The 57,221-nt window shown below is 64.0% G+C and carries 50 protein-coding genes, 5 pseudogenes and 1 riboswitch (1 of these 56 running past the window's edge); of the genes and pseudogenes, 15 read left to right on the forward strand and 40 right to left on the reverse strand.

Going from position 1 to position 57,221, the window contains the following annotated elements:
* The 3 genes and pseudogenes from HWY30_RS42915 to HWY30_RS10755 form a co-directional block, all read right to left on the reverse strand.
* A pseudogene (locus tag HWY30_RS42915) lies at positions 1 to 356 on the reverse strand (hypothetical protein); the annotation flags it as partial.
* A complete protein-coding gene (locus HWY30_RS10750; RefSeq protein ID WP_090804309.1) occupies positions 353 to 1,162 on the reverse strand; it encodes an ABC transporter ATP-binding protein in 810 nt (269 codons plus the stop codon). The gene HWY30_RS10750 and the pseudogene HWY30_RS42915, both read right to left, overlap by 4 nt.
* Positions 1,163 to 1,182: 20 nt before the next feature.
* A complete protein-coding gene (locus HWY30_RS10755; RefSeq protein WP_090804307.1) occupies positions 1,183 to 3,396 on the reverse strand; it encodes a TonB-dependent receptor in 2,214 nt (737 codons plus the stop codon).
* A gap of 274 nt (positions 3,397 to 3,670) precedes the next feature.
* Positions 3,671 to 3,814, reverse strand: a riboswitch (cobalamin riboswitch).
* 266 nt (positions 3,815 to 4,080) lie between these two features.
* On the opposite strand from HWY30_RS10755, the pseudogene HWY30_RS41555 reads away from it, so the two are divergent.
* Positions 4,081 to 4,239: pseudogene (locus HWY30_RS41555) on the forward strand (SET domain-containing protein-lysine N-methyltransferase); the annotation flags it as partial.
* Positions 4,240 to 4,286: 47 nt separating this feature from the next.
* Here the strand turns inward: HWY30_RS41555 and HWY30_RS41560 are convergent.
* Positions 4,287 to 4,706, reverse strand: coding sequence for a hypothetical protein (locus HWY30_RS41560; protein ID WP_090804303.1), 420 nt, complete (start codon positions 4,704 to 4,706; stop codon positions 4,287 to 4,289).
* Between HWY30_RS41560 and HWY30_RS10765 the strand changes: the two genes are divergently transcribed.
* The 4 genes and pseudogenes from HWY30_RS10765 to hisI form a co-directional block, all read left to right on the forward strand.
* Positions 4,683 to 4,952: a hypothetical protein gene (locus tag HWY30_RS10765; RefSeq protein WP_143037155.1), complete on the forward strand. Its 270-nt coding sequence runs from the start codon at positions 4,683 to 4,685 to the stop codon at positions 4,950 to 4,952. The two genes, HWY30_RS41560 and HWY30_RS10765, sit on opposite strands and share 24 nt — an antisense overlap.
* A gap of 41 nt (positions 4,953 to 4,993) precedes the next feature.
* A complete protein-coding gene (locus HWY30_RS10770) occupies positions 4,994 to 5,521 on the forward strand; it encodes a Fur family transcriptional regulator (protein ID WP_143037154.1) in 528 nt (175 codons plus the stop codon).
* Between the two features lie 118 nt (positions 5,522 to 5,639).
* A complete protein-coding gene (locus HWY30_RS10775) occupies positions 5,640 to 5,864 on the forward strand; it encodes a hypothetical protein (RefSeq protein WP_090804297.1) in 225 nt (74 codons plus the stop codon).
* Between the two features lie 46 nt (positions 5,865 to 5,910).
* Positions 5,911 to 6,321: pseudogene (hisI, locus tag HWY30_RS10780) on the forward strand (phosphoribosyl-AMP cyclohydrolase); the annotation flags it as partial.
* A 13-nt stretch (positions 6,322 to 6,334) separates the two neighbouring features.
* Here hisI and HWY30_RS10785 read toward each other — a convergent pair.
* From HWY30_RS10785 to HWY30_RS10815, 7 genes are all read right to left on the reverse strand, one after another.
* Positions 6,335 to 7,699, reverse strand: a complete 1,365-nt coding sequence (locus tag HWY30_RS10785) for a dihydroorotase (protein ID WP_090805715.1) — start codon at positions 7,697 to 7,699, stop codon at positions 6,335 to 6,337.
* The gene (locus HWY30_RS10790; protein ID WP_090804293.1) at positions 7,693 to 8,265 is read right to left on the reverse strand and encodes a 6-pyruvoyl trahydropterin synthase family protein; all 573 of its coding nucleotides are present in this window, start codon (positions 8,263 to 8,265) and stop codon (positions 7,693 to 7,695) included. Before HWY30_RS10790 ends, HWY30_RS10785 begins: the two co-directional genes overlap by 7 nt.
* 16 nt (positions 8,266 to 8,281) lie before the next feature.
* Positions 8,282 to 8,842: a gamma carbonic anhydrase family protein gene (locus HWY30_RS10795; RefSeq protein ID WP_090804292.1), complete on the reverse strand. Its 561-nt coding sequence runs from the start codon at positions 8,840 to 8,842 to the stop codon at positions 8,282 to 8,284.
* The gene (gene cysS / locus HWY30_RS10800) at positions 8,839 to 10,185 is read right to left on the reverse strand and encodes a cysteine--tRNA ligase (RefSeq protein WP_244144866.1); all 1,347 of its coding nucleotides are present in this window, start codon (positions 10,183 to 10,185) and stop codon (positions 8,839 to 8,841) included. Before cysS ends, HWY30_RS10795 begins: the two co-directional genes overlap by 4 nt.
* Positions 10,186 to 10,247: 62 nt before the next feature.
* A complete protein-coding gene (locus HWY30_RS10805) occupies positions 10,248 to 11,441 on the reverse strand; it encodes a CobW family GTP-binding protein (RefSeq protein WP_090804287.1) in 1,194 nt (397 codons plus the stop codon).
* Positions 11,442 to 11,581: 140 nt separating this feature from the next.
* Positions 11,582 to 12,802 (reverse strand): zinc metallochaperone GTPase ZigA, encoded by a 1,221-nt coding sequence (gene zigA / locus HWY30_RS10810; protein ID WP_090804285.1) that lies wholly within the window; start codon positions 12,800 to 12,802, stop codon positions 11,582 to 11,584.
* Between the two features lie 24 nt (positions 12,803 to 12,826).
* The gene (locus tag HWY30_RS10815) at positions 12,827 to 13,474 is read right to left on the reverse strand and encodes a DUF1826 domain-containing protein (RefSeq protein WP_167368642.1); all 648 of its coding nucleotides are present in this window, start codon (positions 13,472 to 13,474) and stop codon (positions 12,827 to 12,829) included.
* A gap of 809 nt (positions 13,475 to 14,283) precedes the next feature.
* Between HWY30_RS10815 and HWY30_RS10820 the strand changes: the two genes are divergently transcribed.
* Both HWY30_RS10820 and HWY30_RS10825 read left to right on the forward strand, forming a co-directional pair.
* Positions 14,284 to 14,553: an ArsR/SmtB family transcription factor gene (locus HWY30_RS10820; protein ID WP_176078880.1), complete on the forward strand. Its 270-nt coding sequence runs from the start codon at positions 14,284 to 14,286 to the stop codon at positions 14,551 to 14,553.
* Positions 14,554 to 14,566: 13 nt separating this feature from the next.
* Complete coding sequence (locus HWY30_RS10825; RefSeq protein ID WP_167368641.1) at positions 14,567 to 14,923, forward strand: hypothetical protein; 357 nt, start codon at positions 14,567 to 14,569, stop codon at positions 14,921 to 14,923.
* A 12-nt stretch (positions 14,924 to 14,935) separates the two neighbouring features.
* On the opposite strand, the gene HWY30_RS10830 is transcribed toward HWY30_RS10825, so the two are convergent.
* A complete protein-coding gene (locus HWY30_RS10830; RefSeq protein ID WP_244144867.1) occupies positions 14,936 to 16,057 on the reverse strand; it encodes a type IV toxin-antitoxin system AbiEi family antitoxin in 1,122 nt (373 codons plus the stop codon).
* Between the two features lie 430 nt (positions 16,058 to 16,487).
* Here HWY30_RS10830 and HWY30_RS10835 point away from each other — a divergent pair.
* Positions 16,488 to 17,170 (forward strand): annotated as a pseudogene (locus HWY30_RS10835) (IS630 family transposase); the annotation flags it as partial.
* Between the two features lie 291 nt (positions 17,171 to 17,461).
* Positions 17,462 to 18,505, forward strand: a complete 1,044-nt coding sequence (gene tssA / locus HWY30_RS10840) for a type VI secretion system protein TssA (RefSeq protein ID WP_090804278.1) — start codon at positions 17,462 to 17,464, stop codon at positions 18,503 to 18,505.
* Positions 18,506 to 18,570: 65 nt separating this feature from the next.
* Here the strand turns inward: tssA and HWY30_RS10845 are convergent, their stop codons facing one another.
* From HWY30_RS10845 to tssB, 19 genes are all read right to left on the reverse strand, one after another.
* Positions 18,571 to 18,924: a hypothetical protein gene (locus HWY30_RS10845; protein ID WP_143037153.1), complete on the reverse strand. Its 354-nt coding sequence runs from the start codon at positions 18,922 to 18,924 to the stop codon at positions 18,571 to 18,573.
* The gene (locus HWY30_RS41045) at positions 18,921 to 19,091 is read right to left on the reverse strand and encodes a hypothetical protein (RefSeq protein WP_167368640.1); all 171 of its coding nucleotides are present in this window, start codon (positions 19,089 to 19,091) and stop codon (positions 18,921 to 18,923) included. Before HWY30_RS41045 ends, HWY30_RS10845 begins: the two co-directional genes overlap by 4 nt.
* 148 nt (positions 19,092 to 19,239) lie before the next feature.
* A complete protein-coding gene (locus HWY30_RS10855) occupies positions 19,240 to 19,959 on the reverse strand; it encodes a PP2C family protein-serine/threonine phosphatase (protein WP_090804275.1) in 720 nt (239 codons plus the stop codon).
* On the reverse strand, positions 19,956 to 21,467 hold the full coding sequence (tagF, locus tag HWY30_RS10860) for a type VI secretion system-associated protein TagF (RefSeq protein WP_090804273.1): 1,512 nt from the start codon (positions 21,465 to 21,467) through the stop codon (positions 19,956 to 19,958). The genes HWY30_RS10855 and tagF overlap by 4 nt, the downstream gene beginning before the upstream one ends.
* Positions 21,464 to 25,060 (reverse strand): type VI secretion system membrane subunit TssM, encoded by a 3,597-nt coding sequence (tssM, locus tag HWY30_RS10865; RefSeq protein WP_090804271.1) that lies wholly within the window; start codon positions 25,058 to 25,060, stop codon positions 21,464 to 21,466. The genes tagF and tssM overlap by 4 nt, the downstream gene beginning before the upstream one ends.
* 4 nt (positions 25,061 to 25,064) lie before the next feature.
* Positions 25,065 to 26,465: a type IVB secretion system protein IcmH/DotU gene (icmH, locus tag HWY30_RS10870; protein ID WP_244144868.1), complete on the reverse strand. Its 1,401-nt coding sequence runs from the start codon at positions 26,463 to 26,465 to the stop codon at positions 25,065 to 25,067.
* Positions 26,462 to 27,799 (reverse strand): type VI secretion system baseplate subunit TssK, encoded by a 1,338-nt coding sequence (gene tssK / locus HWY30_RS10875; protein WP_090804269.1) that lies wholly within the window; start codon positions 27,797 to 27,799, stop codon positions 26,462 to 26,464. The genes icmH and tssK overlap by 4 nt, the downstream gene beginning before the upstream one ends.
* A 105-nt stretch (positions 27,800 to 27,904) precedes the next feature.
* Positions 27,905 to 29,500, reverse strand: coding sequence for a type VI secretion system-associated FHA domain protein TagH (tagH, locus tag HWY30_RS10880; protein WP_090804268.1), 1,596 nt, complete (start codon positions 29,498 to 29,500; stop codon positions 27,905 to 27,907).
* Positions 29,497 to 30,051, reverse strand: coding sequence for a DUF6931 family protein (locus tag HWY30_RS10885; RefSeq protein ID WP_090804266.1), 555 nt, complete (start codon positions 30,049 to 30,051; stop codon positions 29,497 to 29,499). The genes tagH and HWY30_RS10885 overlap by 4 nt, the downstream gene beginning before the upstream one ends.
* Positions 30,048 to 31,934, reverse strand: a complete 1,887-nt coding sequence (gene tssI / locus HWY30_RS10890; protein WP_167368639.1) for a type VI secretion system tip protein TssI/VgrG — start codon at positions 31,932 to 31,934, stop codon at positions 30,048 to 30,050. The genes HWY30_RS10885 and tssI overlap by 4 nt, the downstream gene beginning before the upstream one ends.
* Positions 31,935 to 32,323: 389 nt before the next feature.
* Positions 32,324 to 33,328, reverse strand: a complete 1,005-nt coding sequence (locus tag HWY30_RS10895) for a TcdA/TcdB catalytic glycosyltransferase domain-containing protein (RefSeq protein WP_090804262.1) — start codon at positions 33,326 to 33,328, stop codon at positions 32,324 to 32,326.
* 64 nt (positions 33,329 to 33,392) lie between these two features.
* Positions 33,393 to 36,197 (reverse strand): type VI secretion system ATPase TssH, encoded by a 2,805-nt coding sequence (gene tssH / locus HWY30_RS10900; protein WP_090804260.1) that lies wholly within the window; start codon positions 36,195 to 36,197, stop codon positions 33,393 to 33,395.
* Positions 36,198 to 36,281: 84 nt separating this feature from the next.
* Positions 36,282 to 37,298, reverse strand: coding sequence for a type VI secretion system baseplate subunit TssG (gene tssG / locus HWY30_RS10905; protein ID WP_090804258.1), 1,017 nt, complete (start codon positions 37,296 to 37,298; stop codon positions 36,282 to 36,284).
* Complete coding sequence (gene tssF, locus HWY30_RS10910) at positions 37,262 to 39,154, reverse strand: type VI secretion system baseplate subunit TssF (RefSeq protein ID WP_090804255.1); 1,893 nt, start codon at positions 39,152 to 39,154, stop codon at positions 37,262 to 37,264. Before tssF ends, tssG begins: the two co-directional genes overlap by 37 nt.
* 5 nt (positions 39,155 to 39,159) lie before the next feature.
* The gene (tssE, locus tag HWY30_RS10915) at positions 39,160 to 39,663 is read right to left on the reverse strand and encodes a type VI secretion system baseplate subunit TssE (RefSeq protein WP_090804253.1); all 504 of its coding nucleotides are present in this window, start codon (positions 39,661 to 39,663) and stop codon (positions 39,160 to 39,162) included.
* Positions 39,664 to 39,676: 13 nt separating this feature from the next.
* Complete coding sequence (locus HWY30_RS10920; protein ID WP_090804251.1) at positions 39,677 to 40,489, reverse strand: type VI secretion system accessory protein TagJ; 813 nt, start codon at positions 40,487 to 40,489, stop codon at positions 39,677 to 39,679.
* 57 nt (positions 40,490 to 40,546) lie between these two features.
* Entirely contained in the window at positions 40,547 to 41,050 is a 504-nt protein-coding gene (locus HWY30_RS10925) for an Hcp family type VI secretion system effector (protein WP_090804249.1), read from the reverse strand.
* A gap of 111 nt (positions 41,051 to 41,161) precedes the next feature.
* Positions 41,162 to 42,655: a type VI secretion system contractile sheath large subunit gene (gene tssC, locus HWY30_RS10930; RefSeq protein ID WP_090804247.1), complete on the reverse strand. Its 1,494-nt coding sequence runs from the start codon at positions 42,653 to 42,655 to the stop codon at positions 41,162 to 41,164.
* A gap of 8 nt (positions 42,656 to 42,663) precedes the next feature.
* Positions 42,664 to 43,185, reverse strand: a complete 522-nt coding sequence (gene tssB / locus HWY30_RS10935) for a type VI secretion system contractile sheath small subunit (protein ID WP_090804246.1) — start codon at positions 43,183 to 43,185, stop codon at positions 42,664 to 42,666.
* 95 nt (positions 43,186 to 43,280) lie between these two features.
* Between tssB and HWY30_RS10940 the strand changes: the two genes are divergently transcribed.
* The 4 genes from HWY30_RS10940 (at position 43,281) to HWY30_RS10955 (ending at position 46,906) form a co-directional block, all read left to right on the forward strand.
* A complete protein-coding gene (locus HWY30_RS10940; protein WP_143037152.1) occupies positions 43,281 to 43,508 on the forward strand; it encodes a hypothetical protein in 228 nt (75 codons plus the stop codon).
* Positions 43,509 to 43,603: 95 nt separating this feature from the next.
* Positions 43,604 to 44,584, forward strand: coding sequence for a hypothetical protein (locus HWY30_RS10945; protein WP_090804241.1), 981 nt, complete (start codon positions 43,604 to 43,606; stop codon positions 44,582 to 44,584).
* Entirely contained in the window at positions 44,581 to 45,471 is an 891-nt protein-coding gene (locus HWY30_RS10950; protein WP_090804239.1) for a c-type heme family protein, read from the forward strand. Before HWY30_RS10945 ends, HWY30_RS10950 begins: the two co-directional genes overlap by 4 nt.
* 28 nt (positions 45,472 to 45,499) lie before the next feature.
* Positions 45,500 to 46,906 (forward strand): serine/threonine-protein kinase, encoded by a 1,407-nt coding sequence (locus HWY30_RS10955; RefSeq protein WP_090804237.1) that lies wholly within the window; start codon positions 45,500 to 45,502, stop codon positions 46,904 to 46,906.
* Between the two features lie 29 nt (positions 46,907 to 46,935).
* Here HWY30_RS10955 and HWY30_RS10960 read toward each other — a convergent pair whose 3' ends face one another.
* The 6 genes from HWY30_RS10960 to HWY30_RS10985 all read right to left on the reverse strand — a co-directional run bounded on the left by HWY30_RS10960 (position 46,936) and on the right by HWY30_RS10985 (position 51,876).
* Positions 46,936 to 47,163 carry a hypothetical protein gene (locus HWY30_RS10960; RefSeq protein ID WP_090804235.1) on the reverse strand — a complete coding sequence of 76 codons (228 nt, stop codon included), beginning with the start codon at positions 47,161 to 47,163 and terminating at the stop codon, positions 46,936 to 46,938.
* Positions 47,160 to 47,714: an RNA polymerase sigma factor gene (locus HWY30_RS10965; protein WP_090804233.1), complete on the reverse strand. Its 555-nt coding sequence runs from the start codon at positions 47,712 to 47,714 to the stop codon at positions 47,160 to 47,162. Before HWY30_RS10965 ends, HWY30_RS10960 begins: the two co-directional genes overlap by 4 nt.
* A 523-nt stretch (positions 47,715 to 48,237) precedes the next feature.
* On the reverse strand, positions 48,238 to 49,122 hold the full coding sequence (locus HWY30_RS10970; protein WP_090804230.1) for an anti-sigma factor family protein: 885 nt from the start codon (positions 49,120 to 49,122) through the stop codon (positions 48,238 to 48,240).
* A 222-nt stretch (positions 49,123 to 49,344) separates the two neighbouring features.
* Positions 49,345 to 50,409, reverse strand: coding sequence for a catalase family peroxidase (locus HWY30_RS10975; protein ID WP_090805712.1), 1,065 nt, complete (start codon positions 50,407 to 50,409; stop codon positions 49,345 to 49,347).
* Positions 50,393 to 51,325 (reverse strand): anti-sigma factor family protein, encoded by a 933-nt coding sequence (locus HWY30_RS10980; RefSeq protein WP_090804229.1) that lies wholly within the window; start codon positions 51,323 to 51,325, stop codon positions 50,393 to 50,395. Before HWY30_RS10980 ends, HWY30_RS10975 begins: the two co-directional genes overlap by 17 nt.
* Positions 51,325 to 51,876, reverse strand: a complete 552-nt coding sequence (locus tag HWY30_RS10985; protein WP_090804226.1) for an RNA polymerase sigma factor — start codon at positions 51,874 to 51,876, stop codon at positions 51,325 to 51,327. Before HWY30_RS10985 ends, HWY30_RS10980 begins: the two co-directional genes overlap by 1 nt.
* A gap of 296 nt (positions 51,877 to 52,172) precedes the next feature.
* Here HWY30_RS10985 and HWY30_RS10990 point away from each other — a divergent pair.
* Positions 52,173 to 52,322 (forward strand): annotated as a pseudogene (locus HWY30_RS10990) (glutathione S-transferase family protein); the annotation flags it as partial.
* A 99-nt stretch (positions 52,323 to 52,421) separates the two neighbouring features.
* Here the strand turns inward: HWY30_RS10990 and pqqD are convergent.
* The 3 genes from pqqD to HWY30_RS11005 all read right to left on the reverse strand — a co-directional run bounded on the left by pqqD (position 52,422) and on the right by HWY30_RS11005 (position 55,228).
* Positions 52,422 to 52,703 (reverse strand): pyrroloquinoline quinone biosynthesis peptide chaperone PqqD, encoded by a 282-nt coding sequence (gene pqqD / locus HWY30_RS10995; protein ID WP_090805710.1) that lies wholly within the window; start codon positions 52,701 to 52,703, stop codon positions 52,422 to 52,424.
* Between the two features lie 161 nt (positions 52,704 to 52,864).
* Positions 52,865 to 52,939, reverse strand: coding sequence for a pyrroloquinoline quinone precursor peptide PqqA (pqqA, locus tag HWY30_RS42920; protein WP_090805708.1), 75 nt, complete (start codon positions 52,937 to 52,939; stop codon positions 52,865 to 52,867).
* Between the two features lie 303 nt (positions 52,940 to 53,242).
* On the reverse strand, positions 53,243 to 55,228 hold the full coding sequence (locus tag HWY30_RS11005; RefSeq protein ID WP_090804222.1) for a sigma-54-dependent Fis family transcriptional regulator: 1,986 nt from the start codon (positions 55,226 to 55,228) through the stop codon (positions 53,243 to 53,245).
* A 368-nt stretch (positions 55,229 to 55,596) separates the two neighbouring features.
* Here HWY30_RS11005 and HWY30_RS11010 point away from each other — a divergent pair, with 368 nt between their 5' ends.
* On the forward strand, positions 55,597 to 57,221 hold the 5' portion of the coding sequence (locus HWY30_RS11010; RefSeq protein ID WP_090804220.1) for a methanol/ethanol family PQQ-dependent dehydrogenase. The gene runs 103 nt beyond the window's last position; the window shows 1,625 of its 1,728 coding nt (coding positions 1-1,625); it begins with the start codon at positions 55,597 to 55,599; its stop codon lies beyond the right edge, outside the window.

Consider the following 57,221-nt stretch of genomic DNA (forward strand, 5'->3'; position numbering starts at 1 on the left):
GCAGTCTTGCGTTGGGAGTCGCCCCGGTCGCATCGAACCACGAATGCGCAAACGAAGACCGAAGTCCTACCCATGGCTGAAAGAGCCTCGTCACATCGCACGTGAGCGCGTCCAAAAATATGGGCACGCTCCACGGGCTTAAGTAAGTGCCATTCTGTCCTGAGCCCCAGTGCAAGCATCATCTCCGTCAGGTTCGAATCGTTGCTGACCGCCCTCGCCGGCGCACGCGCGAACGTCACATCCCGGTTGCAGCTGCGCACGGTAACCGGATAACGGTCAGCCTGTGCGTACGATGCGGCTACGCAAAAAATGGTGGCCGCCGTCGCGCGCCAGAGGGAAGTCTTCCTTTTCGTCATGTCCCGGACTCCGGTCCTGTAATCAGCGTGATGCGCGGACGTCCCGTCACCGGGTGCCGGTCGACAAGCGCATCGACGCCATACACCGTCTTCAGCAAGGGCTCGGTTAGTACCGCCTGCGGCGTGCCGCACGCGACGATCTCACCCGAGGCAATCACGTACAGCCGGTCGCAGAACGCAGCGGCGAGATTCAGGTCATGAATCGTGGCCAACGTGGTGATCCGCTGCCGCCGCACGAGGCCGAGCAGTTCGATCTGATGCCGCGGATCGAGATGATTGGTCGGCTCGTCGAGCATCAGCACACGCGGCTGCTGCACCAGTGCACGGGCCAGCAGCGCGCGTTGCCGTTCGCCGCCCGACAGCGAAGCGAACGGCCGCTGCCGGTGCGCATCGAGTTCGACATCGTGCAGCGCGGCGTCGACGAGCGCTGCGTCCACGGCGGTGTCGCCGTCGAGCAGCCCCTTGTGCGACGTACGGCCCATCGCGACGACCTCTTCCACCGTCAGGCCGAAGTCGTCGGGCGGGTCCTGCTGTACCACCGCGATGCGTTGCGCCGCCCAGCGCCCGGACTTGACCCAGACGTCGTCGCCGTCCAGCCTGACGGCGCCGCTGTGCGGCCTTGCGTAACGGAACGCACACCGCAGCAGGCTCGTCTTGCCGCTGCCGTTGGGTCCGATCAGGCCGACGAATTCGCCCTGCTGCACTTCGAGCACGATCCGCCGCAGCAGGCTCTCGCCGTCGTCCGGGCGTCTCGCGTCCCGCGACGGCGGCGACCAGCCTAGCTCTTCGATATGCAGTGAGGTCATGGCTTTGCCGATCAATGAGGCTAGAAAGTCATCGTCGCGGTGACCCACCCCGAGCGCGGCGCGCCGAGCAGCCATTCGGTGCCGTCGTTCTGCGTGGAGACCGCATAGGTCCGGTTGGTCAGGTTGCGCAGATAGAGCGCGAGCGTCAGGTTGCGCGTTGCGCGCCACGACGCGGACGCATCGACCAGTGTGTACGACGGAATCGACACGCTGTTCGCGTTGTCGCCGAAGCGCCGTCCGACATACTGCACCCCGGCTCCCGCGCGCCAGCCAGGCGCGAACGCCCAGTCGAGCCACACGTTCGCGGTCTGCTCGGGGATGTTGTAGGGCACGTTGCCCGCGCGCGACACGCTCTGGCCATCGACCGCCTCGTCGAAATCGTCGTACCGCGCGCGCAGCAGCGCCGCGTTCGCCTCGACCGACCAGCCGCCGCCCAGCCGCAGCGCGCCCGACCATTCGACACCGCGCGACGACTGCCGGCCGACCTGCTCGCTCAGGTCCGGGTTCAGCGGATCGGTGCTCACGAGGTTACGCTTCACGATCTGGTACACCGCGAAGGTCCACGATCCGCGGCCGCCCAGCACTTCCTGCTTGACACCCGCCTCCCACTGCTGACCGGTCGACAGCGTGAACTGGCTGTTCGATTGCGACAGCGTAATCAGCGAACTGACGCCGTCGGTGCCGGTCGTGTACTGACCGTATACGGACAGTGTCGGCGTGAGCGAGAACACAAGGCCCGTGCGCCATCCTGTATGGGCGAACGTCCTGTCGAACGACGACGCCGCAGTCGTGGCAGTCGCGAACGTCTCGCGATGCAAGTCGATATGGTCGTAACGCAGGCCACTCACCCACGCGAGCCGCTCGGTCAGCTCGAACCGGTCCTCTGCAAAAAGGGACGCCTGATGCGTGACGGTGCGAAACGCGGGCACGGTCGAATCGGGACTGTCGAACACGCCCGGATCGAAACCGAATGCCGGCACGATCGACGAGCCGCCGTATGGTGAATTGCTTGTATCGACAAACGAGATCACATTGAAGTCCGCGCCGACGACCAGCCGGTTCTGATGGCCCCATGCACGCCCGTCGATCGTCGTGTCGAGCTGGTCGCCGATCTGCCGCTGATGATGGAGGATCTCGATGTAATCGCTGCGCAACACATCGCCATCCGGTTGCAGGGCGTAGCTCTCGCTATCGTGCCAGTGGCGGTTGGTCAGCAAATAATAGAGCTGGTTGCGCACCGTGATGCCGGGCATGGCGTGCCACTTCGCGTTCAGCCGCGTCCACTGGTCGTAATAGGAGATCGCGGAATCGGCGACGTTGTAGTTCTGGTACCGGAACGCCGGATTGAGCGCACCGTCGAGCACCGGAATCCCGAAATAGCGCGCCGGCTTCTGGCGGCCGTAGTCGTAGTCGAGTGTGAATGACAAGGTCGGATCGACGTCGAGGCGCAATGCGCCGCCGAGCGCCGTGGTATGCGAATCGCCGCGCGGTACCCAGCCGTTCGAGCGGTCATCGCTCACGTAAAAGCGGTATGACAGCATGGGCCCGAGCGCGCCCGTCGTATCGAGCGCCACGCGCTTCTCGCCATAGGCGCCCGCGCCGATCTGGACCGTGGTCGCGTAGTCGCGCTGCGGCGCCTTCGGCACGACGTTGATCACGCCGCCGATGCCACCCTCACCGTAGAGCACCGACGCCGGACCGCGCAGCACCTCAATCCGGTCGACCGACCACGTATCGAACGGAAAGGTCACCGTGCCTGCGCCAGGATACATGCGCGTGCCGTCATAGAGCGTCGTGATCGACTCCGGCCCGCTGAAGCCGCGCACCGAGACCGACGTGCCGCCATTGCCGGGTGCCGCGTCGGTGGCAAAGCCGGCCGCACGCGTAATGGCCTCGTTGACCGTGGTGTCGCCGCGCACCTGAATCTGCTCACCGGTGAGCGTCTCGACGCTCGCCGGCGTATCGAGGCTCGACAGTCCAAGCCGGCTGCCGGTACGGATCGGCGTGCTCAGGTCCGGTGTATCCGTATGGCCCGATGCCTGGACCTTAACAGCCGGCAGCGTCTGTGCCGGCTCCTGCGCAGATTGCGTGCTGTCTGCCGCCGGGCCGCTGCCGTCATCAGCAAACGCGGACGACGAGCCGATCAGCCACGCGCAGCCGAGCATCCCTGCTGTGAGCTGACGGCTGCGGCGTCGCTGCGTTCGCGACGGCGAAAGGATCGAGATTTTCTTCATTGTCCTGCTCTCTTTTCTTTTTTCTCTGGCGCTACCGTATGCGGTGCGCCTGTTTGTTATGCGCTCGACACACGTGCCGATCCACCATGTCATCGACGCAGTGAAACGCCGCACGATTGCCGGAAACACGAACCAGGCATGCCGTACTGACCGGCGACACTTACCGGGTCAACACAGACGACGGGAGAAAAAGAGGAAGCAACGGGCAGCCGATGCCCGGTGGACACTGACGATGCAGGTCATGGCGGTTCTCCTGGGGTTTCGCGCCCCATGACAGGTGAAGGAAGACAAGGCCCAGGTCTGACTCCCGGTTTCAGGAAACCGGTCACAGTGGCGCGACCGCGCTGGATTTGCACCAGCTTCCGGGCTTTGCGTGCGCAATTCTAATCGATCGCACACTCAATTCCCCCGCGCCCCGGCCTGGCTAGCGCATGCCTGCCCGTGCAGGCTGCCCGCTTCACGTCCGGGTCATCGCGCCAGCGGTCGGATCGCCCGCGATTCCGGCAGAACGATATCTAACCCGCATCGTAAACGCAACACAGTTGCGATAATTAGAAAAGGGAACGCTATACTTGAGTCTGCTTCACCGCATACATTCCTGCATTCATGCCCCGCCTGATCCAGATCCGACGCAGTCCCATCCATGGCAAGGGTGTCTTTGCCGTTGCCGACATTCCGCGCGGCATGCGCATCATCGAATACAGGGGGGCGCGCATTACCCACGCGGCAGCACGACGCCAGCATCCCGTCAACGCCGAAGACCCGTTCCACACCTTTCTGTTTGCGCTGGGTGACGGTGACGGCCGCTACTGCATTGATGCGGGCACCGGCGGGAACGCCGCCCGCTGGATCGATCATCGTTGCGCACCGAACTGCGAGGCGGTTGAAGACTACGACCGCCAGGGGATCCTGCGCGTGTACCTCCATGCCGCCGCAGTGAACGATGGAACGAGCTGTGCCATGCCTGTACCCGGCTTGATTTTGCGCTGCTCGATCCAGCCATCGACGGTCGCCAGCCGGTCACGCCAGCGCGTCGCCGCGCCGACCCGGCAGGCTGGGCCCGTGACGTCGACCGCCTCGCCGCGCTGTTCGACGACTATCGGCCGCGCATCGTCTTCTGCCCGCACGAGCGTGATGGCTCTGCGACGCACATCGGTGTCCACTGGCTCGTATGTGACGCCCTGCAGCACCATGCGCACGCCGTCTGGCTTGCGCAGACAGAATTCTGGGGCACGCTTGAGCAGCCCAACACGCTCGTCGAACTCGACAGCTCGATCGTCGCGACCATGATCGAGGCGCTGACCTTCCACCGTGGTGAAATTGCCCGCAACCCCTATCACCTGCGCCTGATGTCATGGCTCGCGGACAGCGTGCGACGCGGTGGCGAGGCTGTGTTCGGTGCCGGAATGCAACCGCCGTCCTTCGCCTTCGGCGCGTTGTACCGGCTCGAGCGCTCGGCAGGCGGCCGGCAGACGGCAGTCGGGCGTCCGATGGCCATCGCTGCGGAGGATGGCCTGCAACCGCTGTTCGACCAGGGCATGCCGCCAGGTCCATGACGACGACCATACGACACGCGTGGCCTTGCCCGCGCGGGACGATGTATCATTCCATCATTGGACAGTTGCATCCACGGTCATCCATGCCTACCCGCCACTCTCCGCGCAAACATCCACCACACGCTCCTACCGACTGGCCATCGCGCCTGCGCGAGGCGGGGCTGCGCTCCACCGCGCTTACCGTTGCCGTGCTCGAGCGCCTGGAGGGCGCCGAACAGCCCCGTTCGCACGAAGAACTCGCCCGCGATCTGGGCGCCGCTACAGGCGCGGGAAAAGTGGATCGCGTGACCCTCTACCGGATCCTCGACCGGCTAACTGCCGTTGGCCTGCTCACCCGAATCCAGGGATCTGACCGGGCCTGGCGCCATGCAATCGCAGAGCACGAGACCTCCACTGGTTATTTCGAGTGCGATCATTGCCACAACATTTCTGCGCTTCCGGAAGATCCGGAACTGGCCGGTGTGCTCGCCCGGATAGAGCGCAAGCTTAGCCGCCGCGGCGTTCATAGCACGAACTCTGCCGTCACGATTCACGGTACCTGCCGCGACTGCTCGACCCACGGCGTGTGAGCACGCAGGATCGTTGCACCTGATTCGGCGGGTCCGAAATCAGGTTATTAACGCCACTTTGTTGCATTAATAACCAACCCTGCTACCATGGGATTTTCCGCTGGCGCCCGCCGTACCCATGACCTCGCCGATTCCCCAGAGCTTCGATGACTGGCAGCACTGCATTGAGCACGAGTGCGGCATCACGCTGACGCCGGCGTTCATCCAGGCACGGCTGGCCGTACTCGGCGACCCCGACAATGCCGAGACACAGCGGTTTGCGCGGCTCTACGGCGAAGTGCACCTGCAAAGGGTGCTGGGCTGGTTTGCTGCCGCGCTGGAAAACACGTCACTTCGGGCATGATGCATCGGGTGTGACATAAACATCCGTCACCGAAGTCGAGGAAGGTCGCTCGCTCTCGCCCAGATTTGGCCCTGATGGACTGATTCCCTGCGTCGTCAGTGATGCGGGCCGGGACGACGTCCTGATGCTCGGCTATATGAACCGGGAAGCCCTTGCGCGGACGATCGAGACCGGTATCGCCCACTACTGGAGCCGCAGCCGCCAGACGCTCTGGTCCAAGGGTGCGACGAGCGGACTGACCCAGCGTGTAGTCGAGATGCGCATCGACGACGACCAGGACGCGCTGTGGATTCGCGTCGAGGTGGCGGGCAGCGGCGCGAGTTGCCACGTCGGTTATCGCAGCTGTTTTTACCGCGCGGTTAACCTGCCCGAAGCAACCTTGCGGTTCACGGAAGGTGCGAAGAAGTTTGACCCCGTCGCCGTGTACGGCGACGCGCCCAATCCCACGCAGCTCTGACAGCTTCCGGGCGTCATGCCGGCGTGATCGCCATTGCCCTGTCGAAGCGGACCGGCTGTCCCACTGGGTATCCCTGCACGGCGTCATCGCGCATCACCACACGGCCACGAATGATTGTGGCGACCGGCCACCCCGTCACCCGCATGCCATCGTAGGGCGTCCAGCCACAGACGCTTGCGATCCAGCGGTTCGTGATTTCGCGCTTTGCCTTGAGATCGACGAGCGTCAGGTCGGCGTCGTAGCCCACGTTGATGCGTCCCTTTTCCGCTATCCCGAACACCCGCGCCGGACCCGCGCTCGTCAGTTCCACCAGACGCTGCAGCGACAGCCGTCCCTCGCTGACGTGATCGAGCATGACCGGCAATAACGTCTGCACGCCCGGCATGCCGCTGGGTGACTGCGGGTACGGGCGGCCCTTCTCTTCCAGCGTATGCGGAGCGTGATCACTGCCCAGCGTGTCCACTCGCCCCTCGCGAAGCGCGCGCCATAGCGCCTCCCGGTGCCGGGCCTCGCGGACCGGCGGGTTCATCTGCGCAAGCGTGCCCAACCGCTCATAACATTCGGGCGCACACAGGGTCAGGTGGTGCGGCAATACCTCGACTGTCACCCGGCTCCGGTGCGACGCCAGCAGCGCGATTTCTTCCGCCGTCGAAACGTGCAGGATATGTAGCGGCCGTCCCGTTTTGCCCGCCATGCCGACAATCCTGCGCGTGGCATCGAGCGCGCTGTCCACGTCACGCCAGCGCGGATGGTCGCGCACGTCGCCCGATGCTTCTGCGATTGACCGGCGCTCGCGCAGTCTCGCCTCGTCCTCCGCATGCACGGCCACCCGCCGCCGGCCGTGCTCGAGGATGCGCCGTAGTACAACGTCGTCATCCGCGAGCAGATCGCCGAACGAGCTGCCCATAAAAACCTTGATGCCGGCGCAGCCCGGCAACGCCTCCAGGTGGCCCAGCTCACCAGCGTTGACGGACGAGCCACCGATGTAGAACGCGATATCACACCACGCGCGTCCTGACGCTGCCGCGATCTTCCGTTCGAGGTCGTCGCGGCGCAGCGTCAACGGACTGGTGTTGGGCATCTCGAAAACGGCCGTCACGCCACCGAGCACCGCGCCTCGCGTGCCCGCTTCGAGATTCTCCTTATGCTCGAGGCCCGGTTCGCGGAAATGGACCTGTGAGTCGATCACGCCAGGCAGCACGTGCAGGCCGTATGCATCCACGACCTGGTCGGCGCTCCAGCCGCGCGCGTCGATCGAAACGATCCGGCCGTCAACGCAGGCAATGTCCGCCTGCCCACTTCCTTCCAATCTGACCACGGTACCGCCGCGCACGAGCAGGTCGGCATGACGGCTCGCTGCGCCCATCGACGTCAGCATGCCGGTGCGCACGCCACAGCGCTGGTCAGTTCATCCAGGATACCGGTCGTCGCCTCCCGGCGCACGGCATCCGAGAATCCGATCAGGGCGGGACTGACCAGCCCCATGCGCGGATTGTAGGCATCGCGCCGGAAGCACTGTGCGTAGCCGGTCGCCGTCTCATGCACGATCACCGACTGGACCGTGACATCCGCCTCGCCGTTACGCATCGGCATCGCACGCATCACCACATCGACCAGCACGAAGAACACGCGCGAGAGCTGCTCCGCGCTGGGCGACACCGGCAGGGCAATCCAGCGCTGCGAATGGCTACGGCACATCTCCATGTACGCCGGGTCGTCGCAGTTCCAGAACACGAGCGTATGGTCGAACGCGTCCACGATCTCCCGGACCTCCCCCTTGAGGAGGCCGAAGTCATAAACCATCTGGCCGTGATCGAGCGCATCGGCCTCGAGAATGATCTCCACGCGATAGGAATGGCCGTGGATCGACCATGCACAACGATGCGATGACGCATGCCGCACGACATGCGCACCTTCAAACGAAAACAGCTTGCGGATCAACATCAGTCATCCCCTACGGTCACAATTCGTTCGCGATGCGGCGGTATCCCTGAACGAGCCTCACATTGGTCTGGGCGACGTCCTCGGAGAACTCCGACGCACTGGCAGTCACCTTCGGAATCGTCGACAGGTCGGTGCCCGGCCCGATGCGCTGGGTCGACGGCACGTAAAAGCCTGCGGGAAGGTTGCAGCCGTCAACTACGGCATTGTGGCGGACCACACAGCCTTCACCGACGGTGCAGTTGAACAGCACGCTGTTAAAGCCGATAAACACACGGTCGCCGACTTCGCAGGGACCATGCACAATCGCGCGGTGAGCGATCGATGTATGGCTGCCGACCGTTACCGCAGCGCCCGACTTCGAGTGGATCACAACGCCATCCTGGATGTTCGAGTGCGCGCCGATATGGATCGGTTCAATGCCGCCCTGCGCATCCGTCTCGTCGGCACGGATCACCGCGTACGGGCCGATGAATACATTCGCGCCGACGATGACCCGTCCGCACAGGATGGCGGTCGGATCAACAAACGCGCTTTCGTGGACCACAGGCAGGTCCCCACGTGGATTTTTGCGGATCATGCCAGGACTCCGTGACTTCGGTGCCAGACTGTCCCTTCCAGCGTGTCCTCGATCTGGATACCGGCGCGCAGCAGCTCGTCGCGCAGCGCATCGGCCTCCCCAAACGCGTACTGCCGGCGTGCCTCGGCGCGGCGGGCCACGATTGATTCCACCCACGCGTCTTCCGTGACGGATGTCGCGTCGATACGGCCGCGCAGTGCCACCAGTGCCTGAGCCGGTTCGTGCTGCAACAGGCCGAGCAGTTGTGCGGACGCCAGCAGGCGCGCCTTCGCCCATTGCTGCGCCGATCCCTGGGAAGCCTGCTCAAGATCCTCCAGCAGCCGATACAGACGGGCGAGCGCGCGCGGTACGTTCAGGTCATTCGAGAGGGCCGCCTCCACCTCGCTGTCGGGTCCGGTCCCAAGATGCGGAAGTCCCGAGACGGCATCGAGCGCCATATAGGCCCGCTGCAGCGTCCGGCATGCCGCCTGTAGCCGCTGCACGCTCCAGTCGAGCGGATGACGGTAGTGGGTCGAAAGCAGCGCCAGCCTGAGCGCCTCGCCGGGCGCGTGCGCGAGCAGATCGCGCACCAGCAGCACGTTGCCGAGCGACTTCGACATCTTCTGGCCGTCCACGGTGACGAAGCTGTTATGTACCCACATCCGGCAGTACGGCTCACCATCGTGCGCGCAGACGCCCTGCGCGATCTCGTTCTCGTGATGCGGAAAGATCAGGTCCTGGCCGCCACCGTGGATGTCGATGGTACGTCCCAGATGTCGCCCGATCATCGCTGAACATTCGATGTGCCATCCCGGGCGGCCGCGCCCCCATGGACTGTCCCAGCCCGAGATGTCGTCGCTCGAAGGTTTCCAGAGCACGAAGTCGAGCGGATCGGGCTTGTATGGCGCCACTTCCACCCGCGCCCCGGCAATCATGTCCCGGGTGCGGCGCCCCGACAGCCGGCCGTACTCCGTAAAGGACGGGACATGGAACAGTACGTGCCCTTCCGCCACATAGGCGTGTTTCCTTTCGATCAGGGTTTCAATGAGCCCGACGATGTCGGGGATATGCTCTGTCACGCGCGGCTCGATGTCCGGTGGAACGACGCCGAGCGCCTGCATGTCCTCGTGGTACGCGTCGATATACCGCGACGTGATGTTGCCGATCGGCACGCCGTCGCGGCGCGCCATCTCATTGATCCGGTCATCGACGTCCGTGAGGTTGCGCGCATAGAGCACGGAGCGGTAGCGCCTGCGCAGCAGCCGCACGAGCACGTCGAACACGACTGCCGGCCGTGCGTTGCCGATGTGCGCGTAGTTGTACACGGTGGGACCGCACACGTACAACGTGACCGCATCGGGCATGCCGGTCTGCAGCGGTTCCCTACGGCGGGTCAGCGTGTTGTAGAGCGCAATGGGGAGCCTCGTCATCCGGAATGCGTCTCCTGCGCACGGATGGCGCCCACCTCGCTGAACAGCCGGAAAGTCGATTCGACCGTTTCACGTTCGACCGCGCGGGTAATGAACACGATCCGCGAACGCCGGTCCTCACCCGGCCAGGCGTCGAGCGGCACCGGCGGGTGAAAGACGTGCTGTACGCCATGGATGACGATCGGCCTGTCCTCGCCCTCGACGTTCAGAATGCCCTTGATCCGCAGCATCGACGGCCCCATCAGCGACAGCAGCACGTCGAGCCAGTCGGTCAGTACCTGCTCGGGAATGGGCTCCTCGACCGTGAAGCAGAACGCGCGGATCTGGTCGTCGTGCCGGTTGACGTCATGTGCATGGTCATGATGCGGGTGTTCACCATGCTCGTGCGGCTCATCGGCATGAGCTTCCTGCGCTTCGTGATCGCCGTGTCCGGGACCGTCACCTTGCGCATGCGCAAGGTGATCCACATGATTGTGGTCGTGATGGGCTCGGCCATGGTGATGTCCATCGTCGCCTGAACCATACTGCTCTTCGGCGAGCCACCGTTCGACGTCCGCAATCTTGCCGTCTGCCGTGAAAAGACCCAGGTCCAGTATCCGGCTTGCCGCCAGCTCACCGTGACTGACGCGGATAATGCCCGCGGCCGGATTGATCGCATGCAGCCGATCGGTGAGCCGTTCCAGCGTCTCCACGTCCACGAGATCCGTCTTGGTCAGCAGCAGCCTGTCTGCCATCGCGGCCTGTTTGACCGCCTCGGCGTGCGCGTCGAGCGTCGCCTCCGCGTTTCGCGCATCGATCGTCGTCACCAGCCCATCGAGCCGGTAGCGCTCGCGCAGGTCGCGATGCGTGGCCAGTGTATGCACAATCGGCGCCGGGTCCGCGAGCCCGGTCGTCTCGATCACTACCCGGCTGAACTGCCGCCGACCGTCGCGCGAGAACCGCCAGTGGATATCCTTGAGCGTGCGGACCAGGTCGCCCCGGATCGTGCAGCACAGGCAGCCGCTGCTCATCTCGACCACGATGTCCTCACGGCTGTGGGCGATGAGCATGTGATCGAGCCCGATCTCACCAAACTCGTTGATGAGCACCAGCGCATCGGCCATTTCCGGCTGCTGCACCAGCCGGTTCAGTACCGTCGTCTTGCCACTGCCAAGAAAACCCGTCAGCAGCGTTACCGGAATCAGGTCCATCGCGCACTCCCCGTGTGGTATGTCCAGCTTTCCAAGATCTAGCGGTTGTGCCTGGGTGCCCGTACGGGACCCGCGCCCCCGCCGCGTCGGGCGTTGCCCACCACGCTGCGAACGACGTGTCGTCGCGCCGGCTCGCGGGGTCATACCGCGCCTTCTTCCTCGGGCACGCGGCCGCCCCACGCAGGGAACGGGTCGTCATACTGCGTCCATGCCTGCGGACCTTCAGCCATTTCAGCGTCGGTCAGCAGGCACGCATCCAGGCGTTGGCGCAGTGCCGGCTCGTTCATGTCGACACCAATCAGTACCAGTTCCTGGCGCGCATCGCCGACGTCCGGCTCCCAGTTGCGGTTGATGAATTCGAGGGATTCGGGATCGGTCGGCCAGTGCGATTTCGGCACTGCCGCCCACCAGAGGCCCGCCATGCCGTGGCGGCACACCGCGCCCGCCTGCGACCACGAGCCCGCGTGCGTGGGACGGCTCGCGAGCCAGAAGAACCCCTTTGAGCGCACGACGCCCGGCCATTCGCTGTTGACCAGCGCCCCGAAGCGCTCAGGATGCAGCGGACGCCGTGCGCGCCACACGAAGCTGCGGATGCCATATTCTTCCGTCTCGGGCGTGTGCTCCCCGCGCAGTTCCTTGAGCCACCCCGGCGCCTTCGACGCTTCCTCGAAGTCGAACAGCTTCGTATCCAGTACGCGGGCGAGCGGCACGCGACCGAATTCCGAGATCTCGATGCGGGCCCGGGGATTCAGACTGTGCAGGATCGCCATCAGTCGCTCACGGTCAGCAACGCCGATCAGGTCGGCCTTGTTCAGCACAATGACATCACCGAACTCGATCTGCTCGATCAGCAGGTCCACGACCGTACGCTCATCTTCATCGCCGAGCGATTCTCCGCGCGACTGCAAACTGTCCTGTGAGCTGTAGTCGCGCAGGAAGTTGAACGCGTCGACTACGGTGACCATCGTATCGAGGCGTGCGACATCGGACAGGCTCTGACCGCTCTCGTCGGCAAACGTGAAGGTCTCGGCCACAGGCAGCGGCTCGGAGATCCCGGTCGATTCGATCACGAGCTGGTCAAATCGTCCCTCTTTCGCCAGGCGGTTGACTTCGAGCAGCAGGTCCTCGCGCAGCGTGCAGCAGATGCAGCCATTGCTCATCTCGATCAGCTTCTCGTCGGTGCGCGAGAGCTGCGCGTCACCGTCACGTACGAGCGCGGCATCGATGTTCACCTCGCTCATGTCGTTGACAATGACGGCGACGCGCCGCCCTTCCCGGTTGTTCAGAATGTGATTGAGCAGCGTCGTCTTGCCCGCGCCGAGAAAGCCTGAAAGGACCGTAACCGGCAGTCGTGCATCCATGAAATGACTCCTTGTATTTCTGTATCAGGGGATATCGATCGCAACCAACACGCGGGGGCTGGCGTCGGGCGGCATTGCCGGCGAACGGTGAATCGCCCCGTGCGAGCGCGCATCGGGCCACCGCTCGCCCTTGAGGACGGCAACGGTGAAGGTGGGAGTCTCGTGAACGCACGCACTGTCGGGAATCAGGCCCGAGCGCCCGTCCGGCAGGCCGCCGCTGTCCGGCCCGAGCCGGCTGCGATCGGCGCACCGGCGCTCAAGATATTCGGTGCCGGGGCCCCGCCACGTGCATAGCAACCGCGCCGGCACGTTGTCCACGTGAAAGCGCGGGCACGTCGTCTGCCTTGTTACCTCAATGCGTAGCCTTGCACTGCGACTGTCGAGCAGTATGCAGAGCGTCGCCGCAAGCGTTGACAGCTCGCGCCCGAACGCCGCGCACCCCTGCAGCCGTGGCCACGGGCCATCGACCACCGGCTCACCCTTCTTCCACTGCGCCATCCAGCGTGCGGAATCAATACCTGAACGAACGACGGCATCCAGATAGCCGCTCACGCGCGCGTCGCGTAAACGCGCTGCCCACGCGATCTCACGCAGCGGATCGTGGATCGCCGACAGTTCGCCCGCCAGGTTTTTGTACGCCTGATCGCAGACGTCGGCTTCTTGCGCATGCATCACAGCTTCCTTAATCGGGTACTGCATAGGGAGCGGGCTTGCGATGCGCTCCGGCACATCGCCCGAATTATACACAAACGCAACTATGTTGCATTTGTGAAGGTTGACGGGATCGTGCGGATTGCGCGTATGCGCACGTATTGAGAGGTGACAGCAGGAACCGATCCGTCGCGTCGCGTAACAGAAAGGCCACCGGCTGGATGACGGCATGTGGCACATCCCGTGCCGACCGGGGCCGCGGCGACGTTGCCCTGAAACGGGGGTGACATGCGCCGGCCCCTACTGCCGATGCATGTCCGGCGGCCAGGCTAGAACTGTCAACGCAGCCGTCGCGTTGGCAAAGCCACCCAGGCGTCCGCCTGACTACTGGGGCCCGGCATGCGCCCGCGCGACCGGCTGCGTGCTACATGCACGCGAGGGATATGTTCAGGTCGATATCGGTACGCCAACCATGGGATCCACAGGACTGTTCATCCGGAAGCCCGCTGATTCGACACAGTTCGGGCGCTCGCGAAAATCTGGGGGCAAGACGCCAGCTGCCGCCACAATGGTGGCGCCCGGCGTACTGCCTTGAACTGGTGCATAACCGCCAAATCCCGCAGATCCACTGCGGCCATGCCATCCAGCCCGCATTGGCAACGGGACCTGTTGCGCCCCTACTTCCGGCGAAAGCACTTGACAGTCCCGCAGAAGCCTTTATCATTCTAACGAACTATAGATTGATAAATATGACGCCTGCCTGTACTCACAACTGTTCGGACCGGCCACCCGTTGCCGCTTCGCCCGCCCAGCTCGAAGCGGCCGGTGCGATGTTTCACGCGCTGCGCGATCCCGCACGCTTGCGGCTGCTTGTCCTGCTGTCGCAGGGCGAGCGTTGCGTCACTGAACTTGTAGGGTTTGAGCAGGCCAAGCTGGGCAGCATTTCAGCCCGACTGAAAGTGCTGCATGCCGCCCGGCTGGTGAAGCGCCGCCGGGAGGCTAAGCATGTTTTCTACGCCCTCGCGGACGAGCACGTCCTGACGCTTCTTCAGAGCGTTCTGACCCACGCCGCCGAGCACCCCGAAGCTGCATCATCCTGACGGAGCAAACACCATGGCCACCTGCAACGAACCGCACCACGCTCACCACGACCACCAGCACGGTCCGCACTGCGGACATACGGCGATCCGGCATGGCGATCACGTCGACTATTTGCACGACGGTCATCTGCATCACCCGCATGGCGACCACGTTGACGAACACCGCCTCGAGGTGAACACCACCAACCCTGATCGTTGCACGCCCGATCATCAGTGCGGCGGACATGAGCCGGGCCACGTGCATGGCCCAAGCTGCGGCCACCCGGCCGTGCCGCACGGCGATCATGTCGACTATCTCGTCAACGGACATCTGCACCACCCGCACGGCAACCACTGCGACGATCACGGACCGGTCAGCATCGTTCAGTAACTTCGCATCGAGCTATCCGGCGGAATGTCCGACGTTCGTCTGACCGGCCGGCGTCCGATGCAGGGCTGCCGGTGCGACGGCCTGGCCAACAAGCCCATCCGGCTGCCCCTTGGACGGGCGCAGCAGCTTTTCCTCACAACGCGCAGGCCGCAGGTCGAGGCGTGTCACGTTGGCGAGATGGCCGAGTAAGAACGCGTGATAAAGAACGAAGAGGCGCTTTATGGTGGTCACCGCTTTCCCGTAACGGTTATCAGTTGCGTGGTGCGCTGGTAGGGCGGGATCCGCAGGCAAGCGGTGACGCTTCGCGAGTGCCATCGTCACATCCGGTCTTGCCGACGGTTCGACATAAAGCGTTTGCGCGGCCGGCCGAAGCTGCCCTGTCAGTTTTGCGGCAGCAACCTCCCCGCCCCACCACGCCTGCCCTGCAGGAAGCTCGGCATGCTGCCACCACGATGGATCGCCTACTGCGAACCGTTGCACGTTGAGCTTCGGCAGCAGGCGAAGCAGATGGTTGATCGCCCACTCTTCCCTGAGCGCCGCAGGATCGAGCAATCGCCGGTCGTCCGTGCCCGCCAGCAAGCCGCCCTCACGCAGGTCGTCCAGCACACTGCCAACTGTGCCAAGCGCCACACCAGCCGCTGCCGCAATTTCCCGGTATGGACGGTTAAGCAACTCTGGAGCAGATAACAGCACAAAAATCATTCTGAGCGCAGAGGCGCTCGCGGAGATGGCGGGCTTCCCCGATTTCGATGTCAAACGCCTGATCTCGGAGTTCGCGGGCCTGCCTGTTACAAGTCTGTACTGGCCAGGCGCGTGCACGTACAGATTACCGGCCAGATCGATGAGCTGCAGGTCATGCTCGACGCATTCCTCCGCCAACGCAAGCGTCAAATAGGCAGTGGCCAGCAGGACTGGAAAAGCCGCGGTGCGGTTCTTCGCCACAAGGACGCTCACTTGCGCCCGCGATCTTATCCGGCCTCGGGCCGCGAGCGTGTATTGCTGGACCGCGCCGCTCACATCGAGCGTCAGCTTCCCCTCCTTGGTCAAACCATCACTTCGCCCAGCCGGACGAAAGCCGATAACACTCAATGGAACGCGGCTGCGCCGGGTTGCGTCGCTGATAAGCTGGTTCACACTTTATGAACGCATAAAAAATCTGAACATCCCCTGACTTCCCTGCGGCACGTGTGGGCGCAGGGGAACCGTAACCTGAAACATCCATCACTGTATCGTCGCATTGCGTTTGCGCAAAAAGCGTCACAATTTCAAGCGAGCCGCAAAATGAGTACGTAAAGAAGTACGCGTTAAGGGCGACTTTTAAAAATAATCGTTAAAAATCAATGCACTACAAGACAAATGCGAGTCCTCTCCTGGGCACCACAAGTTCTTCCGGCGTAAGCCGGAGTAAAGGCCTACGACAGAACAACGTCTGACGACGATCGTCGCAGGGTCATGCAGGATTGGGCCGACTACATTGATCGACTATTGATTTTTCCGTAAATCATGACAACCGTTGAGCGTCTCAAGCGTTATATTTTCAGGACGGTCCTGGAGACAAGTTGGCATGGCGCAACGGCGAATGAGCGAAGCAGCAAAGAAGCGATTGAAGGCGGGTCGGCTGCTGCTGGCGGGCAAGGGCTGCGCCGAGGTGGCGTTGGCGGTGGGTGTGGCTCGGCAGACGGTGTACACATGGAAGCGGCTGCTCGATGAAGGCGGCATCGATGCGCTGCGAGAGGTGCGCGAGCGAGGGCGGCCGGCCCAACTCGATGAGCAACAGTTGGCGGCTGTTCGCGCCGCCCTGCTGCAAAGCCCCGTCGAGCATGGATTTGGCACTGAACTGTGGACTCTCAAGCGTGTGGGCGCGGTCATCGAACGCATGCACGGCGTTCGCTTTGGCCAGACGCAGGTTTGGCGCATCCTGGGCTCACTGGGCTTTAACCCGCAAAAGCCCGAGAAGCGGGCCATCGAACGCAACGAGGATGCCGTGCGCAACTGGAAGCGCCGCACCTGGCCGGCCCTTAAAAAAAAGCCCGACGAGAAGGGCGGCTGATTGTCTTCGTGGACGAGTCCGGCATCAGCGAGCGCCCGACCAGAGTCCGCACCTGGGCGCCCAAGGGACAGACGTCCATCATCCAGTTTCACTTCAACTGGAATCACGTCTCTGTCATCGCCGGGCTCACGCGCACCAACTGTTTGTTCCGGCTGCACGAGGGGAGCATCAAGAAGGAAGAGATCGTCCAATTCCTCGGCCTTCGATCATTGCCGCTTGCTGGATGCAGGCTACGCTGTGGTGACGTCATGAATTATGGAACTCTCAAATAAACGCGCGCCAGCGATTTTCGAACCCAGGTTCTACGTCTTGCAAGGGAGCAAGCGCCTGGCGCTCGGTAGCAAAGCGTTCGATCTGCGTACCAGGCTGACGATCAGTTGAGACGGAATAACTACGGGGCACTAGCTGTTGTCCGTTTGATGCCGCGCGCTCGTTGGACGCGCCCTGTCGTTGTAGTCTCAGCGCCCTTCCTTTTTCGCCAGCCAATCATGACGCCATTCGATCCAGATCACCTGCTCCGCCCCATCGATGACAGCACGCCGACAGGCGAGAACCTCGAATACGATCCAGAATTCATCGCGCTGGAGCGGCTCGCCACACCGACATCCGAGCGGGCGATGGGCGACAGCCTGAAGGCCGCCGTAGAACCGGACTGGGATAAGGTGGCAACCGCCGCCGAGGCTTTGTTCAACCGTACCAACGACCTGCGTGTGGCCATCCATCTGACCGCCGCCTCGACCCGCATTCATGGCATTGCAGGCTGGAGCGCCGGTCTGGGGCTGGTTCGCGGTCTGCTGGAACGTTACTGGGAAGCGGCGCACCCGCAATTGGACGCCGCCGACGACAACGACGCTACCGCGCGCACCAACGCGATCATGCCGCTCGGCGATCCCCGGAGCGTACTCGCCTATTTCCGCAACGCGCCCTTCGTGAGCTCACCGCGACTCGGCCGCTTTTCGTTGCGCGATCTGCGTATCGCGACGGGCGCAATCACCCCCCCACCCTCTGCGGAGGGCATGCCTGCGCCCACGCTGATCGATCTCGAAGCGTGCTGCATGGATTGCCCCGAACACCAGTTGCCCGATGCGGCCGCAGCACTCGCGATAGCGCTAGAGCACGCGCGCGCCATTGATGCAATTGCGAGCGAAAAGCTGGGTACCGCTGGACCCGATCTGGGCCACCTGACCGACGATATCGAAGAGTTGAAGAAGTTTGTCGATGCACAGTTGGCGCGGCGCTTTCCAGAGCGCGGCGAAGCGCTCGCCGCCGGACTGGTGCCGACCGGCGAAGACGCGCCCACGAACCCTGCCCCTCGGCGCGATAGCGGACGAATCCAGGGACCCGATGACGTCGTCCGGTGCATCGACGAAATCTGCGACTACTACGAACGTCACGAACCGTCCAGTCCGCTGCCGATCCTGCTCAAGCGAGCCAGACGTCTGGTCGGCAAGCGCTTCGCGGAGGTCCTTCAAAACATCGCGCCCGGCGGCCTCGCAGAACTGCAGACGCTATCCGGGCCGGACGAAGAATAATCCCTGCAGATCGGCGCAACATTGAGCGGCTGTTGCGCTCGGACTGGCTGCTTCGAAAACGCGGCTCAATAGGCGAAGACAAACCAGCAAAACAGCATGACGCCCACCGCGGCCACGCCGAGCAGCACGGCGGCCCACGCGGCGAGCGGTCGCGCACCGAGGTCCGTGCGCACTGCCCCCCCTTCAGCACTTGCCGCACTTCCGGCATCGTGACCTTCCGCCAATACGTCCGGCTGTTGCATGACGCCCGACAGCACGACCCGCCGCACGGTGTCGCCTGTACCCGCAGTGTCCCGCCCCAGCGATTCGAACAACATGCGTCGGCGGTACCGGTATTCGTTGCGCTGAATCCGCTGTAGTCGATGGGCTTCGTCGAGCGCGCGCAACGCGTCGTTGACCTGCTGCTCGTCCACACTCATGCCTGCTGCCTCCTCGGTCGCAGCCACTCGCACTGCACGACATCCTGCCCATCCGGATCGCTGCGGACCGACAGCGCGGGCGGCACGATAGTCATGCCGTGGTTGCGGCGCACGGATGCCGATAACGCACCGGCCATCTGTGCGGACGATGAAGTGGTGGAACTCACGCCAGTTCTCGCGGGTGCCGACCCGCTGCGAAGAACGTCGATCTGACGCTCACAACGTGTCCTGAAAGCGTCGGATAGCGCGGCCAGCTTCAGCGTGCGCCCGTGATAAGCGGAAGGGATGGGGTCCGGATGGTTCATGGCGGAAATTTCACGATGCTTCGAGCCGCACGATGACGGCGGAAATGTTGTCGCGCGCGCGACGCGCAAGGGCGAGCTCGAACAGGCGCTCGATCTGCCGGCGTGGACTGTGCTGCTCGCGACAGGCGGCGGTCAATTCGCCATCACTCAGCTCCTTGTTGACGCCATCCGAGCACAGCAGGAACTGCATGCCGGGCCGGCTGCCGGCCATGGCCCAGTCGACGTAGAGCGTCTCGTCGACGCCGACCGCCCGGGTCAGCACGCCAGTGCCCACGCCTGCCGGCGCGCGTGGTCCGAAATGCGTGATGTCGACCGCTTGACCATGCACGTGGTCGCGAGTGAGTTGCGTCAGTGCGCCGTTTTCCTGAACGTACACGCGGCTATCGCCGACCCAGCCGCACAGCACGAACTGCTGGTCATGCACCAGCAGCGCGATGGTCGAACCGATCACGTCGGTTTGTCGCGCGACGGCGGCCTCGCGCAGTTCGGTGTTCACCTGCTGCAGGCTGTCTTCGATCGCAGCAATGAAGTCGAAGACGCTGCCTTCGCGCGTCAGCGCACCAAGGCGTTCGATGATCAGCGTGCTCGCGTAGTCGCCGGCCGAATGGCCGCCCAGACCGTCGGCCACAGCCCACAGTCCGAGGTCCTCGCGAACCAGAATCGCATCTTCATTGCGGCGGCGCACCTTGCCTGTCTCGGTGTGGCCGGCGGAGCAACAATGCGTCGTCATGAGCCGGCTTCAATCACGGCCAGCGGCCATTGCGCGGGCTGCGTGCCTAGGCCCGCGCACATCGCGAGATGCAGGCGGGCGTCCTCGTTCGTGGTCAATGCCAGCGCCTCGAACAGACACGCGTGCGGAAGCTGGATGAGCGCGCGGGTGACGAGCAACAGCAGGCGATCGTCATCCTCGAGCGTGATGCACGCTTCGTCGCAATCCGGCTCTTCGGAGGCGCCGATGCCGGGCATCGCGAGCCATGCATCGCCGAACAGCAGATCGTCAAATTCGCCGCCCGCGCCTGCCGCCCGCTCGACGAACAGTGGTTGCAACTGGCCGCGCCGCCAGTGCCAGGCTGCTGCGGCGCCGATCCGCAGCAGTCGCACCTGCGCTGCGTCAAAGCGCGCGACGAGGGCAGCGCCGTTTGCTGCCGCTGCGTAACGCGCATCGTGCGCATCGTGCGCATCGTGCCGGGCGCCGCGCAGTTGCGCGTGCAGCGCCAGCAGGCCGGTCCGCAGACTGGGCAGATCCGCGGCACTGCGCTGCGCCGTCTCGCGGATGGCGCGCGCTGCACGTTGGTGCGAGTGAGACGGGCCGTCATCGGCACTCAGCACCAGCGTGCGGCCGTCGTCGAGTAGCAGCAGCGCATCGCTGGCATCTGCAGCGTGACCGGCTGCCGACGAACCGACGGGCAACACTCGATCATCGTGACCATCCTGCGCGTGCAGACCGGATTGCCCGGCAGCGATCTCTTCATCGCCCAGCAACGCAACAGACTCCCACTGACGAGCGGATGCCGAGCCGAACTCGCGCAGCGCATCGCCCATGTCACCCATGTCGCCCACGTCGCCCGCCCTCGACACCACCGGCTCCAGTAGCGCTGCGTAGCTCAACGGCAAACCTCGCGTCGCCAACAGGCACGCAGCACGTTCGGTCCACCAGAGGCACCACGGCCCCGGCCGCTTGCCGAGTTGCGACCATGCCTCGGCCAGCACCATCCCAACGGCCGCGCTTTCGGGCATCGCCAGTCGCCATTGACCGCCGTCCCACGGCAGCGCGCGCCAGAACGCAGCCATGTCGGTCGCAGGTCGCACGTGCGTCAGCGGACCGGGCAACGCCGCCACGCGCACATCGAAGGTGTCGACGCTCACGACCTCGTGCTGCGCACTGCGATAGACGCACTCGAGCGCGTCGAACCACGCGTGATTGCCGAGCACGGTCGCGACATCGCCGCCACAGGGCGCAGCCAGTACCATCGGAAAGGCGCGGCCGAGCCGATCGACGGCCGGTCCGATCAGACCGCACCACGCGACGTTGCCGCACACCGGTGCGGGCAGCACGAAGCGCCACGCCGCGCCCTGTCGCCATGCGGCGTCCCAGTGCGCTCCGAGTTCGCGGCGCCCGGTTTCGACCGCGCGCTGGAAGTCACGGTCCCAGCCTTCGACGAACACGGACGGCAGCCGTCGCTGAACAAAATCGCCCGCGCTGGGCAACTTCCCGAAGAAGCCGACTCCACCGTTCATCGCGGACACCTGAAACGACGGACTTCGTCGTTGAGGAACGGGTTCTTCAGACTCGCGGGCGCGATCGGCAGCTTCACTGCATGGCCGCCGAAGTCGAAGGTCGCGAGATAGCGCAGGTCGCTTTGCTTTTGCAGGCGGGCCGCATCGAGCGCGTGGAAGAACGCCCAGTCGCCATTGAATTTCAGCGGCGTGCCGACCGGCTGGCCGGACGTATCGAACGCACTGACGACCACGTGTCCGGGCTGCGGTCCAGGCCACGTCATCGATATGCTCGGGGGGCCGTTTGCCGCGTAGTCGTACTTCTGCCCGTCGATTTCGACGGTCAGCTTCGCGATTGCCGGATCGAGCTGCGGCGCGAGCAGCGTAAAGCCGACCTGCAGTTGCGCGCCGTTGCGGAAATAGATCTGGCGGATCGCGTCGGCACTCTGCGCTTCGCTCAGCACGGCGTCGGGGCCGGCCGGCGCGCCGGGCTTCCAGCGCCAGTTGCGGCCACTCGTGTCGACTGATTTCGCGAGCGTCGACTTGAAGAAACTGTCGAACCGTCCGCCATTGCCGAACAGCTCGGCGAAGTTCTGCACGGGGATGTCCGATGCACGGTTCGACGCAAACGGATAGCGGCCATCGACGAAGCTCGCGCAATCGTTGCCCGCTGCCTCGCGAAACTGGCTGGCGAGCGCGGCGCTGCTTCCGCTCGCGACCAGATCCGCACTCTTGCCGGTGAGGCCGGAAATCAGCGAAGCCACCTGCGGCGGCAACTGGTCGCTCTCCTGGCGCGCCGCGAGCACGGCCGGATTGTTCTGCGCGCCGGGTGCGCTCAGGTCAGTCATCGTCAACAGGTTCTTGCCGAGCTGGTCGAGCACGGTGGACATCTGATCGAGCGGCGTCGAACCCGGCGTGCCGACGCTCATCTGGTTCAACTGCGCGAAATGCGCCTCGATGGCGGCGCCCGGCTGGCTGGCCGGCGCTTCGCCCGAACCCGGTTTGGTGCTTGCGATGCCGTTGGTCGTGGTGCCGTCCGGCAACGTCGCGCCCGCATCGCGCAATTCGCCGGCAAGGCGCGTGTTCGCAGCGCGTCTCGCGACCAGGTTCTCGCCTACAGACGCCGCCTGCGCGCCCACCGCCGAAGCCGACAAAACCGATGAAGCCGAAGTTGCACCGTCAGCCGTGGCGCCGCGCAACATGTCGCTGGTGTTGTCACGCACGAGATGCAGCAGCGCTTTCAGCGGCGAACTCGGACCCGACAGTTTCGCGGCCAGCGCACTCGCGCCCTGGATGTCAGACACCGGCTGAAGTTGCAGATCGGCGAGCAGCGCGTCCCACGCCTTGATGTAGTCCTGCTCATACAGCGCCAGCACCTGCTGTTCATAGCGCGAGCGCGCGAGCGGATCGATGCGGCTGGCGTTGAAGACCCAGTAGTCCTTCACGAAGCCGTCCACCGATCGATCGATTCCGCCGTTCACCTCGGCGGCGAAAACCGGCCTCGTGAACAGCGCGGGGAACGGTTGCGAAAGCGGCGCGCCACTCTTGCGGCGAAACACGCTGCCAAGCAGTCCGAGCGACTGGTCGAGTCGCACCGGCGGCGCCCCCGAACGCCCGGCGTCGAGCTGGACGCTGCCGTAGATCAGCGTCGCGAGATCGGCGGTCTTCAGCGTCGCGCGCGCCTGATCGATCAGCGCGTTGTCGAGCGTCAGCGCACGCGGCTTCGCCGGATCGTCGACCAGCGCGGAAAAGTGTTTGTCGAGCGCGTTCTGGATCGCCGGGTCCTGCGGGAACATGCGTTGCCATTCGATGCGCGCGAGCGCGGCCAGCTCGCCGGGATCGAGATGCTGCGGCTGGCCGAGCATCAGATAGCCCTTCAGGTAGTCGTAGAGTGCCTGCGGAGCGTTGGCACTGGCGTTGAGTCCTTCCCGAAAGCGCACGCCGACGCCGGGCAGCAAGGTGCCGTCGAGTTCGCGTAGATACGCGGCGTGCACCTGCTCGAACAACGCGTGGCCCTGGAACAGGCCGAAGCGCATCAGCCAGGGCACGTGGCCCTGATACTGGCCCGCGACGCCCTGCGCGCCCGAGATGACTTCGAGGCGCGCGAGCGCACGCGCGAAATACGTCTTGAGATCCGGTGCGCCGGCGAGGCTGCTGGCTGGCGGCAGGTCTTCCAGCGTGTCCTGCACCTGCGCGACGTAGAGACGGTTGCGCGTGTAACTGGTGGCGAAGCCGGTGATCAGCAGCGCCGTGACGAGTGCGATGCCGATATACATCGCGGCCTGCATCAGCAGCTTCTGCCGTTCCAGCCGCGGATTGGTGCCGGCGAGGCCCGACTCGCGGAACAGCACTTCCTTCAGCAGCCGTTCGACGAAAAAGGTCCGGCGTTGCGTGCCGCCGCCCTGCACGCGCGCCACGTCGACGCCGAAGGTGCGCGCGACGGCGCTCAGCATGCGGTCGATCGGCGCGCCGTGCTGGGTGCCGGAGGTCAGATAGGCGCCGCGCAACAGCGGCGCTGCGCCGTACTGATGACGCCCGAACGCGCCTTCGACGAACTGCCGCGCAATGTCGCGAAACGCGCCGAGCTGCTGCGGAAAGCTGAGCACGGCGGCGCGTCGGCTGCGATCGCGCTCCCCATGCAGACGCTCGATCACGCGCGTATTCAGACGCTCCAGCAACAGGTCGAACTCGCCCGCGAAGCGCGCGCAGGCGCTACCGTCGATACTCGTGTCGACGGGAAACGTCATGCCCCAGACCTGAATGCGCAGATCGGGCCCGAGATCGTCGAAGAACTCGGTGAAGCCCGCCACGAGATCGCACTTGGTGAACACGAGATACACGGGCACCGCCACCTTCAGGTGCTGCGCGAGTTCGTCGAGGCGCCGGCGCACGGTGCGGATGTGCTGTTGACGCGTGTCTTCGTCGAACGTCAGCAGATCGGACACACTCATTGTCACGATCACGCCATTCAGCGGACGGCGTCGCCGATAGCGGCGCAGCAGCGACAGAAACGCCTGCCATGCGGACGCGTCGGCGGCCGCATCGGAGTCCTGCGTCGTGTAGCGGCCCGCGGTGTCGAGAAACACCGCTTCGTCGGTGAACCACCAGTCGCAGTTGCGCGTGCCGCCGATGCCGCGCAGCGCCTCCTTGCCGAAGCGTTCCGAGAGCGGAAACTCGAGCCCGGAATTCTGCACCAGGGTGCTCTTGCCCGAGCCCGGCGGACCGATCACCACATACCACGGCAGCGCGTAGAGATTGCTGCCATTCCTGCGGGTCTTGCGCAACATATCGATTGCTTCGCGAAAGCGACGCTGCAACTGCTCGCGTTCGGCGCTGCCGGGTTCGTCGAGCGGAAGCTGCGCGTCCTGTCCAGCCAGCTCGCCGGACAGTTGCGACGTCTTGCGCCGCGCGCGCCATTGCATGACCTGTTCGACCAGCAGCCAGCCGAGCACAATCGCGAAGATCAGCGCCAGCCGGGCCGCGGCGCTCGCGAGCGGTTGCCGTTCTCCGATCCCGAGATAGGGGGCGCCCAGCCAGATCAGCGCAGCGATCAATAGCAATCCGATCGCGACGGTGAACCACCGGGACGTCACCCAGGTTTTCAGCGTGTTCATGGGTTCAGTGCTCCGGGATATACAGGATTTCCACGCGACGGTTGCGCGTGCGGTTCGCCGGCAGATCGGCCGGCGTCGCGATCGGCTGCGACGAGCCAGCGCCGCTCGCTTCGAGACGATGCGGATCGTCGAGCCCCTGCGCGAGAATCTGCTGCGTGTTCTGCGCGCGCGCCGTCGACAGCGCGAAGTTGTCCTTGAAGGTCAGCGAACGCACGGGCTGGTCGTCGGTGTGGCCGACGACGATCACCCTGCCCTTCACCTGATTCAGCGCCGACGTGATCCGGTGCAGGAGCGACACCACGTCGGGCGCGATGTCGGCGCCGCCCGACGGGAACAGTTCGGCGGCGGCGAGACGCACCGTGGCGCGGCCATCGGGTTGTTCGTCGACGCTCAACTGGCCGGCCTGTTCCTGTGGCGCGAGCAGTTGCTTGAGCGTCACGCGCGCGGCCGTGGGCGCGGGCGTCGCGACGGTTTGCGGCGGCGGCGTGTTCTCGAGACCGATCGCGGCAAGCTGTGCGCCGACTGGCGCAGCGAGCGCGTTGAGCTTCGTGAAAAACACCAGGAATGCACCCAGCAGCACGACGGCCGCAGCCGACGCGGCGACCCACATCGGCACATGCCGCATCACCGGATTGCGGCGGTCTTCGACGCCGCGCCAATGCGGCGCCAGTTCCGCAGCGGGCGCTTCGCGCAGCCCGCGAATGCGCCGATAGAGATCATCCTGAATGTCGGCCAGGCGCGCGAGGCCGCCTGGTTCCACGAGATAGCGTCCGCCGAAGCCCAGCGCGAGACAGATGTACATCAGCTCGATCAGATCGAGATGGCGCGAGAAGTCGACGCTCAGGCGATCGAGAATCTGGAAGAACTTCGCGCCACCGTAGGCCTCGCCGTGGAATGTCACGAGCAGCGTCTTTTGCGCCCAGCCGCTCAGGTCGCCCCACGGCGCATTGTTCACCGACTCGTCGAGCATCGTGCATAGCACGTAGCGCGCTGCCACGATGGTTTGCGTGTCGATGCCCGCGCCCTGTGCGTAGCGCTCGAAGCTGCGCACCTGTGCGACCGCCTGTTCGCGCAGACGGCCGACGTCGGTGGGCGGCGCAACGCTGTGCCGCAATTGCACCGTCAGCAGCAGCAGCGGATTGGCCGCACGGACGAGCGGATTGGCGACACCGCTCAGGAAGTCGCCCAGCTCGGCGCGCAGCGGCGGCGGGCCAGGCGGCTGCGATGGCCGGTTTGCCGGCATCACGCGCGAAGTGGGCGATGCCGGCCGCACGATGCGCGTGAGCTCGCCGGCGTCGGTGTTGAGATCGGCGTTGGGATCGCCGTTGACGGCGCGCTGCGGGTGCACCATCGTCGCATCGCCGCGCCGGGTTGCGTCGGCGGAACGGTCGTTGGTGGTATTCATGCGCGTACCGCCCACAGTTGCAGGTCGAGACCGGCGAAGCCGCTGCCGAAGTGCATCGCGATGCCGCCGGACGTCTTCAACATGCGCCACATCGGCGAGTTTCTGTCGCACTCGAAATAGAGGAAGCCCGACATGTAGGGCAACTGGCGCGGCGCGACCGCCATCGGCGATACGCCGATGCCCGGCAGTTGCAGGTTCACCAGATCGCGGATCTTTTCGACAGGACCGATCTTCGATTGAGTCGGCAGTTGCCGGCGCATGTCTTCGGACTTCAGGTCGGCCTTCGCGGCGAGCACGAAGCTCGCCGTATCGAGCAGCGTGAGATCGGCCACCATGCCGACCCACACGCCATACTTGCGCTGCTGCAGCGGAATCGCGACAGCACTCTGTTCGAGCACCGCGCTCAACGCGATGCGCAGCGCCGCGATCACCGGCTCGAAGCTTTCGCGCAGCAGTTCGTGCCGATACGGCGGAAAAGCCTGCGCGCGCTTGCCCGGCGTCGTGAATGTAGCCAGCTCGCCGGCCAGTTCGAGCAGCAGCCGGTAAAGCGCTTCGGGGTGCAGCAGCGGCGCCTCGGCAAGATGCGCGACGAGCGGCTGATAGCGGTTGATCACCTGCAGCAGCAGAAAGTCCGCGATTTCCGCGGCACCGCCGCGATCGGTCTCGCTCACACGTCCTGCGAGCGCCTCGCCGCGCTGATGCAGCAGGCCTAGCAGCTCGGACAGGAAGGTGACGAGCCGCCCGGCCGCTTCGGTGCTCTGCGAGGTCGGCACGAAGCCATCGTCGAGGATCACCCGCCGATCGGCTCGGCATTCGACGACCCGTGCCAACGGAATCCGCATCAGGCCTTCCATCGGCTGCAATTCGGGTAAAAGACGTGTGCTCATGCCCGCGACTTCGAGCGCAGTGACGCCTTCCATGCTGCCCGACGCATCGCGCACTTCGGTTTCGCGCACGCGATAGCGGAACAGTTGATCGCTGCCGGCGCCGGGCCATGCGCTGTCCGGCTGCGTGGGCGAACGCAGCGGCAAGGTCAGATGAACGATCTGGTCGCGCCAGTTCGCATCGATATCGAGCGGCGGCGGCAGTGGATCATCGCCGGGCATTGCGAACGGCGTGCCGTCGGGAAACACGCCGCGTGCGCGCTTGATGCCGAGCTTGCCGATTGCGAGCAGGTCGCTTTCCAGTTCGAGTTCGTGAAAGCCCCATGCGTGCGGACGCAGATTGCCCGCGCGCAGCTCCACGTAACGCTCGAAATAGCGTTCCTGCTGCTGCATGTGCTGCGGCCTGAGGAACAGGCCTTCGCTCCATACCACCTTGTTGCTCTGGGTCATGTCGGTGAACCGGATAGGGGTTGTCACACGTCGCGCGACGAGTGCGGGTCGCGACGGCCTCGGGCCTCGCCGCACCGCGTTACGCCGGCGGGTCGCGTTGGCTGGTTACGTTGGCTCGTTGCGCCGCCTTTTCAGGCGTCCGAGCTGTTCTTCGTAGGCGCGCGCGAATTCATCGCCGAAAAGCCGCCTGAAGCATTCATCGGGATTGCTCGTGACTTCTTCAAACTGTTCCTTGTAGCGCTCCCAGTGACGCGGCCGGCCACCGAGCGGCAAACGGCGCACGCTGCCTTCGGCTTCCCGTTCGATCCTCGCCGGATCGAAATGCGCGAGCAGCGACTGGAACGCGGAACGCACGCCAGCAAGCATCGCCATCTGGTGATTGCGGATGTCGTCGGCGGCATCGTTCAGCGCGGCGTTGCCGCGGAGGAAGCCGCCATCGGGCGGCGCGAGCAGCCTCGTGACGGCTTCCTGCGCGGTCGGCGCGAACTTCAACGGGTTGTTTTCAGAACGCTGGATCAACGTCGCGGGCAGCCGGAAGCTGTTCTTCAGTTCGGCGCGCGCGCGTAGCACGTCCATCATCGCGTCGACGGCAATGTGGAACATTTCCATCAATTCGGGAGCGTCTTCGCCGGCGGGCGACGGGGCGGCAGAGGCGAGCGGAGCCGTCGGAACCGCAGGCACTGCCGGCGATGCAACTGCCGCAGCGATCACGACGGGTGTTGTGTCCGGCGACGCGTGCGAATGCATCGGCGTTTCCGACTGCGTTTGATTTTGCGGCGGCACCTGCGTCGGCGTCGATGCGTGCGTTGGCGCAACCGCGAATGGTCCGGTCAGATCTCCCGACCAGCGTTGCTGTCGCGGCGACGGTGCGGGCACAAGCGCCGGGATCCCGCCAGTCGTCATGGACACATCTTCAGAAGGTTCGAACCGCCCCTGCCCGGAACGCGCGGCGACCAGGCTCGCGGTGGCGTCCCAGTCTTCCGGGAGCACGGGCCCGCCAAGCCGTGCTGCCTCGGCCTGCGGCGGCCGGAAGCGGTCGGCCGCCGCAGGCGTGTGGTTCCAACCGGGCGCGGACGATACGCGAGGCAGCGGTTCGTCGGCGTAGGACGATGGCACATCGAACAACGCGAGTGGATCGAGACTCGCACCCGGCGCCGATCCATCGGCGACGCCCGGAATCAGGCCTTCGGCCTCGCCCGCATGCTCCTGCGCCGGGGTAGCGCGCCGTAGCGCGAGCAGCAGGCTCAGGTCCAGCGGACCCCTGTTTTGCGCAGGCGCAGGCGCCGGTGCGCAGGCAGGGGCCGGCGCGGCAGCAACGAAAGACGCGGTGCGCCCCGGATCGACCGAGCCGGCCCGCGGGTCCGGTTCGGTCGCACCGTTGCCGCTCAAGCGCACGCTGACATCGAACGTGTCGATCTGCAAGCGGTCGCCTTGCTTCAGGGCGGCCGGATCGCCTTTTCGCAGTGGCGCGCCGTTCAGCGACATGCCGTTCGTGCTGCGGTCCTCGATGAAATACATGCCGTTCAGGTAGCGCACCAGCGCGTGCAGACGCGACACGCCTTCCGTGCCCAGCACCCAGTCGCACTCGTCGGAACGGCCGATGCTGCCATCGCGGCAGTCGAACACCTGCTCGCGGCTTGCGTCGAAGCCGCCGGTCCCCTCGCCTTCTATCGAGAGAATCAGCCTCTGCGCGGCGCTCATTGCATACCTCCATCGATACCTTCAGGAACACTCAGCAGACCCAGCGCATCGCGCACGAACGCGGCACGGCGTGCATCGAACCGCGCGGGAACCAGCGCGGCCATGTAGCTCACCGCGGCCGTCGCCGCGATCGCCGTCAGATGCTCCGGCGGCGGCGTCGGCCGCTCGTGCTCCGGATTCAGGTTGCCGCCCGACCAACCTGCGGCGGCAGCCGTCCATGCACCGATCGTCCGGTAGCGATGCGTCTTCGCGAACGCGAGCGCCGCGGCGCGTTGCGCTTCCATGGGATCGCGCACCCACGCTTCCGCGAGTTCGAGACCAGCGCGGTCGTGTTCGTCGAGCGTCTGACGGCGGCAGCACTGGCACGCCCACGCCACCGCATAACGGCGCGGCAGAAGCCGACCAAGCAGGCTCAACGCATCGGCTGAATGTCCGGCGTCGAGCAATGTCTGCACCGCCGAACGCGCCGCCATCGACGGCCGCAGGCACGCTTGCGCGCGCGTGGACAGCCGCATCTGGCGCGCTGCTTCGAAAATCGACGGCGTGCTCATAAGATCATCGGAGCCGCGCCGCCCAGTACCGCCGTCGCGGTCCCGATCAACTGCAGGTTGGTGGACTGCACGAGGCAATCGGCCTCGGACAGGATTTCCATCGCCGCGATCGAACTCATGTTCAGATTCGCTTTCGAGTTGATTTCCATCGCAAGACCCGATGCCATCGTCACGTTCATCTCTCCGTTAAGCGAGATGCTGGTGCCTTGAATCGCGATCTCGCCGCTGCTGTTCATCGTGATGCTGGCAAGTCCGGTGACCAGCCTGATCTGGTTGCCCGCCGTCAGCGTGTAGTTGCGCGCGACCTGTACATCGTGGTCGTGCTCCGACTCTTCGCGCAGATCCTTTTGCGCGTGAATCAGCACCTGCTCGCGGCCCACCCGGTCTTCGAAGCGGATCTCGTTGTAGTCGTCACTACCGCCACCTTCGTGGCTGCGGCTTTTCACACCGCTTTGGGTCTTGTTGTCCGGCAGGTTGTACGGCGGCATGTTGTCGGCGTTGTAGACACTGCCGATGATCAGCGGCCGGTCCGGATTGCCGTCGAGAAAGCTGACCACCACTTCCTGTCCGACGCGCGGGATGAACTGTGCGCCCCAGCGCTTGCCGGCCCACATCTGCGCGACCCGCACCGGGCACGAGTTCCGCGCGTTCGGTTTGCCCTGACGATTCCAGAAGAACGTGACCTGCACGCGGCCGTATTTGTCGACGGCGATGTCTTCGGGCGTATCGCCGTACACCACCGCCGTCTGCAGGCCAGCGATCACCGGACGCGGCGTCGTCGGCATCGTGCGAAACAGCCGGCGGCTGCGGATCGCCTTGAAGCCGCACTTGAACGGCGCCTCGCCATCGTCTCCACCGCCGCCCGCCGAGTAGTCCGGCTCGACGAGGCGCGTCACCGCGTCGATCACGAGGTATTCGTGATTCGCGTCGGCAAGCGGAAAGTCCTTGAGCCTGAACAGCGCACCCGTGGCGAGACCACAGGCGTCGGTGTGGCCGGCGCTCATCGCGAGCGGCACATTCAACGCATCCGCGCGCACCTGCGCGTAGCGCTGGCCGTCGGACAGACGCTCGTCGTAGCCAACGTAGTCGTACCCATAGTCGTAGATGTCGAGGCCGCTCACGTTGTGCGCGTCCTCCATGTCGGTCAGCTCTTCGGTGGCAAGCAGCGATGCTTTCGGCTTCAGATAGTCGTAGTCGTCGAGCTGCACTTTCGTCGCGTTGACCGCGCGAGAGGTCGCCCAGTCGCTGATCGACGCCTTCATGCGCTTGCCCCGCCCGATCGGCGGCGCATAGGGAATCTGCTCGAAGCCAGCCACGCTCGAGTGTGCGCCGAGCGCATCGGCGAGCACCATCGTGTGCGTGCTCTGCGTATGCGTGAAGAAGTAGTAGATGCCTTCCTGCTCCATCAGCCGGCTGACGAAGTCGAAGTCGCTTTCGCGGTACTGCACGCAATAGTCGCGCGGCGGATAGCTACCGCTGAGGCTCACCTTCAGATCGCTATAGCCGATGTCGCCAAGTACCGACTGGACGATCTGCGGCACACTCATGCTTCGATAGATGCGGCAGTCGCGTCTGCGCGTCGCCAACCACGGTTTCGGCACGAGCGTGAACGTGTAGACCGCATAGCGCACGTTGTCGATGTTGACGAAGCCGCCTTGCTCGCCTTCGCGGACAATCGCGTTGAAGTAGCGCGTATAGCCTTGCGGCGTGACAAGCTTCACCGTCATCGGCGTGCCTAGCAGCGAACGCAGATCGACTTCCGCGTTCTTGCTGATCGCTTCGAGCCGATATGAAAACAGCCGACCGAGCGACTCGGTCGCGGTCATGTTTGCGAACAGGAGACTGCTGCCGAGACTGGAAGTGAGTGTGATTGCGTGGGCCATGACGTGATCTGCGAACCTTCTTTACGTTGCGGGTAAGTCGTACTGGACGGAAAGCCGCAGCGCGGTGATCGAACCGGTATCGGCGCCGCTGTTGCGAACCGGACGCCTCCAAGTTGACGGTTTTTGCCTGCTGGCATCGCTCCATCTCCCGGCGCGATTAGTACGCCCTTTGGCAAACAGAACACCCGGCCCACGCGATCTATTCCTTCGCCATGGCGCAAATGAATTTGATATAGGTCTCCTTATAGGTCTCCTGAGTGAGCGGATCCGAACCCTTATTGACCAGTTGCCGCGAATTGTCCACCGGGTCGTTCGCGACCACGGGACGGTCGTCCTGCGTGTTATGGATCAACCCGATATTGACGTGATCCCGGATTCGCTCGAAGAACTCATACGCCAAGCCAATCGTGAAAGTAACTGTCCGTGACCTTGTGCATGGGGAAGTACCAGTTATCTCGCATGAAAAGATTGTTCTGCAGTTTCTGATCCGAGGTCTGAGTGCGGACTTGCTCCTCGAACATTTTGTCCCGGACCTTTTTGAAGCCTGAACTCTCCGCTGCTGCCGTTGGTCCCGTCATTCTGATCGTGCTCGTCCGGACGTCATTCATATATTCTGTTCGCAGATCATCGCTGGTCTTGATCGATCTGAAGTTGCTGTGTATGAGCGATTTGTAGGACTTCAAGCCACCGCTGCCAGCGTGACTCGCAATGATCGAGTTGCTGATCGATGGCGTCTGGTCGCCTCTGACGTGCTGTTCCCACCAGTTTGGATTCACCCAGTCGCTCTCGCTTATTCCCTGATACCAGGCGGGATGCACGGCGGAGAATCGCGGGTAAGACTGGTGGCAGATGATCTCCCCCAAGGGACTGACGCAGCTGACGTCGGTATCGACATAGAGACCGCCATGCTGAAGAAGAATCTCGATTCGCAGAATATCGCTGGCCGAACCGAAGTTGGCTCCGCGATTGACCAATTCGCGTCGGTAAATCGTAGAGTTCTTACCCATCTTTAAATCATGCTGCACCTCGCGCAGCTTGAGCCTGTTCTGCTCGCAGAAGTTTATGATCGAGTTGACCTGCCGGCCCCGCATTCCACGCAAATCCTCGCCGCGCATGTTCAGATACTGATTCAGATATCTCATCGTTGCCGAATCGCCCCCGTCCTGACCCAGACGTTGAGCCACCTCATCCCATTGGTTCGGAGTAGTGCTGGCATTGTGTTGTACGCTGATCTGGCGGCGACGTTCGCCTGTCAGTAACTGATTGGCGTCAATCCAGAGATTCACCTCCCAATCGGGGTTCAACCTTGGAAACGTTATGATGCAATCGCGGTTTCGTTGCGGGATATCGCCGCCAATCCAGATAATATGAATTATCTTTGGAATAGCTTTCACGTTTTGAACTCCTCGTAAAGGTCAATTTCTTTCGACCGCCTCAGCATGTGCCGCCCCGGTCACACTAATCAGGAATGCTGGGAATCGCGGCGATGAGCGGCGCACACTCGTCGAAGCGATACGCAAAATCGCCGTCCTCGACGCTCACGCCAACCCGCTCGATCGCGACGCCGTCGATCATGCGTGCGAGAAACTCGCGGCTGATCGCAGGCAACATCGTGTTGGTCAGAATCGCATCGATCATCCGGCCACCCGATTCGCTCTCCGTGCAGCGACTCACGACCAGTTGCGCCACGGCGTCGTCATAGTCGAGCGGCACGCGATAGCGATCCTCGATACGCCGCTTGATGCGATCCAGTTGCAGTCTCACGATCTTCGCGAGCATCGCGCCACTGAGCGGGAAGTAAGGAATCGGCACGAGCCGGCCTAGCAGCGCGGGGGGAAACACCTCGAGCAACGGTTCGCGCAGCGCTTTGGCGAGGCCCTGCGCATCCGGCATCAGCTCCGGGTCCAGGCACAGGCCGGCGATCAGATCCGTGCCGACGTTCGTGGTCAGCAGGATCAAGGTGTTCCTGAAATTGATCGAGCGGCCTTCACCGTCATCCATCACGCCCTTGTCAAACACCTGAAAGAAGATTTCGTGGACATCGGGATGCGCTTTCTCCACTTCGTCGAGCAGCACCACCGAATACGGCTTACGCCGCACGGCCTCGGTCAGCACTCCGCCTTCGCCATAACCGACATAGCCTGGCGGCGCGCCCTTCAGCGTCGAAACCGTGTGCGCTTCCTGAAACTCGCTCATGTTGATCGTGATCAGGTTGTGCTCGCCGCCGTACAGCGCCTCGGCGAGCGCCAGCGCGGTCTCGGTCTTGCCAACGCCCGACGTGCCGGCGAGCATGAACACGCCGATCGGACGGTTGGGGTTGTCGAGACCGGCGCGCGATGTCTGGATGCGCCTGGCGATCATCTCCATCGCGTGGTCCTGACCGACGACGCGCTCGCACATCAGGTCGGCGAGATTCATCACGGTCCGCAGTTCGCTACGAACCATGCGCCCGACCGGAATGCCGGTCCAGTCAGCGACGACCGACGCGACCGCCTGGTAGTCGACATTCGCCAGGATCAGCGGGTTTTCGCCCTGCCGCTCGGCGAGCTGCGCCTGCAGTTGTTTCAACTCGGCAAGCACCTCTGCCCTCGTGTCATCGTCGAGCGCCGGCAGCGCGAACGAGTTGGTCGATGCGTCGGACTTCGCGTCGCCGTGCGCGGTCGGTTCCCGCGCACTGCCGGCGCTCTCGCCCGGCGCGGCCTCGCCTCCTAGCCGCGCGCGCAACGCCAGAATCTGCTGGACCAGCGATTTCTCGTTGTCCCACGCGGCTTCGAACTGCTGCAACCGCAGCCGTTCCGCTTCGAGCGTCGCTGAAGCCAGCGACTCGCGAGCCTCCACCTCCATGCCGACGCTTTTCTCGCGCGCGATGATCGTCTGCTCGGTCTGCAGCGCCTCGATCCGCTTGAGTGTGTCGTCGATTTTCGCCGGCACCGCGTGCTGGCTGATCGCGACACGCGCGCACGCGGTATCGAGCAGGCTCACGGCCTTGTCCGGCAACTGACGCGCGGGAATATAGCGATGCGACAACTTGACGGCTGCTTCGAGCGCTTCGTCGAGAATCTGCACACGATGATGCTGCTCCATCACGCTCGCGGTACCGCGCATCATCAGGATGGTCTTCTCTTCGCTCGGTTCGTCCACCTGCACGGGCTGGAAACGTCGCGTCAGCGCCGGATCCTTCTCGATGTGCTTGCGGTATTCGGCCCAGGTGGTCGCGCCGATCGTGCGCAGATTGCCGCGCGCGAGCGCGGGCTTGAGCAGGTTCGCCGCGTCGCCGGTGCCCGCCGTACCGCCCGCGCCCACCAGCGTATGCGCTTCGTCGATGAACAGGACGATCGGCTTGCGCGAAGACTGCACTTCGTCGATCACCTGACGCAGGCGGTTTTCGAACTCGCCCTTCATGCTCGCGCCGGCCTGCAACAGGCCGATATCGAGCGCACGTACCTGCACGTTGCGCAATGGCGGCGGCACGTCGGCACGCGCAATGCGCAGTGCGAACCCCTCCACCACAGCCGTCTTGCCGACGCCCGCTTCGCCGACCAGCATGGGGTTGTTCTGGCGCCGGCGCATCAGTACGTCGACCAATTGGCGAATCTCGGCGTCGCGGCCCACCACCGGGTCGATCTTGCCGTCGCGCGCCTGCGCGGTCAGATCGACCGTGAACTGCTGCAACGCCTGTTGCCTGCCCATCTGCGCGGGCGCCATCGCACCGCTGCTCTCGCCCGGCGCAAGCTCGCCGGACGCAACCGCGCCGGCACGAAACCCGTCGGTGGCAAGCTGGCCGTCTTCCGGCGAGCCTTCGACGATGCCGGCGAAGTCGTCGGCCAACGTCTCGGCGCGTAGCTTGTCGAATTCCCCCGAGACATCGAGCAATGCGTGGCGCAAGTGTCGCGTACGCAAAAGGCCGACGATCAGATAGCCGGTGCGCACCTGGGCTTCGCCGAACAGCAGCGTAGCGAATACCCAGCCGCGCTCGACCGCTTCTTCCACCTCGGCCGACAGATCGGAGATGCTCGTACTGCCGCGCGGCAAACGTTCGAGTGCGACCGTGACGTCGCGTGCAAGGTGCGACGGATCCAGGCCGAAATGCCTGACGATGCGATGCAGATCCGAATCCTGCAGCTGCAGGATCTGATGAATCCAGTGCGCCAGTTCGACGTACGGGTTGCCGCGTAGCCTGCAGAACACGGTAGCGCTTTCGATACCCCGATAGGCCAGCGCGTTGAGCTTGCCGAACAAGGCGCCACGACTTATTTCAGCCATGATTCCAATCCTGTATGACCAGAGGCGGCCGCGAAGCAGTCGCCAGTTCAGTTGAAAGATGCCCGGACATGCGTACGCCGGACTTCACTCGGCCGGGCTCAACACGACCTGGTCGGCATCGTTGTGCTGCGGATAGCGGCCCATCCACGTGTTGAAGCCCATGCGGGCCGCCTGACCCAGATGCGTCAGCGGCACTTCTTCTTTCTTCAGCACGAGCTGCACGTCCCAGCCCTTCTCTTCGCCCACATACAACTTGACCGCCGCCACCAGTTGCAGGAGCGTGTCGCCGCCCGGCAAAAAACGGTTGAACTCGTTGCGGGTCAGCGGCCCGACACGCAGCCGGAAGCGCTGCTGCGCGCCGCGCACATGCGTGCCGAGCAATGCGTCGCGGCCCATCGAGGCCATGCTCTTGCCGATATGCAAACGCGCGTCCCGAGGCAATTGCATCCACCCGGCGACGAACTCGAGCACGCGCACCGGCACACCGAAGAAGTGCTCGAGAAAACGCCTGAGTCCTTCGGCATTGCGCGCTTGCGGCACCAGACGCCCGGCGAAAAAGCGCTTGTACTGATCGGGCAGCGCGTCGCGTCCGTCGAGGTGCGGCGTGGCGATGCCGATCAGCGCGCCGACATAGGTGCGAAACCGATCCTGTTCCGGACGGTCCAGCTGCACGGTGGGCTGCGCATCGGCCCACGCGCGATAGAAGAGGCTCAGCATCCGGTGATGAAACACGTCGGCAAACGCGACGAACGTCGGGTCTTTCGCGTTCCGCTCCCGATCGACGGCGTATTCGGTGAGGTGCAACGGCAGCGGCCCGTTCGGTCCGAACAGACCGAGAAACAGCCCAACCAGCCGCGCCGGCCGGCCGGCCTTTCCCGCCTCGAAGCGCGCGATGCTGCGCGACGGAAATTCCAGTGCCGCGGCATGGGCGAGACGCACAGGATCTTCGGCCGGCCTGGTCGAATGACCGAACCGCGGCCGTTCCGGATACGCGCATTCGAGACGGCGCATTGCCTCGAAGAACTCGAAATCTTCCGGGCTCGCGCGCAACGCGGCTTCGAGCACTACAGGATCGGGCGCTTGCCGGGATTCGCGGGCCATCGGGCCACCTCGTTTCGTTCGAGCGTGCGCAACACCGTCTCGGCGAACGAATTCAGCGAGACATAGCGCGCAAAGAAATGCTGCAATACCGACGCGAGCAGAAATGCGCCGCTGCCTTCAAAAGCGGCATCGTCGCAGCTCAGCGTAATCTCGAGCCCGCGGCCATACGTGATCGGCCCGGGCACCGGCACGCGACGCGTGATGGGCTTCGCCGCGACATGCTTGATGCCTTCGATCTGCCGTCGCGTCGCGGCGTCGAACTCGTCGTGATACAGGCCGAGCATTTCGCGCAGCGCCGCCGCGCCCGTTTCGCCTTCCTCGTCGAGCAGTGACAGATAGTTCAACTGCAGGTGGCTGATGAGCCGCCACGCGGATTCGCCGGTCGCGGTCGGCGCGCGTGGCCGGGTCGGTCCAGCCACACAGCGGATCGACGCCACGGGCGCGTCGGTATCGAGCGTGAAATCGGTGTACGACTTGCCCACCGGCATATGCAGCGGCAAATCGCGATTCGTGCACAGCAGCCGCAGTCCTAACTGGCGCAGCGGGGTCGCATAGGGCGCGTCGTTGGCATCCACGAGTGCGATAAACGTTTCGCTGCCGACGTAGCTCGAGCGTGCGCCACGTTGCTTCTGGCGGCTCGAGATCAGCCGCGGCTCGCGGCGCAGCGTGTAGAAGGCCGCCTGCCCGCCGTGCCATGTGCGAGCGGTGCTGTCATAGAACGGCAGGAAGCTTTGCTCCGGCTCCTGGCGATCGCCGTAGCCCTGCACTTCCAGCACGCTGTGCACTTCGAAATCCATCGGCCGGGTGTGGTCGCCGAGCACGTGATACTCGGTGTCGCCCTGCTGCAGATGAATACGGTCCGCGCGGCGCTCGAACAGATTGATTGCCGGCGTGCAGAACAGGCGGAAGTTGCCTGCATCGATCGCGTTGTGCAGGCGCGTCACGCTGCGCTCGAGCCACACCACGATCTCGAACTCGTTGCCCCGCGAACGTGCGAGCAGCGAGCGCAGCTCCGTGAACTCGGCAAACAGGAAACGCTCCGGACACGCGAAATACTCATGCAACAGCCGGTAACCGCTGAACGAACGGCCACCGTAGGGCAGTATCGCGTCCTCTTCGTCGAAGCCTTTGGCGCGCAGCGCCGACGCGTCATGCTGTGTCTCGATGGTTTGCCCATCCGGCGCGGTTGCGCGCACCGTATAGCCGATGCGGTTGGCCATCAGCTGCTCGTAGAGCCATCGCGGCAGATCGTCGGCGCCGGCGAGATAAACCGGCAGGCTGTCGAGCGCGAGCGTGTTCGCCGCCACGCCGGAAAGGGTTGCGAACTTCAGGCGCAAACCCGCGCGGACCTGCCCGGCTTTCGACGGCGGCGGCACGAGGTCAGCGGCGGCAAGCGCCGCGGGTGTGTCCAGGTATCTCGCCTCGGTGATCGCGAGCGGCCACAGCGTCACGTCGTGCGCGGTGCGGTATTCGCACGCCGTGCGCTCGCCGAAGCCGGTGAGACCGCGCAACACCGTGTGCCGCGCGACCGCGTGTCCGGTGGCAGGAAGGTCTTCGGCTTGATCCGGATGCAACTGCACGACCGCCATCGACGGAATCGGCGTCAGGTAATGCGGGTAGATCATCTCCAGAAGATGCTGCGTGAACACCGGATACTGCGCATCAAGCTTCATTTGCACGCGCGCCGCCAGAAACGCGAAGCCTTCGAGCAACCGTTCGACGTACGGGTCAGCGCAATCGAGACCTTCCATCCCGAGACGGCCGGCAATCTTCGGATACTCGCTCGCAAACTCCGCTCCCATCTCACGGACGTGTTGCAGCTCACGGTTGTAGTAGCGCAAGTGTCGTGGGTCCATGACGATCAGCCGAAGCGTTGCGACACGTGAAACTCGCCGGTCTCGAGATCGACGTCGGTGCGAAGATAGAGAGAAAGCGGCATCGGGTTCGCCCACATGTCGGCTTCGATCAGGAAACGCAGCGAACGGCTGCCCATGCGCGCTTCGTCGACCTCGACGCTCACCTGAACAGTGCTGGCGATCAGACGTGGTTCGAAGTCGAGCAGCGCCGAACGGATCCGGTTCTGCAACAGCTCGGCATCGATACCCGACAACGCCGCACCCGCAAGATCGGGGATACCGAAATTCAGTACGGAATTACCCACCTGCGCGAATCCGGTCAGCTCGTCGCTGCTCCAGTGCCGCGTGCAGTTGAGCAGCCACGCGATATCGCGTGTCACGTATTCGCGCAAACGCGCGGCCGTAATGACGCGCTGCTCCCGGCTCTCCTCGCGCTGCGCAGGATCGAAATCGGTGAGACGATCGAGCAGCGACGGCTGCAGACGCTCCTGGGGCATCAGTTCTGCCATGACGTGCGCCCCCTCAAGCTGTTTCGAACGTGATCGAGCGCACGTCGAGCAAAGGATATTCGTCGACGTCGGTGATCAGCATGCGCTGACCAACGCCGATGAAACAGCCGTCGCCGAGATCGGTCCACGCCGTACGCTTTGCCAGCGCGAGCGCGACGTCTTCACCTCGCTCGCTGCCGCAATAGCGGCAAGGCACGAAGCCGATCGCCTCATCACCGCTCTTCCAGGTGATTCGCACCGGCGCCCAGATCTTGTCGCGCAGATCAGTGGGCGCATCGAAAGACAGCGCAGCGACGCGCGAGAACGGCACCCACGCATAGCTGTCCTTCAGGATCACTTCGAGGCACGGCCCGAAACGCGGGTCTGCGTCGGCGATCCATTTGAACGGCACGCCGTCGATGCTGCCGCGCACCGTTTCCGCTTCGTCGAAGGCTCGCGCGCGCAATGCGAGCGCTTCGGCGATCCGTCCGCCGCACAGTTGTTGCAGCGACTGCAACAGCAAGCGCTCCCATTCCGACCGCTCGCCGACCGTTGCCGGGTTACGCAGGGCGGCCAGCACGGCTTCGCGTTCGCGTTCGCCGACCAGTGCCGCGCGGTAGGCGGCGACCATCAACGCGTTTTGTCGCTCCAGTTCGCCCGCCACGGTCAACTGGGTTCCGGCACGCTCCCAGTCACCCCGCAACGCAAGCAACTGAAACAGAAACACGCGCAGCGTCGCGTCCGCCGGCGAGTTTTTCACTTTCGCGGCCAACGCTTGCAACGCGTCGTTCAAGTGACCGTCCGCGAGCAGCTTTTCAGGTTTGACATCGACTGAAGAAAGTGTCACTGGATGTGCTCCATTCAATCAAAGAAAGCGGGCGAAAAGACCGGTATCGCCGCCTGCTTACTGCTTGGTGACCTGCTGGATATCGAATGTGAAATCCTTGGTGCCGCCGTTTGCCTTGCCTTCATCGTCCTGCGGCTGGAACGAGTACTTGAACTTCCCGAAATGCAACGTGATGTTCTCGGTGAGTCGTTCGTCGCCACCGCTGCCGCCCGTGGATACCGACGTGACCAGCACCCCTTCGCTCAGCTCGATGGTCAGGAAGTCGGTCTGCTGACCCGTTGCGTTGGTGACGTACAGATAGGCGTTGTCGACGCGCGCGCCCGTGCAGCAAGCGTTTAGCAACGCGTTCGAGCAACTGTCGATGTACTTCGTGACGGTGATGTCCTGAATGTTGGCCTTGCCGCCCGATGCATAGCCCGCACCCGTGTGCAGATTGCCGGTATTGCTGGCGCCCCACGACCACGCGATGATCGGAACCTGGTTCTTGTGCTTCGAGTGATTGGAAGCGCCCTGGATCGTGACCGCTCCGGAGCCGAATTTCAGGTGCATGTCGAATGCCATAGTGACCTCTATTTGTGAGCCAAAGAGTGCGCTCGCCGTAGCGACGAACGATCAGGACCGGAACGCTGCCGCTCCGGACGATTACCTGCAAGGTGAGATGCAGCGGAAGCCTCAGGCCGCCTGCGCGGAAGGCAGTCGCGATACGAGCCGCAGCGATACGGTGAGTCCTTCGAGCTGGTAGTGCGGCTTCAGGAAGAACTTCGACGTGTAGTAGCCGGGATTGCCTTCGACGTCCTCGACGACGACTTGCGCGGCAGCGAGCGGCTTGCGGGCCTTGGTTTCCTCGCTGGAATTCACCGGATCGCCATCGACATAATTCATGACCCAGTTCGACAGCCAGCTCTCCATCTGCTCGCGCGTGCTGAATGAGCCGATCTTGTCGCGCACGATGCATTTGAGGTAGTGCGCGAAACGGCAGCACGCGAACATGTATGGCAAACGTGCCGACAGATTCGAATTCGCCGTGGCGGCCGGATCGTCGTACTCTTCCGGCTTCGCGACCGATTGCGCGCCGATGAATGCCGCGATGTCCGAATTCTTGCGATGCACGAGCGGCATCAACCCCATCTTGTCGAGTTCGGCCGAGCGCCGATCGGTGATCGCGATCTCGGTCGGGCACTTCATGTCGACGCCACCGTCGTCGCTCGGGAAGGTATGCACCGGCAGACTGTCGACCGCTCCTCCCGACTCGACGCCGCGAATCCGCGTGCACCATCCGTAGTACTTGAACGAACGGTTGATGTTCACCGCCATCGCATACGCAGCGTTCTGCCATGTGTACTTCGATGAATCCGCGCCTTCGGTGTCTTCTTCGAAGTCGAACCCGTCGACTGGGTCGGTCTTCGCGCCGTACGGCAGGCGTGCAAGCGTGCGCGGCATCGTCAGCGCGAGATAGCGGGCGTCGTCCATTTCGCGAAGCGAACGCCAGCCCGCGTAGTCCGGCGTCGTGAAGATCATCGACAGATCGCGCGGATTGGCCAGCTCGTTCCAGCCTTCCATGCCGAGCAACGTCGAATCCGCCGCCGAGATGAACGGCGCATGCGCGGCGGCGGCGACCTGCGAAATGCCGCGTAGCAGTTCGACATCCTGCGGACCGTGATCGAAGTAGTAATCGCCGATGAGGCAGCCATACGGTTCGCCGCCCAGCTGACCATATTCTTCTTCATAGATGCGCTTGAACACAGGGCTCTGGTCCCATGCAACGCCCTTGAATCGCTTGAGATTTTTTGCGAGTTCCTTCTTCGATATGTTCAGCACCCGGATCTTCAGCATCGGATCCGTTTCAGTGTTGGTAACGAGATGGTGCAGCCCTCGCCACGCGCCTTCCAGCTTCTGAAAGTCCGCGTGGTGCATGATCTGGTTCAACTGCTCGCTGAGCTTGCGGTCGATCCCGGCGACATACGCGTTGATGGTTTGCGTCACGTCATCCGAAACGATGTGCGAATCCTGCAGCACCTGTGCAGCGAGCGTGCGCACGGCCGATTCGACTTCCTGCTTCGCGCGCTCGTTCTTCGGCTTGAACTCCCTGTTGAGCAGCGCGGCGAAATCATCGGCGCCGCTCAATGAGTCCTCGACGCCTTGCTCGATCTGATTCTGGCTTTCCATGATCGCGCTCACTCCTGTGCGGGTTCGGTGTCGGCGGCTTTCGGCGCCGCGCCCAGCGATTGCAGCAAGGCGGGATCCTTGATCGCCTGCGCGATCAGCTTCTCCGCGCCCGACTTGCCATCGAGATAAGTGCCGAGGTTGGCGAGCTGCGTGCGCGCCTCGAGCAGCTTCGCGAGCGAGTCGACCTTGCGCGCCACTTCGGCGGGCGAAAAATCGTCCATGCCTTCGAAGGTGATATCGACCGCCAGATTGCCTTCGCCCGTCAGCGTGTTGGGCACGCTGAAGTTCACCCGCGGCCTCATCGACTGCATGCGGCTGTCGAAGTTATCGACGTCCACTTCCACCGCCTTGCGCGCTTCGAGCGGCGGAAGATCGCCGGCATTGGCGCCTGACAGATCCGACATCACACCCATCACGAACGGGATCTGCACTTTTTTCTGCGCGCCGTACAGCTCCACGTCGTACTCGATCTGTACGCGTGGCGCGCGATTGCGCGCGATGAATTTCTGACTGCTCTGTCTCGTTGCCATGCGCTGATTTCCTCTGGTATCCGTAGGGTTTCGTGAATCCGGCGATGCGTCTCACGAGCCTGCACTCGACTTGCAGCGTTGCAGACGCGTCGTCCATGCACCCAGAACAGCGCAGCATCGCGATCTATTCCACGTCTGTCGAAGCTGTTGCGTTCATGTTCCAGATCACACTCGCCGCCGTCTGCGCAAATCAGAACAGCCCAGCCGGGCAGATATTCCGTTCCGTCGTGGGCTGCATCTTTTCGTGCGTGCGTCACGCAGAGACAGGCTCACCATATGGGACACGCGAAGGCGAGTTTGCGATCATCGAAACCCTGGAATAAACCCGCGAGCCGGCTGTTCTGTTGATACTCGCGCGATATAACGCGCCGTATTCACCGCGCTTCGCCAATTGAAACGCTCAACCAGGCTCATCCGGATGATCTTCGGACTTTTCAAGCGGTCTGTACCATTCGCCTTGCTGCTGCTTGCACCCTATGCCAATGCGGCGTGGACGCTTGTGCAGGCCGATGCGGCCGCCACCGTCATTCATGAGACGGGGCGTTATCAGGCAGATGTCGGGCAGCGCTTTGCGCTTGACGATATGGTCGAAACGCCGACGAGCGCAGGCGTGCAGATCCAGGACGACGCGGGCAATAGCGTCGCGCTGGGTCATGGCACTCGCGTGATGCTGATGCGCGACGCGCATATCGCGTTGCTCGGCGGCTGGCTGAAGGTGCTGCACGCGTGCGACGCAAACACGGCGAATTGCGCCGCCCCTGTGATCGAAACCGCGCGCACGCGATTCACGCCCGCGGACAATGCCGTGCTGGTCATCGCGGCAACGGCAACGAATTATCGGAGTGCCAATGAGCGGAACGCCAACGTCCAGGACACCGACGCAGTGTTCTGTGAGAGCGGCGCGGCCAGCATTCTCGGCATCGGCGCTTCGCACGGCAATGTTGCGCCGCTCAAGCTCGATGCGCCTCGCTTCGCCATGCATCCCGCCGCGAGCGACACGATTGCCGTGACAGCAGGCGCTGATCCCGCTTTCGTCGCCGCGATGCCCGTTACATTCCGCGACGCGTTGCGTGTGCTGCCGATGCCGGCCCATCCACGCAACGAGCCGCCGGGCAGCATCCGACCGGTCGCTTACGACGACGTATCGGACTGGCTCGACAGCGAACTCGCGGCGCGCAGGGATCCATCGACGCGTTTCACTTCGCGCTTTCGCGCGCGTCTGACCGATCCCGCGTTTCGCCGCGCGGTCGTGCAGCGCATTCGCGATTTGCCGGACTGGCGTGCGCTGGTCTTTCCGCCGCCACCGCGTGCCGCGATACGGAGCCCCGCAATCCAGACCGGTTCCGTCTACCGTTCCGCTTACCGTTCCGCTTACCCATCCGCTCCGGTTCGCCCATGAAGCTGTCACTCGCCATCAAGTTCAATCTCGTGTTCATCGCGATCTTCGCGATCGGACTGACCGCCATCGGATTCGTCGCGGATCGTGTGTTGCAACAGCAGGCGCTCGACGAAACCCGTCACGATGCGGACGTGCTTCTGAACGCCGCCAGCGCGATGCAGAACTACACGGCGCAACACATCACGCCGCTGCTCGCGACGCAGATCAAATATTCGTTCGTGCCCGAGTCGGTGCCGGCGTACTCGGCGATCGAAATGCTGAACTCGTTGCAGAGCGCGTTTCCGAACTTCTCGTACAAGTCGGCGATGCTCAATCCGACCAATCCGCGCGACCGGCCAAGCGACTGGGAAAGCGAAGTGATCGCCCATCTGCACGACCATCCGGAATTGAAACAGGCCACCGGACAGCGTCATACGCCGGGCGGCGAGCAGTTGCTGTTTCTCGCCCATCCGAGCCGCATTACCGACGCCGCGTGCATGCAATGTCACAGCACGCCGTCCGCGGCGCCGCGCACGATGATCGACAAGTACGGGCCGGCCAATGGTTTCGGCTGGACCATGAACGACGTGATCGGCGCAGAGTTCGTGTCGGTGCCGATGTCGGAGTCGATCGCGCGCGGCCGTGCGGTATGGCGCAGCCTGATGGTCTCACTGACCGCTGTATTCGCGGTGGTGCTCGTCGTGCTGAACGCGATGGTGCACTTCCTCCTCACGCGGCGTTTGCAGATGTTGTCGCGCGCCGCGGACGAAGTGAGTCTTGGCAAACTCGGCGACGTCGAACTGCCGGCCGGCGGCAGCGATGAAATAGCGTCGCTCGCCGTGTCGTTCGGACGGATGCGCACGAGCCTCGTCGCAGCGTTCGAGATGATCGAAGAGCGCCACGAGTAAGCGTGCCGCACACATCGTGGACGACTCCATGACTTCCCAAACCGGCGCGACTCCGCGACAGATCGGCCGCTATCGGATCGAACGGGTGCTCGGTCGCGGCGCGATGGGCACGGTCTATCTCGCGACCGATCCGCATATCCAGCGCGAGGTAGCACTGAAAACGATTCGCACCCCGTCACTGAACGACGGACAAGGCACGGCGGAGCCATCCGGTGCGGAGCTGACCGCACGCTTTCTCAACGAAGCGCGCGCTGCCGGCCGTCTCGTGCATCCGCACATCGTCGGCGTGTTCGACTATGGCGAGGCGCAAGGCGTCGCGTTCATCGCGCTTGAATACGTACGCGGCGAGAACCTCGCGCAACGGCTCGCGCAGCACGCCCGCGATGGCAGCATGATGCCGTTGCTCGATGCGCTCACGTGGTTCGCGCAACTGCTCGACGCACTCGCTTATGCGCACGAACTCGGCGTGATCCATCGCGACATCAAGCCCGCGAACCTGCTGATCGCGCCGCGCGGCGAATGCAAGGTGACCGACTTCGGCATCGCACAGCTCGATACAGGACGCCTGACGCAGGCCGGCATGATGATCGGCACGCCAAGCTACATGTCGCCGGAGCAGTATGCAGGCGCGGAGATCGACGCACGCAGCGACCTGTTTTCCGCCGGCGTCGTTCTGTACGAGATGCTGAGCGGGCAATGCCCGTTTAGCGGCGCGCCAGCCGCCGTGATGCATCAGGTGATGAACGAGATGCCGCCGCCCCCATCGACGCATGTCACAAGCCTGCCCGCCGAACTCGATGCCATGGTGCTGAAGGCGCTCGCCAAACGGCCAGACGACCGCTATGCGTCCGCGCAAAGCTGGCGCAACGCCTTGTTTACGCTGCACGACTCATTCATGGCGCGGCTCGATCCCGACCATACCGTCGTGCGCGCGCAGCCGTTGCGTCAGACGCTTGCGGCACCGGCGGGGGCTGCCAGACCAGACTGGCCACCCGAGTTTCTGGCCCAGCTGGAGCAACGGCTCGCCAGCCACGTCGGCCCCATTGCCTCGCTGCTCGTGCGGCGCGCCGCATCGCATGCGACTGACTCGCAAACACTGGCGGCTCAGCTTGCGCGCCATTTGTCCAACGACGCCGCTCGTCGTGAGTTCGATACGCTGCTCAAGCAGCACGTGATCGCTTCGGGCGATGACTCGAAGCGCAGCACGCTGCCCATCGAATCGACATCCGCGGCGTGCATGCCGCTCGATGCCGAGCACGTCGAGGCCGCTGCGCGGCGGCTCGCATCGCACGTCGGACCGTTCGCACACGTGATCGCCGAGCGGGCCGCGCGTGGCGCGGACGCAGCGACCTTCCGTGCGCGACTGGCCGACGCGCTGCCGGCGTCGGTGGATCGCGAGGCTTTTTTGCGTGCCTTCGACGACCCGCCACCCTGAATCTCCCGGCTCGCGCCGCCGATCGATCGTCAGGCGGCCGCGATCAGGCGATCGATCCGTAACCGCAGCGCTACGGGCAATGCGGGCAAGCTTTGCCGGCCGACGATCTCAGTGTATGGAAACTTCGATGCCATCAGCCATATCACGCGATTCGCAATATCGACGGACTCGTGCATCGCTCGCTCTATGTCGGCCACGCGCGCGTGAGCCAACGTACGATCGACATAAGCAAGCAGGTCGGCGTCGTCGATCGTCATCGACCGACTTCGACCCGAGGCGGAGCCGAACGTGCGGCCGGTCCCGCGCCGCTGTCGAAGCGCGCGCCAATGCTTTGCCGCGCGCGCGACAGGCGGCTCATGATCGTGCCGATCGGAACATCGAGCACCTGCGCGGCTTCGGCGTAACTCAATCCTTCGAACGCGACGAGCAGCATCACCACGCGCTGAGCCTCGGGCAAGCGCCCGACGGCGGCGATGATCTCACGGCTCAGCAGCACATCTTCGGGAGAACGCGCGGCAGGATCGGAGACGGCTAGCAATGCGTCATCCCACTCGACACTCGCCCGGCCTCGTACGCTGCGTGCCCGCAATTCGTTGAGCCACGTGGAATGGATGATCGAGAACATCCAGCTGAGCGGCGCCGTGCCGGGCTGCAGTTGATGCGCCCGTTCGAGTCCGCGTACGCACGAACGTTGCAGCAGGTCTTCGGCGTCGTGCTGATTGCCGGACAGGCGCAACGAGAAAGCCCACAATCTGGGCAGCATTCCGGGTAAAAGGTCCGGCAAACTCTCAACGACAGTGGTGGACATGGTTGAGTGGCCAATTTCGAGTAGAGCCCTTGAACGACGGCTCGACGTGCCGCTTGAGGGTCACGTCGAACCAGGGCCTAACATCGATCACATCAGGAACAAGGCCAGACAGAATTTCTCTGGACCGGTTGATTGGTCTCTTCGCCGAGCAGAGGTTTGGCGGATCTGACGCCACCTCTTTATGTGGGACCGTTGCATGGAGTTCGTCAACGGCTTAAACGCGGATGCTTGCAGAATTGCCAGAGGCAGCGCCGCTCCATTTCGATTTTGACCGAACGCGTGCGCAGGGCATGTTTATCCAAAAACCACTGTTGCGACCAATCGTTTGTGGCTATGACCTCGATTACGAATCGCGGCTCACGGGTCGCCGTTTACTGAATAGAGCGAAACAACGACCAGCGAGGTCATCGTTTCGTTTCACTACGACTCTCCTGTCATACCCCGTCACGCAAAAAACCGGCAGAACTTGACTCCGGACGCCGTCACGCGGAATGGCCCGCACTGCGATCAGATCGCGCCGCGCTCATGTACTCGCATCCCTCGGCTTCGCATCGGGCGCATCGTTAAGCGCGAACAACGCGTCCACGCTCCTGTTCGAGATCCGCTGTGCGATCGACTGGAGATCGGTTGAGTCCGGTTTGCCGATCAGCGCATAGGCAAGATCGTTCTGCCGCCACGATACGACGGTCATGCCGTTCAACTGCTGTTGCGCGATCGCCTGGTCCGGTCGCGCGTCCTTCATCACACACAGCGCAACCGGCGCGCCGTGGTCGGGCAGATAGACGATCTGGACCAGCGGCTTGTCGTTGAAGCGCAGGCGCGCGACTGCCTTGAACGACAGCCCCGCCTCCCGCAAATCCGGCACACGCAATGCAATGCCGTCGACGTACCGGATCGCCGTGACGGTCTTCGCCGACGCGCCGAGGTCGGGCGTGATGTCGGCAACGGTATCGCGTGTATAGAGCCGTTGATAGCCCACCGCTGCATGGATCCACGACGTCGCGTCGTTCGACGCGACAATCGCGCCGCCACTGCCGGGCACGCCCAGCCATGCAGGTCCGAGCCGCATCGCGAGGCCCGCGCAAAACGCGCCGGCGACAAATGCCGCGGCAAGCCACAGCCGCGCCTGCGGCTTTCTTGCGGGTATCGGCTGATGGGATGCGTGATTCGATTCGTCGCGCTGTGCGGCGCTCGCCATTGCTTCGATACGGCGCTGCAATTCGCCCGGTAAAGGCGGTAGCTTCTGCGTTGAAAACGCCTCGCGATAAGGGAGCTGCGACGCGCGCAGCAAATCGACGCTCTCCTGCAACTCAGGCGAAACGGCGAGTTCCTTTTCGATCGATGCCGCCTCGGACGGGTCAAGTTCGCCATCGACATACGCGATCAATTTACTGTCGTCGGGTCTCATAGGACGATAGGCTTAAAGGAAGTTGAGCACGATCAGCATTCGCCTGCAAGGCGCGGGTCGGGCACCGCCCGTTCGTCATCAAATTCCCATGATAACCGTAGTTGCGCGTTGTTCGCAGGTCGTACGCAGCGCGCGGATGAAGCGTGGATCACTGGCCAGGACTTGCTATTGCCAACCGTTTTCTCAGGCGTCGCTCCCGACACCTCGCGGTCGAGACGACATTCAACGACCATTCGATCCGGCAACGGCCTCCTCCCGAGTTCGGCGATTGAACGATACGCTATACGTCGACGACCGCGCGGCCAGCAACGGATCGGCGGATGGCGCGATGCCATCGGGCAGGATGGTCGGATCGAACGTGATGTCGCGACAGGGACCGTCGATCTGCGCCTGCGCGCGATCGATGACGATCGTGCCCACGTCGACCCGCTCGCGTTGCGGTGAGTCGATCCATTGCCGCGTCGAGTCGTCGATCGGATCGCCGGGCATCGCGACGTTCAGCACCAGATGCCAGCGCAATGGCCCCTTCGCGAGTTGCGTCATCAGAGCGTGCGACAGAAAGTCTGGATCGCTTTGCGCGCGAGCTTCGACAGGACGCCAGGGACTGTCCGGCACCACCTCCCAACGCACGAAACGCTGCACGCCCTGCGCATCCGTAGTCCGGAACGAACTGATACCGAAATAGGCCGCGTTGTCGAAGCGGGACGATGGCGGGTGCAAGCGGACCCATTCGAGAAACGCGCGGGCCTCAGGATGGCCGTCGAGAAACGCCTGCATTTTTGCGGGGTTCGCCTGACCGGTGTGCGGATCCAGCGCTTCCGCCTGAAGCTGTTCGAATAGCGCCTGCGGCGTGCGCACCGCGAAAATCGGCGTCGAATTCATCGCGAGACGCCATTGCTCGCCGTGCGGCAGCGCGATCAGCAACGCGAAGCTGCGCACCAGGGCTTCGCCGTCGTCTTGTTGCGGATTGCCGCCGGGCCTCGACAGTCGCCCGACGACGGCGTAGCTGCCGCGTTCGAACACGCTTGCGCGCGATACCGACGCGCCGTTGCCGTTGCTGTCGAAGTGTCCGGTGATGCAGATGCCCTTCGCGTGGTTGCGCCGGAAGCCCGGGTGCGGCGTCGTCGTCGCTTCGAATGCATCGACGATCCGCTGCGAAGTCAGGCGCGGCGGGAACCATCCGGCGCACCAGACGAACAGCGCCAGCAGTAACATAGGCGCCGCGAAAACCGCGAGCCAGCGCAGCAGCAAGCCATGGCCTCGCTGGTGATCAGCCCGACCGGGCATCGTCATGCGCGTCCGTGCGGCCGATGGTGGTCGACACCTCGCCGCCGTAAAGGCGTTTGCCGAGTGCTTCGAGATCGACGCCGCCGTGCTCGCCGATCAGCGCATAACCGAGTTGGCCGCGCCGCCACGCCACCACGTCCATGCCGCCGACGCGATCGCGCGCGGGCGCCGCGTCGGCCTTCGCTTCTTTCAGCACGCATAACGCGACGGGGCCGCCATGCTCCGGCAGGTAGACGATCTGCACGAGCGGTTTGCCACGAAATCTCAGGCGCTGCACGCGCTTGAACGAGAGCCCTTGACTGCGCAGGTCGGGAATCTGCAACGCCAGATTGTCGTATTGACGAATATCGGCGGCGGTGGCGGCGGTCGCGCGCATGTCGGGTTGCAACGAGGCGACGGTGTCGCGTGTGTAAAGCTGCTGATAGCCGGCCGCCGCAGCGATCCACGGCGACACGCCCGGATCGTTCGATGACGTCGTGATGGCGCCGCCACCGGTCAGTTGCGGCAACAGACGGAACGCGATGCCGCAGGAGAACACGCCCGCGACGAACGCCACCGCCAGCCACGGCAATGATGCGCGCGGCTTCAGCCGATGCACATTGCCACCGGACGGGATCGATGACTCACCGCTGGTCGCGGTATCGATTGCGTCGGCGGCATTGACCGCGCCTTGTGCCGACGCACCTGCCAGATGCTGTCGAATCAATTCGTCGACGTTGCGGCGCAATGTCTCTGGCACCGGCGGCAACGCCTGCTGGCTGAACGCTTCCGCGTACGGCAATTGCGAGGCCCGCAGTATCGACAGGCGCGATGCCACGTCGTCCGACTTGCCGATCGCGCTCTCGACATGTGCGCGTTCGTCCGGCGGTAATTCTCCGTCGACGTACGCTAACAGGATGGTGTCGTCGATCGTCATCACACTTCTCGCTCGCTGCTGGATGAGCGCGCCGCCGTGGCTTCACGATTGCCGAATTGCGCCCCAATGGTCTGCCGCGCGCGGGACAGGCGACTCATGATCGTGCCGATCGGCACGCCGAGCGCCTCGGCAGCCTCGGCGTAACTCAGGCCCTCGACGGCCACGAGTAGCATGACGATCCGTTGTGCCTCGGGCAGACGGTTGACGGCCGCGATGATCTCGCCGTTCAGCAGGTTCTCTTCCGGCGTGCGCGCATCGGGATCAGCAACGGTCTGCAGAAAATCGTCGTCCCATTCCATGCTCGAGCGGTTGCGCACGTTGCGCGCTCTCAGCTCGTTGATCCAGGTGGAATGAACGATCGAAAACATCCAGCTCAGAGGAGAAGTGCCTGGCTGCAATTGGTGGGCGCGTTCGAGTCCGCGGACGCAGGCCCGCTGGACGAGATCCTCGGCGTCGTGCTGGTTGCCGCACAGGCGCAGCGAGAACGCCCATAATCGCGGCAGCATTCCCGGCAGTTGACTGGGCAGACTCTCAACCTCTGCTGTTGGCATGATTGACTGGCTAATGGCGGCTTAATGGCGGCTTGATGGCGGCCGGGCGTGGCGGCCAATGGCTGGCCAATTCCGGCTGGTGTCCCCAACCCGCATTGTGCAACGTTCGCAAAATGTTTGCTGACGCGCGGCAATCGGCTCGCAAACATCATCCGCGGGCAATGAGCGTCAGATCGGCGAAGCACGCGCGCCGTCTTTGACGGTCGCGTCGGCATTCGACGCGCCTTCCTCCGCTTACTTCATGATCCATGGTCGCCGGTGTCCTCACCGGCGCCAATGTGTTGTGGAAATTGCCATACGTCAGCCTGGCTTGCCCTTGGGCACATCGTGCGTTGATCGGGCGGGCGCTCAGGGGCTTGAACGAGATGGTCAGTATGTCGGTGGTCCACTGGCTGATGCTCGAGCACGGATGGACCTTCGCTGAGGGGCCCGGTACCGTGCCCGAAGCGCGTACGAGGAAGCAGTCGAGCCGCTATTCGAGACGCTGGCGTGGCACGAGGAGCCGCCGCACGCGCACGGAAAGACCGGGATGGTCGTGGGCCATCTCAGGATAGCCAGCCGCGCAGCCGCGCGTGATCGAGAAAGCGATAGACGTCGGGTGCAAGTTCGGACGTGCCGAAAAGCCGTTCGAGTTCGACGATGATGTCGTCGAGCTCGTGTTCTCCGTCGCAACGCGCGAGGATCGCGCCGGCGCTAGTGTTGAGCTTCACCATCCCTTCGGGATAGAGCAGCACGTAGGCGTCCTGCGCCGCTTCCCACTGCAGGCGGAAGACGCTCCGCAGCCGGGGGCGCAGCGGCACGCCGCTATCCGCGTCACGCGTGTTCATAGGGGCCAGGCCTTTTCGACCGCATCGAGGATCGACCAGAGAATTATCGAGTTTGAACCGCAGGATATCGAGCGCGCGCTGCTGCGCCTCGGGCGTGCCCGGCGTGGCGAGCGCCGCCCGCGGCGCCACTACGGCACTGCGGGCGGCATGCCGCAGCCCGCTCAGCGATTGGCGATATACATCGTGACTTCAAAGCCGAAACGCACCTCGGCGTACGACGGAGTGATCCATTGCATGGCATGTCTCCTTGTTTGCGATGGGACGGAAGAACCGCACTCGATGCGCGGCCGTTCCCTTCAAAGCAAAGGACATGCCGATGTCGCCCCGCGAGGCTCGTTTGGCTCGCGCACAAGCCTTCGCCTGCGTATGGGCACCGACATCGTCAATTCGCTGACGTAAGCGGGACAAACGCGTCGCCATACGACGCGTTCGGGAGATGGGCAGTGTTGATTTTTGGAGCACCACTGCTGCGGGACGCAACAACGGTGTGACAGCACGTGGGCGAAACAGAAGTGCTGATGAAAGCGGCGCGGCGGGGCTCAGAAGTCGTCCACCTCACGATCCGGCTCGACCGCGGGCATCTTGCGATAGATCGTGTTGCGCGACACGCCGAGCTCGCGCGCGGCCGCCGAAACGTTGCCGCCATGCCGCGCGAGGGCGGCGGCAATCACCGACACGGTCACGTCCTGCAGGCGCGCGCACTCCGGCGCGAACGCATTGCCCGAGCCCGGCGTATCCGCCGCGCCGCTCGACGAAACGCCGCAGCGCAGATCATCGAAGAAGTCATCGGGCAAATGCTCGCGCCGGATCTCGCCGTCCGCGTCGACCATGGCCGCCGCGGTGCGCAGCAGGTTGCCAAGCTGCCTGAAGTTGCCCGGCCATGGACAGCGCTCGAACATCGCCATGACATCGGGTGCGACGTGAAGCGGCCATCCGCTCGCGCTGGCGATCGATTCGCGCAGCAACATCTTCTGGATCACGACCGCGAGGTCGGTACGGTCGCGCAGCCGCGGCAGACGCACCACGAGGCCATTGAGCCGGTAGTAGAGATCCTCGCGGAAGCGGTTTTGCGCGATCATCTCGCGCAAGTCCCGGTGCGTCGCGCAGATGATCGCGACGTCCACCGCAATGCTCCTCGTCGAGCCGAGCGGGTTGACGACGCGTTCCTGCAACACGCGCAGCAGCCGCACTTGCAGCGAGTACGGCATGTCGCCGATCTCGTCGAGAAACAGCGTGCCGCCGTTTGCCTGCAGCAGCTTGCCGATCGCGCCTTTGCGCCGCGCCCCGGTGAATGCGCCCTCCTCGTAGCCGAACAGCTCGGATTCGATCAGCGTCTCGGGAATCGAAGCACAGTTGAGCGCCACGAACGGCCCGGCGCAGCGCGGCGAATCGTTGTGGATCGCCTGCGCGAGCAGTTCCTTGCCCGTGCCGGTCTCCCCATTGATCAGGATCGGAATGTCCTTGCCGATCACCCTCCTGACCTTCGCAATGACCGCGGCGACCTGCGGGTCACCCGTGTCGAGATAGCTCAGACGCGAGAGTCCGGCGGCCGCCTGCGGCGGCTCCTCGCGCGCGAGCGCGCGGGCGCCGTCGTGCACGGCGACCGGGCGGCTGCCCTCGGCCAGCGACGCCCGCCTGAACTGCACGCGCGCGCAGACGACCGCGCCGCTGCTCAGGTTGAGCATCAGGTGCGGGTCGAGGCTCACGCGCGCGCGATCGATCAGTTGCGCGCTCGTGGTCTGGAACAGCGACGACAGCGTATGCGCGCGCAGCCCGGCGAGCGACATGCCGAGCTGGAACTGGGCACTGCGATTGGCCGACAGAAAGCGTCCGTCGCTCGTGAACGCCACGATGCCTTCCATCAGCGTGCCCAGAAACTCCGGACGACTATGGAAGGACACTTGCAGCGTTTCGTGAAAGGTCGTCGTAAAGAGATGATTCTCGATCATCTGCACCGACATTTTGGCGAGCGCCATCGTGTGCTGATGATAGCTGCGGTAGTCGCCCGTCACGTCGAGCACCCCGATCGCGTCGCCATACGGATCGAGAATCGGCACGCTCGAGCAGGTCAGGAAGCGGTTTGCCGCCAGGTAGTGCTGGTCGCCGTGCACGACCATCGCGCAGCGCTCGGCCAGCGCCGTACCGATCGCATTGGTGCCCTGGCGGTCCTCGGCCCAGTTCGCGCCGGACCGCAGCGCGACTTTCTCCGCGCGCGCGAGGAAGTCGTCGTCGCCGATCGAATGCAGGATCAGCCCTTCGGCATTGGTCAGCACGATCATGCTTTGCGTGTCGGCGATCTGCTCGTGCAGCGACTCCATCACCGGCATCGCATGCGCGCACAACACCCGGTTCTGCTCGCGTTTGAGCACGAGACCCGCGTTCGAAAGAACCTCGTATTCCGGCCGCGCCGACGCGCACAGACCAAACGTTTCGGAGCGTTCGTGCGCTTTCTGAATTGCCGGCACGGGAAAGTCATTGGACCGTACGGCAGTCTGAGCCACGGCCCGGTGAACGTCATCGCGCATTGTCTCCCTCCTGGAAAGCCTTGTACCTTGCCGGACTTTTCTCCGTCCTCTTAAGCAAGCTCCGGGCCATCCATTTCAGCGACAGCTTCGCCCGCGATCCTGGCGTCGCGCTCGACCCGAGCATGCGCGCCAGCGCTGCAACTGTCCTGTTTCTCAACACTCCATCGCCCGGCGTTGTACCGGGATGCAACACATGGAGCGCTCTACGCGCGATATGTGCCACCGCCCGTTTCAGGCGTGCCGCCCTTTCGGACTCGCCCACAAAAATGGCATGTGACTTGCAGTAACGGCACCGCAACCGGATCGACACGGAACACAGGGGCGACGCCTCTGCCGGCACTGCATCGACAAACACTCAGGAGACGACCATGAAGAACCGTTCGCCCGCCGTAGGCCGGCCGGCTGTCCTTGGAGCGAGCATCGCGATCGCGATGGCACTGAACGTGGCTCCGGTGCACGCCGCCCCGGACTACCCCGCCGTGACCTACGAGCGCCTCGCTCAAGCACAGAGCGACCCAGGCTGGCTCACCTACTACCGCAGCTATAGCGGCCAGTCACATTCGCCACTGAAGCAGATCGATGCATCGAATGTCGCCGGGCTCAAGGAGGCCTGGAGCTATCAGTTCCCCGCGGAACTCAAGCAAGGCTTCGAAGCAACCCCGATCGTCAACGGCGGCTACCTTTTCGTCAGCACGCCGAAAGACAACGTCTATGCATTCGATGTCAAGAGCGGCACGAAGCTCTGGAAATACGAGCCGAAGCTCGGCGCGGAATCGTTCAGGACCGCATGCTGCGACGTAGTGAATCGCGGCGTCGCGCTGTATGGCAAGAACGTCTACGTGGCCATGCTGAGCGGCGAGGTAGCCGCGATCGACGCGCAGAGCGGCAATGTCGTGTGGAAGAAGCAGATGTTCGAACCGGGTCTCGGCTACGCGTTCTCGCTCGCGCCGCTCGCGCTCGACGGCGCGATCGTGGTCGGTACATCAGGCGGCGAGTATGGGATTCGCGGCTATATCGCCGCACTCGATCCCGACGACGGCTCGATCATCTGGAAGCGCTATACGATCCCGAATGCCGGCGACAAGGGCGGCGATACGTGGCCCGACGGCATGCAGGAACATGGCGGCGGCGCGGCGTGGCTGACCGGCACCTACGACGCCGCCACGCGGACGCTGTACTGGGGCGTCGGCAATCCGGGACCGTGGCTCGCCGCGCTGCGTCCCGGCGACAATCTGTACTCCGATTCCCTGCTCGCGCTCGATCCGAAGAACGGCGACCTGAAGTGGCACTATCAGTACACGAGTAACGACACGTGGGACTACGACGGCGTCAACACGCCGGTTCTTGCCAACATCAGCTACAAGGGCAAGCAGTATGACGCCATCATCCATGCCGACCGCAACGGCTTCTTCCACGCGATCGACCGCAAGACCGGCAAGCTGATCTACGCCGAGCCGTTCGTCAAGGCGCTGTCGGTGACGGGCTATACCGCCGACGGCAAACCAGTTCAGGACGCCAGCCGGTTTCCCAAGGCCGGCACGACGATCAACACCTGTCCGAGCTTTCTCGGCGGCAAGAACTGGTGGTCGACTTCCTACGATCCCGAGCGGCACATCGCGGTGGTGCCCTCGCTGCATGCGTGCATGAGCCTGTCCGGCAAGTCGGTCAGCTACATGGAGGGTCTGCCCTACCTCGGCGAAGGCTTCGAGATCCAGCCTGAACCGGGCAGCCAGGGTTATGGCGAGCTTCAGGCCATCGATGTCAATACGGGCAAGAAGCTGTGGGGTCACTGGACCAGGATGCCCTGGAACGGTGGCGTCGCCACCACGGCCAGCGGCCTCGCCTTCAGCGGCTCGCTCGACGGCCATCTGTACGCGTTCGACGTGACGACGGGCAAGGTGCTGTGGGAGAGCCCGCAACTCGCGAGCGGCATCGTCGCGCAACCTTCCGTGTTCGAAGTCGACGGCAAGGAATACGTGGCCGTGCTCGCGGG

Source organism: Paraburkholderia tuberum STM678 (genome assembly GCF_902833905.1).
GTDB classification, from domain to species: Bacteria; Pseudomonadota; Gammaproteobacteria; order Burkholderiales; family Burkholderiaceae; genus Paraburkholderia; species Paraburkholderia tuberum.

Bases quoted from the DNA above. Each gene is read 5' to 3' on its own strand.
- HWY30_RS10750 (WP_090804309.1), bottom strand. From the start codon at position 1,162: ATGACCTCACTGCATATCGAAGAGCTAGGCTGGTCGCCGCCGTCGCGG.
- HWY30_RS10755 (WP_090804307.1), bottom strand. From the start codon at position 3,396: ATGAAGAAAATCTCGATCCTTTCGCCGTCGCGAACGCAGCGACGCCGC.
- HWY30_RS10765 (WP_143037155.1), top strand. From the start codon at position 4,683: ATGATCGAGGCGCTGACCTTCCACCGTGGTGAAATTGCCCGCAACCCC.
- HWY30_RS10770 (WP_143037154.1), top strand. From the start codon at position 4,994: ATGTATCATTCCATCATTGGACAGTTGCATCCACGGTCATCCATGCCT.
- HWY30_RS10775 (WP_090804297.1), top strand. From the start codon at position 5,640: ATGACCTCGCCGATTCCCCAGAGCTTCGATGACTGGCAGCACTGCATT.
- HWY30_RS10785 (WP_090805715.1), bottom strand. From the start codon at position 7,699: ATGCTGACGTCGATGGGCGCAGCGAGCCGTCATGCCGACCTGCTCGTG.
- HWY30_RS10790 (WP_090804293.1), bottom strand. From the start codon at position 8,265: ATGTTGATCCGCAAGCTGTTTTCGTTTGAAGGTGCGCATGTCGTGCGG.
- HWY30_RS10795 (WP_090804292.1), bottom strand. From the start codon at position 8,842: ATGATCCGCAAAAATCCACGTGGGGACCTGCCTGTGGTCCACGAAAGC.
- cysS (WP_244144866.1), bottom strand. From the start codon at position 10,185: ATGCCCGATGCGGTCACGTTGTACGTGTGCGGTCCCACCGTGTACAAC.
- HWY30_RS10805 (WP_090804287.1), bottom strand. From the start codon at position 11,441: ATGGACCTGATTCCGGTAACGCTGCTGACGGGTTTTCTTGGCAGTGGC.
- zigA (WP_090804285.1), bottom strand. From the start codon at position 12,802: ATGGATGCACGACTGCCGGTTACGGTCCTTTCAGGCTTTCTCGGCGCG.
- HWY30_RS10815 (WP_167368642.1), bottom strand. From the start codon at position 13,474: ATGCATGCGCAAGAAGCCGACGTCTGCGATCAGGCGTACAAAAACCTG.
- HWY30_RS10820 (WP_176078880.1), top strand. From the start codon at position 14,284: ATGTTTCACGCGCTGCGCGATCCCGCACGCTTGCGGCTGCTTGTCCTG.
- HWY30_RS10825 (WP_167368641.1), top strand. From the start codon at position 14,567: ATGGCCACCTGCAACGAACCGCACCACGCTCACCACGACCACCAGCAC.
- tssA (WP_090804278.1), top strand. From the start codon at position 17,462: ATGACGCCATTCGATCCAGATCACCTGCTCCGCCCCATCGATGACAGC.
- HWY30_RS10845 (WP_143037153.1), bottom strand. From the start codon at position 18,924: ATGAGTGTGGACGAGCAGCAGGTCAACGACGCGTTGCGCGCGCTCGAC.
- HWY30_RS10855 (WP_090804275.1), bottom strand. From the start codon at position 19,959: ATGACGACGCATTGTTGCTCCGCCGGCCACACCGAGACAGGCAAGGTG.
- tagF (WP_090804273.1), bottom strand. From the start codon at position 21,467: ATGAACGGTGGAGTCGGCTTCTTCGGGAAGTTGCCCAGCGCGGGCGAT.
- tssM (WP_090804271.1), bottom strand. From the start codon at position 25,060: ATGAACACGCTGAAAACCTGGGTGACGTCCCGGTGGTTCACCGTCGCG.
- icmH (WP_244144868.1), bottom strand. From the start codon at position 26,465: ATGAATACCACCAACGACCGTTCCGCCGACGCAACCCGGCGCGGCGAT.
- tssK (WP_090804269.1), bottom strand. From the start codon at position 27,799: ATGACCCAGAGCAACAAGGTGGTATGGAGCGAAGGCCTGTTCCTCAGG.
- tagH (WP_090804268.1), bottom strand. From the start codon at position 29,500: ATGAGCGCCGCGCAGAGGCTGATTCTCTCGATAGAAGGCGAGGGGACC.
- HWY30_RS10885 (WP_090804266.1), bottom strand. From the start codon at position 30,051: ATGAGCACGCCGTCGATTTTCGAAGCAGCGCGCCAGATGCGGCTGTCC.
- tssI (WP_167368639.1), bottom strand. From the start codon at position 31,934: ATGGCCCACGCAATCACACTCACTTCCAGTCTCGGCAGCAGTCTCCTG.
- tssH (WP_090804260.1), bottom strand. From the start codon at position 36,197: ATGGCTGAAATAAGTCGTGGCGCCTTGTTCGGCAAGCTCAACGCGCTG.
- tssG (WP_090804258.1), bottom strand. From the start codon at position 37,298: ATGGCCCGCGAATCCCGGCAAGCGCCCGATCCTGTAGTGCTCGAAGCC.
- tssF (WP_090804255.1), bottom strand. From the start codon at position 39,154: ATGGACCCACGACACTTGCGCTACTACAACCGTGAGCTGCAACACGTC.
- tssE (WP_090804253.1), bottom strand. From the start codon at position 39,663: ATGGCAGAACTGATGCCCCAGGAGCGTCTGCAGCCGTCGCTGCTCGAT.
- HWY30_RS10925 (WP_090804249.1), bottom strand. From the start codon at position 41,050: ATGGCATTCGACATGCACCTGAAATTCGGCTCCGGAGCGGTCACGATC.
- tssC (WP_090804247.1), bottom strand. From the start codon at position 42,655: ATGGAAAGCCAGAATCAGATCGAGCAAGGCGTCGAGGACTCATTGAGC.
- tssB (WP_090804246.1), bottom strand. From the start codon at position 43,185: ATGGCAACGAGACAGAGCAGTCAGAAATTCATCGCGCGCAATCGCGCG.
- HWY30_RS10940 (WP_143037152.1), top strand. From the start codon at position 43,281: ATGCACCCAGAACAGCGCAGCATCGCGATCTATTCCACGTCTGTCGAA.
- HWY30_RS10945 (WP_090804241.1), top strand. From the start codon at position 43,604: ATGATCTTCGGACTTTTCAAGCGGTCTGTACCATTCGCCTTGCTGCTG.
- HWY30_RS10950 (WP_090804239.1), top strand. From the start codon at position 44,581: ATGAAGCTGTCACTCGCCATCAAGTTCAATCTCGTGTTCATCGCGATC.
- HWY30_RS10955 (WP_090804237.1), top strand. From the start codon at position 45,500: ATGACTTCCCAAACCGGCGCGACTCCGCGACAGATCGGCCGCTATCGG.
- HWY30_RS10960 (WP_090804235.1), bottom strand. From the start codon at position 47,163: ATGACGATCGACGACGCCGACCTGCTTGCTTATGTCGATCGTACGTTG.
- HWY30_RS10965 (WP_090804233.1), bottom strand. From the start codon at position 47,714: ATGTCCACCACTGTCGTTGAGAGTTTGCCGGACCTTTTACCCGGAATG.
- HWY30_RS10970 (WP_090804230.1), bottom strand. From the start codon at position 49,122: ATGAGACCCGACGACAGTAAATTGATCGCGTATGTCGATGGCGAACTT.
- HWY30_RS10975 (WP_090805712.1), bottom strand. From the start codon at position 50,409: ATGCCCGGTCGGGCTGATCACCAGCGAGGCCATGGCTTGCTGCTGCGC.
- HWY30_RS10980 (WP_090804229.1), bottom strand. From the start codon at position 51,325: ATGACGATCGACGACACCATCCTGTTAGCGTACGTCGACGGAGAATTA.
- HWY30_RS10985 (WP_090804226.1), bottom strand. From the start codon at position 51,876: ATGCCAACAGCAGAGGTTGAGAGTCTGCCCAGTCAACTGCCGGGAATG.
- pqqD (WP_090805710.1), bottom strand. From the start codon at position 52,703: ATGAACACGCGTGACGCGGATAGCGGCGTGCCGCTGCGCCCCCGGCTG.
- HWY30_RS11005 (WP_090804222.1), bottom strand. From the start codon at position 55,228: ATGCGCGATGACGTTCACCGGGCCGTGGCTCAGACTGCCGTACGGTCC.